Origin of the sequence: Clostridium sp. BJN0001, from assembly GCF_022869825.1 — a bacterium.
Lineage (GTDB): Bacteria > Bacillota > Clostridia > Clostridiales > Clostridiaceae > Clostridium.
On record NZ_CP094971.1, the window covers coordinates 244,062 to 301,732 of the forward strand.

Genomic DNA, 57,671 nt, shown 5'->3' on the forward strand with positions numbered 1-57,671 from the left:
GAGAGGATATCGATGTGCCTGTTAACGAAACACTTATTGTTGAGTTATACAGTAAATAATATATTTATGTTTGTATTTTTTATTTTTGATAGAGTATACAGATATAGAATCAGTTGCCCTCAAAATAAGGTTGCCATTTATAATATAGGGAGGGTTTGTCAATGTTAGAAATCGAAAAACCAAAAATTGAATGTGTTGAAGCTAATGAAGACGGAACTTATGGAAAGTATGCTGTAGAACCACTTGAAAGAGGATATGGTATCACTCTTGGAAACGCATTAAGAAGAATTTTATTATCTTCTCTTCCAGGAGTTGCACCAACTTCTGTTAAGATTGATGGTGTACTTCATGAGTTCTCAACTGTTCAAGGAGTTAAGGAAGATGTTACTGAGTTAATTCTTAACATTAAATCTTTAGCTTTAAAAATGAATGGTGAAGGTCCACAGATTATTTATATAGATGCTAAAGGACCTGGTGAAGTAACTGGAGCTGATATAAAAACTGATGGTGATGTTGAAGTTGTAAATAAGGATTTACATATTGCAACTTTAGACGACAATGGAAAATTATATATGGAATTAACAGTTAATAAGGGAAGAGGTTATGTAACTCAGAACAAGAATAAGAGTGATGAATTACCTTTATCTTCAATTGCAGTTGATTCTATTTATACACCAGTAAAAAGAGTTAATTTTACTGTAGACAATACAAGAGTTGGCCAAATAACTGATTATGATAGATTAACATTAGAAATTTGGACTAATGGTACTATCAAAATTGACGAAGCTATTAGTTTGTCAGCCAAGATATTAATTGAACATTTCAAATTATTCATGTCATTGACAGATAACACTAATGACGTGGAAATTATGATAGAAAAAGAAGAAGATAAAAAAGAGAAAGTACTAGAGATGACTGTAGAAGAACTTGATCTTTCAGTTAGATCATATAACTGTTTAAAGAGAGCAGGAATCAATACAGTTCAAGAACTTGCATCTAAGTCAATGGACGATATGATGAAAGTAAGAAATCTAGGAAAGAAATCTTTAGAAGAAGTTGAAAGAAAACTTAAGGAATTAGGCTTATGCTTAAAACTTAGTGAGGAGTAAGGAGGTAAATCCATGGCAGGTTATCGTAAATTAGGTCTTCCAACAGATCAGAGAAAAGCGATGCTAAGAAATCTTGTTACTAGCCTTTTAAAACATGGTAGAATAGAAACTACTGATACTAGAGCAAAAGAAACAAGATCTTTAGCAGAAAAAATGATTACTCTTGCAAAAAGAGGAGATCTTCATGCTAGAAGACAGGTTTTAGCTTATGTTCAAGAAGAGTTAGTTGTTAAAAATTTATTTGAGAATGTAGCTCCTAAGTATGCTGACAAGAATGGCGGATATACTAGAATGATTAAAAAAGGTCCTAGAAGAGGGGACGGAGCTGAAACTGTAATACTTGAATTAGTATAAAATGGAAGCAACGGGGATTAAGTTATTCTTAATCCCCATTTTAATATATTATAGAAAAGTTCGTAAAGACAGGACTTTTGTATTATGTATTAAAATAAAATTAGGAGGGCTATTATAATGGACAGTAATACAATGATAGAATGCAATGATGTTGTATTTAAATACGTAAGAGTTGAAGAAGACAGAAAAGAAGAAACATATGCTGTAAATCATGTTGATTTGAAAGTTAAAAAAGGCGAATTTTTAGCTATTCTTGGTCATAATGGTTCTGGGAAATCAACTATTGCTAAACATATGAATGCACTTTTAATACCAACAGAAGGAAATGTAGTAGTTGATGGATTAAATACGAAGGATTCGGAAAATCTATGGAAGATAAGAGAAAAAGCAGGAATGGTATTTCAAAATCCTGATAATCAAATGGTTGCAACTATAGTTGAAGAAGATGTAGCATTTGGTCCTGAAAATTTAGGTGTTGAATCTAAAGAGATAAGAAAAAGAGTAGATGAAAGCCTTGAAAGAGTTGGAATGCTAAAGTTTAAAAAACATGCACCACATCTATTATCTGGTGGTCAGAAGCAGAGAGTTGCAATTGCTGGGGTACTTGCAATTAAACCAGAATGTATTATTTTTGATGAGCCAACAGCAATGCTTGATCCATCAGGAAGAAAGGATGTACTTAATACAATAAAAGAAATAAATGAGAAGTATGGTATGTCTATAGTATTAATTACACATTACATGGATGAAGCTGCACAGGCAGATAGAATAGTTGTAATGGATGATGGAGTTATAAAGATGGAGGGTAAGCCTAAGGATATATTTTGTCAGGTTGAAAAGATGAAACAGCTTGGACTTGATGTACCACAGGTTACTGAACTAGCTTATGAACTTGAAAAAGATGGAATTAATATAAGTACCAAAATATTAAATGTAGATGAGATGGTGAATGAGATATGTCAATTAATATAAAGAATTTAACACATATTTATAGTCCAGGAACACCTTTTGAGAGAAAAGCTTTAGATAATGTTTCTGTAGATATAGAAGATGGTGAGTTTGTAGCACTTATTGGTCATACTGGTTCTGGAAAATCAACACTTATTCAGCATATGAACGGACTTTTAAAACCTACAAGTGGAAGCATAATAGTTGATGGAACTGACATAACAAGTAAAAATACAAAGCTTTCAGATATAAGAAAAAAGGTAGGTCTTGTATTCCAGTATCCTGAATATCAGCTTTTTGAAGAGACAATAGCAAAAGATATAGCTTTTGGACCTTCAAATTTAGGACTTTCTGAAGAGGAAATAAATAAACGAGTAATTAAGGCTATGGAAATGGTAGGTCTTGATTATGAAACTTATAAGGATAATTCTCCATTTGAGCTTAGTGGTGGTCAAAAGAGAAGAGTTGCAATTGCAGGTGTAGTTGCCATGAATCCTAAAACTCTTATCTTAGATGAGCCTACAGCAGGTCTTGATCCTAAGGGAAGAGACGACATATTAAGTCAGATAGACGAGCTTCATAAGAAATATAATATGACAATAATAATAGTAAGTCATAGTATGGAAGATGTTGCCAATATAGCAGAACATATTATAGTTATGAATGATGGAAGAGTTGAACTTGAAGGATCACCTTCTAAAGTTTTCAAAGAGGTAGATAAGCTTGAAAGCATAGGTCTTGCAGTACCTCAAGTTACATATCTTGTCAAGAAACTTAAAGAAAAAGGTTTTGATATATCAGATGAGGTGTATACAATAGAGGATGCAAAAAAAGAGCTTTTAAAACTTTTTAAAAATAATAAAGTAAGGGGGCAGTAAGATGCTTAAGGATATTACAATTGGGCAGTATATACCTGGGGATTCTTTTGTTCATAAACTTGATCCAAGAACAAAGATTATCATATCTCTTTTATTTATAGCATGTTTATTTATTATAAATAAATTTATAGGATATCCTGTAGTAATTTTATTTTTGCTTGCAGTAATAATTAATGCAAAAATACCTTTTAAGATAATATTTAATGGGATGAAACCTATTTTCCTTTTAGTTGTACTTACAGCGGTACTTAATATATTTATGATAAAAGGAGTTAATGAAGTTCCTTTATGGAAATGGGGTTTTTTATCAATTTATCCTGAAGGCTTAAGAGTAGCTGCATTCATGGCAATAAGATTAGTGCTTCTTATCGTAGGAACATCTATTTTAACGCTTACAACATCTCCTATACAGCTTACAGATGGTATTGAGATACTCTTAAGGCCTATAGGAAAAGAAATGGCACATGAGCTTGCTATGATGATGACAATAGCTCTTAGATTTATTCCTACACTTATGGATGAAACTGATAAAATAATGAAAGCACAAAAAGCTAGAGGTGCAGATTTTGAAACAGGCGGCCTTATAAAGAAAGCGAAGAGCTTAGTACCACTTTTAGTACCTTTATTTATAAATTCGTTTAGAAGAGCTGATGAGCTTGCTATAGCGATGGAAGCAAGGGGATATAAAGGTGGAGAAGGCAGAACTAGAATGAATGTTTTAAAATTCTCTGTAAGAGACGTTATAGCATCTATAATATTTGCTTTATTATGCGCATTTTCATTTGTAGTGAGATTTGTTTTATAAGGATGAACATTAATGAATAAATTAAAAGAAGAAGAGAAAATAAAACGCCAAAGTGATGAATATAAAAATATAAAGCTTATTTTGGAGTTTGATGGAACAGATTTTTGTGGATGGCAGAGCCAGCCTGTTGGGAGAACAATACAGCAGACTGTAGAAAAAGCCATATTTAAAGCAACTGGTGAAGAGGTACTTTTAAATGGAAGCTCAAGAACAGATGCGGGAGTACATGCAAAAGGACTTGTTGCAAATTTTTATACAAAGAGTACCATTCCTGGAGAAAAATTTAGGGAAGCCGTTAATGTAAGGCTTCCAAGTGACGTATCAATAGTTAAATCTGAAAATGTTAATAAAGATTTTCATGCGAGGTATTCTTCTCTTGGAAAGACATATTCATATACTATTATAAATAGATATGAGAGACTTTCATTTGGAAGCAGATATAAGTATCATGTTAGAAATAAGCTTGATTTTAATAAAATGCAGGTAAGCTGTGGATATTTTCTAGGCAGACATGATTTTAAAGGCTTTATGTCTCCAGGAAGTTCTATAAAAACAACAGTTAGAACTATTAAGGATCTTCATATGACAAAGTATAAAGACGAAATAAAAATATATATTACAGCTGATGGCTTTTTGTATAACATGGTAAGAATAATAGTTGGAACGCTTATAAAAGTGGGCAGCGGAAGACTTCAGCCTCAGGATATAAAAAAGATAATAGAAACAGGAAATAGAAAGATGGCAGGGATGGTAGTTCCTCCAAATGGTCTTGTTTTAGAAAAAGTGTATTATTAAGCAAAAAAATCATTGACACGCCCGTAAGCGTGTATTATAATAAGTTTGTTTGTTAAAACATTTATGTATATAAGATCCAAGAGCCCAGGATCTTGACATAACATCATATTACAATAAGTAAATATGAGAAGTATTAAGTTAGGGAGGGAAACAGATGAAATCATACATTGCGAAAGCACAAGAAATTGAAAGAAAATGGTATGTTGTTGACGCTGCTGGAAAGCCTTTAGGAAGAGTTGCTAGTCAGGTTGCTTCAATATTAAGAGGTAAGAATAAACCAATATTCACACCAAACGTTGATTGCGGAGATTTTGTTATAGTAATCAATGCTGAAAAGGTAGTTTTAACAGGAAAGAAATTAGATCAGAAGCTATATAGAAAGCATAGTCTTTATGCAGGTGGATTAAAGGAAACTCCATATAGAGAATTCTTAGCTAAGAAACCTGAATTTGCATTCCAGGAAGCAGTAAGAAGAATGCTTCCAAATGGTGTATTAGGAAGACAGATGTTAAAGAAATTAAGAGTATACAAAGGCGAAGATCATACACATGATGCTCAGAAGCCAGAAGTACTTGAATTAAGATACTAATACATTTTGGGAGGAGGAATAAAAATGGCAAAAGTTCAATATTTAGGAACTGGAAGAAGAAAGAAATCAATAGCAAGAGTAATACTTGTACCTGGAAATGGTAAAGTAGTTGTAAATAAGAGAGACATAGAAACTTATTTTGGATTAGAAACTTTAAGAGTAATAGTTAATCAACCATTAGTATTAACTGCAACAAAGGATAAGTTTGATGTTTTAGTAAATGTTCACGGTGGTGGATTTACAGGTCAGGCAGGAGCAATCAGACACGGTATTGCAAGAGCATTAGTTAAATCTGATGAAGCTTTAAAATCTGATATAAAGAAAGCTGGTTTCTTAACAAGAGATCCAAGAATGAAGGAAAGAAAGAAGTACGGCTTAAAGAAAGCAAGAAAGGCTCCACAGTTCTCAAAGAGATAGTATTTGGAGTATGCGAAATCCTACAAACATTATGTTTGTGGGATTTTTTTTATTATATTATTATGTGTTACTTAAATGTTTATATAAATTTTGATTTGTGTTTAAAATAGTAAAAACTTGGATAAATAGATGTTGGCTTAAGTGGAAATATATTATACAATATATGTAAATTAATTTATATTTTATAAATGGGGAGATATATATGAAGAAAGTATCTTTTATAGATAAAGTTTTATTATTTTTGAATTTTAAGGATGTAGATGACGAGATAACACGTGAAGGTAACACAAAGAATAACTCTATAGTTACTTGGATATTTTGTTTTATTTTTATAGTGCCTTCAATAATATGGGTTGACATATGGGCAGACAATCATTTGAGATCTTTTAAGATAATAGTAGCTCTTATTATTTTATTTATTCTAATTGAATTAAATTATTATTTAGAGGTTTTAAAACATAAAAAAGATGATGATGAAAAATAATATAATAAAGCTTAAAACTAAATAAAGTTTAATTAGTAATATACTTCGGTTAGAATCTAATAATCGAAATGTCTTTATATGATTTAGTAGAGAAGATACAAAGACTAAAATTATTAATGCTATGAAATTGTGGATATTTTTGATATAATATTATGCAGATTATTTGCCTTGATATTATAATGGATAAGGTGTTAAGGAAAAGAAAGCAGTACCAATTGTTCGAATATTGTTATGGGAGGATTCTATTATATGAGAAAATTAGTCCAGAGGAATCCTGTAAAATTATAAGAAACTGTTTGGGATGTGGATGCAAAACAACATTTCATAACACAAACAGCTTTCGTGTAAATGCAAATGGAAATAAGATAGATGCATGGTTGATTTATCAATGTACAAAATGTAAACATAATCATGGGTCAAGGGATTGGAAAAGGCGGGTATTATTGTCGTGCCAGAGGAAAAACAAGAACATAAAATAAATATTGAAATAAAGGAATGGTTATTGTGAGGGAACAATTTGATATAAGAAAAAGTTACAGACATGATGAGGTTTTAAGAAAGAGCTTTAATGAGTTGGCAAATGATACATTTGGTATCAATTTTGAGGACTGGTATAAAAATGGATATTGGACAGATAAATATAATCCATATTCAATAGTGATCGATAATAAAATTGTGGCGAATGTTTCTGTAAATAAAATGGAGTTTATATCAGGCGGAAAAAGTGAAAAGTATTTGCAACTTGGTACAGTTATGACAGATAAAAAATATCGCAATAAGGGATTTATTAAAACAATCATGCATGAGATTGATAGGGATTATTATGATACTGTTGATGGAATTTATCTTTTTGCCAATGACAGTGTTTTGGAGTTTTATCCTAAGTTTGGATATAAAAAAAGTACAGAATATCAGTATTTCAAAGTAATATCTAATAAATTTAAGGAAGTCGGTATGGCGAGTGATAATAAGGCTCGACAAATTCAAATGAATAACAAAGAAGACTGGTTATTGTTAGAGAGAGCAATAGAAAACTCTGTAAACAACTGTACGTTTGAAATGAAAAATAATATTGAATTGATTATGTTTTATGTTACAAAATTTATGCGAAGCAATGTTTATTATGTTGAAGACGAAAGTGCCTATGTGATTGCAGAAGTTAATGAAGATAAACTGTTTTTACATAATATTTTTTCAGAAAAAGTAGTAGATGTGGATAGTGTTATTGAAGCATTCGGAGAAAATATTAAAAAAGTAATACTTGGGTTTACACCATTAAGTAATCAAGGATATCAAGTTGAGAAGCTATGCAAAGAAAATACAACATTATTCGTAAAAGGTAAAGGTTTTGATTCGTTTGAACAAAAGAGGTGTATATTTCCAACGTTATCTCATGCGTAGAACAGAAATAGAATAAAAATATCTGAATAAGAAACATCTTGAGATGTAATAAAACACCGTAGGTGTGAAACGTATGTGCAACAATGAATACTTGAAATCCTGTATTTTCGGGCTTTTTAAGCTCTAAAACGGTTAACAAAGAGATAGTATAAAGGTTAGATCAAATAACCTTTATACTATGTTTCTTATGTATCAATTTAACAATATTCTTTTAGTTTAACTTTTCAATTTTGAGTATAGCGTCTTTTATCATTTCTGCATTTACTTTATAAGGCCATTTTCTAACGTCTATTCCAGCTAAAGCTTTATCTATTACTGCATCAACATCATCTATAGAGGCATTAATATCACCTAATTTAGTTGGAAATTTCATTTGTTTTGAAAATTTAAATATTTTATCTCTTTCTTTAATATTATTATCAACAGTTAGTAGGATTAGAACACCATAAGCTACTATTTCACCGTGTAAATGATGATGTTCTTCAACAGATTTGCATATTGTAAAGCCATTGTAACATGCATGAGCAAGTCCTGTATTTAAATCAATACCAACGAGGTTAGAAACAAATCCAGTTGAAATAATAATTCCTAATATAACTTCAATAAGTTCACTGCTTGATTTATTATTATCACAGTCATTTAAAGCTTTAACACCATATTTAACAAGTGGTGATGCACAAAGACTGCTTATTTGAAAGCCCATAGATGCAGCATGAGAAAGCTCGTCACCTCTTGCACTTGTTGTACATTCATAATATTTTGCCATAGTATCTCCAATACCAGCCCAAAGGTATTCTCTTGGAGCTTCTGCAATTATCTGACTGTTAATAAAAATCCATCTTGCTGGCTTTTCCTGAAAAGAATATTCTCTTAATGAACCATCGGGATTATAAATTATACCAAGGCTTGTACAGCTTGCACATGTAGAGGCTATTGTTGGAAAAGTGAAGAAAGGACGATTACTTTCTTGAGCTAAGACTTTACATGTATCCATAGCTTTTCCACCGCCACATGCAAAGATCATATCTGCTTCTTGAACTTCTTTTTTCTGATTAAGCATAGAGATATTTTCTCTGCTGGCTTCACCACCATACCAAAATTCTCCTAATATTTGAATGTCACTTCCTTTTATAGCTTCTCTTATTTTATGGGCTGCAGCAGCAAGAGCATGTTTTCCACCTATTATTACTGCTTTTTTTCCATAGATTGAGCATACCTCTGGTATATCTTTATAAGCTTCTATCCCTATTGAGTAGTTAGGGAAAAAATGTCTTTCGTTATTCATATATTATTCCTCCATTGTTAATTTTTTATTATCCAAATTCTAATTACTGAATTATAGCACTAGATATAAAAAACTTCAAATTATGAATGATATTTTAATTAAAAGATAAAATAATTAAGATTATATTGATAAAAAGCTATGATTTATAAAAAATAAATATAAATTTAATATTTTACAATAAATGTAATTAGAGGTTCATATAATTAATATATATTTCTATTAATTGGAGCGAAGTTATATGACTCAGATTAAATCAAAAATTATAGAAAGAAAAAATGGTTCTATCAAAATGAAGAAACCGCAGTGGATAGTAGTGCATGACACAGGTAGCAAATGGGTTGATGCTGATGGCGAATATCAAAATTGTTTATTAAAGAAAGATGACTATGTTGAAGATTATATAGTAGACAGCACAAAGATAATAAAAGTAACTGATAATTGTTATGAAGATAATGAAAGTTTTATGGACAATTATGAAAAACCAGATAAAACTTTATATAACAGCATATCAATAAAAATGTGTATAGAAAAAGGTAAAAGACCGACAGATTCTACTTTTCAAAATACTATTTATCTAATAAGATATTTAGCTGAAAAATATAAAATTGGATATGACAGGGTTATAAGGCATTATGACTGCACATATAAATGCTGCCCCAAAAGTATGTCACATGATGGATGGACTTCATGGTGGACTTTTTTAGAAAAGATTAAAAATGGAAGGCAGCTTATAGGATGGCACAATATAAACAAGTATTATTGGTGGTATTCAATAGATAAATACGGAAATTATTATAAAGATTCATGGCAGAATATAAAGGGAAAATGGTATCTATTTAATAAAAAAGGATTTGCACAATCTGGATGGCATAAGTCTTGGGGAAATTGGTATTATTTTAATAAAAATAGGGATGAACATTTTGGAGAAATGATGACAGGATGGCTTAAATACAATGATAAGTGTTATTATCTTGAAGAAAGAGACGGATATAATATGGGAGCATGCTATTACAATTGTACTGCTGTTATTGATGACCTTGGATATACTTTTGATGAAAATGGGTACATGCTTGAATGATATAAAAATGTCCTAATTGCAGATATAAAGTGCAATGGGACGTTTTTTATTTAGTGAATATTTTTTTAATAGGTATGAGTTTTACATAAGAGTTATAATAATGTAATATAATGATATACTAAGCTCTATTTATTAAAGAGAACAAGGCAAATTCAAAAGCTTATAGTATAAAAGGAGTAGAATATGATAGCACTTATTGTAGCTTATTCAAAGAATAATGTTATAGGAAATAAAGGCAGAATCCCATGGAAAATAGAAGGTGAGCAGAAGAGATTTAAAGAACTTACTTATGGGAATGTGGTTATTATGGGAAGAAGAACTTTTGAGGAAATAGGACATCCTTTAGAGGGAAGAAAGACAATAGTTATTTCAAAAACAAAAAGGTTTGAAGATGATAATTTAATTACTGTATCTTCATTAGAGGAAGCATTTGAGAAATCAGATGGAAAAGATATTTTTATATCAGGAGGAGAAAAACTATATAAAGAGACAGTAAATATTGCAGATAAATTATATATAACTAAGATAGATAAAGAGTTTGAAGGAGATACATTTTTCCCTGAGTTTGATAAGACAGAATTTGAAGAGGAGATAGTTAAAACTGCTTATTATGAGACACCATACACATATATGACTTTTACGAGAAATGCACTTAGGCTGCGTCCTCATCATGGAATGTGTTTATGTTTTTTTGAAGGAAAAGGATATTCAAAAGAGCATATAAAAAATATGTATGACATTTGTGAAAGACTTGATAAAAATATAGATATAAAACTTACTAGAAACTGCGATATGATATGTAGAATGTGTCCTAATAATTTAGATGGAGTATGCAAAACGGATGATAAGGTTAATGAGCTTGATAAAAAAGTGCTTAAAATGACTAATCTTTCATTTGGAGAAAAAATTAAGTACAAAGATTTCCACAATTCAGTTATGAAAAATATCATTTCCTGTGGAAAACTTAAATCTATCTGTGAATTATGTGAATGGTATTATATATGCAGCAAAAAATAAAGAATTTGGAGGATATTTATACTTATGAAAATAGTAGTTGCATCAGACTCATTTAAAGGCTCATTATCTTCAGAAAAAATAATAGAGATTGTGAAAAAAAGTGCAAAGAAAGTATTTAAAGATGCTCATGTAGATGGAGTATTCACTGCTGATGGTGGAGAAGGAACAATGGATGCCGTTTTAAGTGAGATGAGTGGAGAGAAAAAATATCTTACTGTAAAAGGACCACTTTTTGAAGATGTTTTATCATGTTATGCTTTAATAAATAAGAAAACTGCATTAATTGAGATGGCAAAAGCTTCAGGTCTTACTATGGTAAAAGAAGATAAAAGAAATCCTTACTATACATCTTCTTTTGGAACAGGAATGCTTATTAAAGACGCTTTATCTTTAGGAATAAAGGACATAATAATAGGAATTGGCGGGAGTGCTACAAATGATGGTGGAATTGGTGCTATGACTGCACTTGGAATTAAGTTCTTAGATAAAGATAAAAATATTCTTAAAGGTTATGGAAAAGATTTAAAAGATATTTGTGATATTGATTTAACAAATATTGATAAAAGAATTTTAGATGCACATTTTACCGTTATGTCTGACGTAAAAAATCCTCTTCTTGGAGAAAATGGGGCAACATATACATTTGGAACGCAAAAAGGTGCAGATTCTAATATCCTTAAAAATCTTGAAGAGGGAATGAAAAATTATTCCGATGTAGTTTTAAAAAAGACAGGAAAAGATTTTAAAGATAAAGAAGGAGCAGGAGCAGCAGGTGGGCTTGGATATGCACTTATGACATTTTTAAATGCAGATTTAAAATCTGGAATTGAAACAGTGCTTGATATAGTTGATTTTGATGAAAAAATTAAAGATGCTGACTTAGTTATTACTGGAGAAGGAAGAATGGATTCGCAGTCTGCACATGGAAAAGTAGCTTCTGGTGTAGGTTTAAGATGCAGAAAATACAATGTGGTTTGTGCTGCAATTGTAGGTTCACTTCTTCCTGGATACGAGTCTATTTATGATTGTGGAATTAATACTGTTATGACTACAGTAAATGGAGTAATGGGACTTAATGAAGCAATAGATAATGCACAAGAGCTTTATTATGATGCATCATGTAGATTATTAAATGCATTAAAATGTGGAATGGAGATGAAAAATAGATGAAAAAATCGATTCTTTTATTTATAAGTGTGTACCCAATGCTCCCTATAATGTATATTGCTTTAAGGTCGCTTTTAAAAGTTCACAATAATATAATTTTAGGAGTTACTATTCCATATAATCATATAGAAAACATGAAAGTAAAAGAAAATATGAATCTTTATAAAAAAGATTTAAAAAAAGCTTTCTTTTTTCTTTCACCGATACCTATAATACCTATCTTTATAAAATATTATTCAATTGGAATCACATTAGATATTATATGGATTATTTTAGCGGTAGCTATAATGATGCTTATCTATATAAAATATAATAGAATTCTTCATAAAATGAAGAAAGAAAACGAATGGAATAATTCTTATGATGTATTACTAGGCGATGAATATGCAAATGAAATACAAGATAAAGATGTAATAAAAAAGAAACTTGATGATGATGAAAACTGGATCTATGGTATGATTTATTATAATAAAAATGATAAGCATATTATGGTAAGTTCAAGAAGCGGACATGGAAATTATGCTTTTAATATGGCATCACCTGTTGGAAAAGTAATTGCTTTAATTTTAGTAGTAATTATTTTATCACTTCCTGCTGTATGTGTTATGGCAATTAGAGAAGAGTTTACGCCTATAACAATTTCATTTTCAGATGAAAGCTTTAACGTGCATCATATAGGCACTAAATATGAAATTGATGCTTACGATATAAAATCTATAAAACTTATAGAGTCTCTTCCAGAACATTCGAAAAATTCAGGAACGAATATGGTTAATCTTGAAAAAGGTTCATTTGAGGTAAAAGGATATGGAAAGTGCACACTGTGCTTAAATCCTGTTAATAACAAATTTATTTTCATTGAAACTGTGGATAAAAAATATATTTTCAGCGGAAAAGATGATGATGAAACAGAAGCTGATTTTGAAGAGATTTTACCTGAAATCGTTGACAAAAAGTAAAAAGTATTGTATTATAAAAATATGATTTTTGGATTGTTAGAGCACGTAGCTTGCTTCACAAAACCTATTCATAGATATATTTACTATATCTGTGAGTGGGTTTTATTTTTTCTAAAGGGGGATTATTTACGTGATAATACAAAAAATATTGAATAATAATGTTGTTATAACACTTGATGAAAAGCAGAGTGAGATAATAGTTATGGGAAAAGGTCTTGCTTATAATAAAAGAAAAGGTGATGAAATTGATGAATCAAAAATAACAAAAAGATTTGTCTTAGATTCACTTCCATATCATGAACGTTTAGTTGATGCCTTTAGTAGTATTTCAGGAATTTGCGTAGAAATTTGCGATGATATTGTAAGATATGCAGAACAGAGATTATCACAGAAATTAGATGATTCAATATATATTTCTCTTTTAGATCATATAAGTACAAGCATAGAACGATATAAAGATGGGATTGTATTAAAAAACAAACTTTTGTGGGAAATAAAGAATTTCTATAAAAATGAGTATGATATTGGACTTTTTGGTTTATCTGTAATTAAGGAAAAATGTGCAGTAAGTATGCAGGAAGATGAGGCTGGTTTTATTGCTCTTCATATAGTAAGTTCAGAAATAAGCAATGATATTCAGAACATATATGAGATAACAGGCTTTATACAGAGTATTTTACATATTGTCAAATACTATTTTAAGTTTGATTTTGATACAGCTTCATTAAATTATAATAGATTTATAACTCATCTTAAATTTTTTGGACATAGAGTATTTTCTAAAAAAGTAAATGAAAAGGAACAGATAAAGAATAATATTTTAGATATCATAAAAGAAAAATATACAAATCCATATTTATGTGCATTAAAAATAAAACAATTTATAGAAGAAAAATATAATTATTATCTTGATGATGATGAAATTTTATATTTGACAATTCATATTGCAAATCTTTTAACAAAAGATATGAATAAATCTGATAATACATAAACCAAAAAGACAACTGGTTTAGTTTTATAAATTAAATATATAAAAAAGGATGATGCTTTAAAATATAAGAATATCTCATGTTTGGTAGTTACATTAAGTTGGCTAAACTTTCATTTTATAAATATGAAATGGAGGTAATTCGAAATGAATTATGAAAAAATGGCAAAGGAAATTTTAAAGGCAGTAGGCGGAGAAAAAAATATAAATTCTGTAGTTCACTGTTCTACAAGATTAAGATTCACATTGAATTCAGAATCAAAAGCTGATGACAATAAAGTAAAATCAATTAAAGGCGTATTATCGCTTGTAAAAAAAGGTGGACAGTATCAGCTTGTAATTGGAAGTGATGTAGATAAGGTATACAAAGAACTTGCAAATATAACTAATATTGATATGGCAAAAAGTTCAAAAGGGAATGAAAATAAAGAAAAACAAGGAATTGTGAATAGAGTTTTAGCAGTTATTACAGGTTCAATAGCACCTATGATTCCTATACTTGCAGGAGCAGGAATGGGAAAAGTACTTCTTTTAGTACTCAACCTTATTGGAATTTTAGATAAATCTTCACAGACATATATTATGCTTAAACTTATTTTTGATAGTGGATTCTATTTTATGCCTGTATTTGTAGCTTTTTCTGCAGCGAAAATATTTGGATGTAATAGATACCTTGCTGCATTTATATCTCTTTCAATGCTTCATCCAGATTGGACAAAATTAGTTTCTGCTGGGAATGCGGTGTATTTTTTTGGAATAAGTATACCACTTGTAAAATATTCTTCACAGCTTGTTACTGCTCTTTTGCTTGTATGGGTTATGTCTTATATAGAAAAATATGTTTATAAGTATGTTCCTGATATGATAAAGGTATTTATGGCTCCATTGTTAGTTATGCTTATTACTGCACCTTTAGGATTTATGTTAATAGGTCCTGTAGGAAATTATATAGCACAAGTTGTTGCAAATATGGTTTTATTTATACAGCAGCATTTTGGCATCGTTGCAATTCCTATTTTAGCAGCTATATATCCATGGCTTGTATCTATAGGAATGCATAAAGCATTAAGTCCTATATGTGTTATGCTTATAGAACAAAATGGTTACGATCCAGTTACACGTGTTATTGCATTATGCTCTAATATGTCACAGGCAGCAGCTTCACTTGCTGTATCTATAAGAACAAAGAATAAAGAATTTAGACAGATCGCTTTTTCATCAAGTATAACTGCGTTTTTAGGTGGAATTACTGAACCTGCAATGTATGGTGTAACTTTAAAGCTTAAAAAACCTATGTATGCATGTATGATAGGTGGAGCTTTTGGAGGCCTTTTTGCAGGAATAGTACAGTTAAAAGCTTATGTATATGTAACACCAGGTCTTTTAAGTCTTCCAATGTGGGTAAGTGAGGGAAGCAAGGATATTATTTATGCATTAATTACATTAACTATATCGGCAGTAGTAACATTTATAGCAACATTAATAATAGGTTTTGATGATCCTATTTCTGATGACGAAACAGAAGATATAAAGTTAGAAAAATCTGATAATGAAGAAAAACAAATCAAAGAAAATGAAGAAGGACATGTTTTGTATGCACCAGTTGAAGGAAAGACAATTCCATTAAGTGAAGTAAATGATTCTACTTTTTCAAGTGGAATAATGGGAAAAGGAATAGCTGTAATGCCATCATTAGGGAAGGTTTATGCACCTGGAGATGGGGTGGTTGAAGCTTGCTTTAAAACAGGACATGCAATTGCAGTTTCGGTTGAAGGAGTAGAAGTTTTAATACATGTAGGTATTGATACTGTATCTTTAGAAGGAAAGTATTTTAAAAGTTTAGTATCTCAAGGCCAGAAAGTAAAAAAAGGAGATCCTCTTTTAGAATTTGATTTAGATAAGATAAAGAAGGCGGGATATGATGTTACAACAATGATAATTGTTACAAATAGTTCTAATTACGCAGATGTTAAAATAGAAGATAAAGATAATATAAAAAAAGATAATGTGATATTTACAGTAAGATAAGGAGGCTTTAAAGTGATTTATGCAGATTTACATGTTCATACTAATCATAGTGATGGTATATGTGAAATATCAGATGTACTTAAAAGAGCAAAAAATAATGGAATAAAAGCAATAGCAATTACTGATCATGATACAGTGGATCAGTTTGATGATGTTAAGAAAATAGCAGACAAATTAGGAATTGAAGCTGTAAAAGGCGTAGAGATGAGCTGTTATGATTTTGATACTTATAAAAAGGTTCATGTTGTTGGGTTATGGCTTAACAAAGATACAAATAATATAAAAAAGCTTTGTGATAAAACTCTTTCGTGCAGAAATGAATATCATAAGCAGCTTATACAAAAGCTGAAAGAAAAAGGTTACGATATTACATATAACGATGCTAAGAAATTTTCAAAGTACAGTATAGTATTTAAGATGAATATTTTTCAAGCATTAAAAGAAAAATATCCATCTGAAATGACAAAAGAAAGATATCGTGAACTTTTTGCATCAAAGACAAGCAGAGAAACTGATTTAAAAATGGGATACATTGATGTAAAAGATGGAATAAATGCAATAAGAAAAGATGGGGGAGTTTCGATAATTGCTCATCCATGTGAATATGATAATTATAATGAAATAGAGAAATACATATCATATGGTCTTCAAGGAATTGAAATAAACCATTCAAAGATGAAAGAAATAGATTTTAAGAAAACATTAGATTTTGCAGACAGATTTAATCTTTTAAGAAGTGGTGGAAGTGATTTTCATGATCCTACAATAATTCAGTTTGGAAAATTTGGGCTTACAGAAGATCAGTACAATAATCTAAAAGAAAAAGTTATAAAATATAAAGCTCTCAACTAAAACTCTTAATATATAAAAAACTGTCATAATAGAAACTAATATTATGGCAGTTTTTCTATATAGAAAATAATTTAAGAAAATAGTATAATAAAAAGATATATTAATAATGTAAATTTATAAGAAATTGGGGCTATAAAAATGGATAAACTAGCAATACTTGGACCAAAAGGGACGTTCAGCGATTGTGCAGCGAAGGAGTTTTTAAAAGAATGTAATCTTAAGATGAAAAAGATATATTTTTCAAGTATAGATGATGCATTTCATTCAGTAGGAAACGAATGTGAGTATGGAATAATACCTATTGAGAATACTCTAGATGGATTTGTACAAAGAACACTTGATCTGCTTCTTGAAATGGATGTTACAATACTTACAGAAATAAAAATACCAATTAAGTTTTCACTTATGGCTAATGTGAATAAAATAAGTGAGCTTAAAAAGTTATACGTTCAGTTTAAATCAAGTGGACAGTGCAGAAAGTTTACTGATACTTTAAACGGCGTAAGCATTATAACAACAGAGAGCAATATGGAATCATATTATAAGCTTAAAGCAGGGATTGAAGGAGATGGGGCGATAGTTCCTGCACATATTTGTGATTCTGAAATATCATATGTGGATAAAAATGTTACAGATGCAGATGAAAACTATACACGATTTATAATTATAAAAGCTAATAAAGAGTTTAAATGGAGAGAATATGAAGACAAATCAAATATAAAAATTCCTCTTTATATTTTACCAAAGAGTGATAAGCCTGGTATGCTTTTTGAGATATTAAAAGGATTTAGCGATAATCAGATAAATCTTGTCTCAATAATGTCAAGACCTACTAAAAAGCAGATGGGTACATATAATTTTTATATAGAAATTGATACATCTTCAACAAAGTTTGAAAAAATAAAAGCTACAGTAATGGAGCTTAATAAAAAATATAAAATAAAAATTCTTGGAAACTATCAAGTAAAAAATGTTTTATAAGGTAATATATAATTCTAGAAAAATTTTATACTTAAAAGAAGGAAGGATAAAAAAAGTATGAATTATGAAGAAGTTTTAAAAAATGCATCAACATGTATGGGAGATTACTGCAAAGCATGTCCAGAGTGCAATGGAAGAGCCTGCAAAAATCATATGCCAGGTCCTGGTTCAAGAGGAGCAAAAACTACCATAGCTATGAGAAATTATGATGGATGGAAAAATATTTTTGTAAAGCTTGATACTTTAAATGAAATGAAAGATGTAGACACAACTTTAAATATATTTGGAAAGACATTTAAATATCCGATATTTGCAGGTCCTGTTGGAGCTGTAAATCTTCATTATGGAGATAAATATGATGATGTCAAGTATAATGATATATTAGTATCTGCATGTGCAGAAGAAAAAATTGCAGCATTTACAGGAGATGGTACAAACCCTGATGTAATGAAAGCTGCATCAAAAGCTATAAAAAGAAATAACGGAATTGGAATACCAACAATAAAACCATGGAATATTGATGTTATAAAAGAAAAAATGGAACTTGCAAAATGTTCAGGAGCATTTGCTTATGCTATGGATATTGATGCTGCAGGACTTCCATTTCTAAAGAATCTTACTCCAAAAGCAGGAAGTAAGTCAGTAGATGAAATGAAGGAAATAATAAAGCTTTCAAAAGTGCCTTTTATAATTAAGGGAATAATGACAGTAAAAGGAGCTTTAAAAGCAAAAGAAGCTGGAGCAGCAGGAATTATAGTTTCAAACCATGGTGGAAGAGTTTTAGATGGATGTCCTGCAACTGCAGATGTGCTAGAAGATATTGTATCAGCTGTTAAAGATGATTCTTTTAAAATATTTGTAGATGGTGGAATACGTTCAGGCAATGATGTATTTAAAGCTCTTGCAATGGGTGCAGATGCTGTTTTAATTGCAAGACCATTTGTAACTGCTGTCTATGGCGGTGCAGAAGAGGGAGTTAAAGCTTATATTAAAAAAATATCAGCAGAATTAAGAGATACAATGGAAATGTGTGGAGCTTTCAGCTTAGAGGAAATAACTTCTGATATGATTTCACAATATTAATTTTTGATAAATTATAAAATTTGAAAGATGTTGACAAGAAATTAAATAATGATATAATTAGAATAAATTTAATAGTAATCTTCGGGGCAGGGTGAAATTCCCTACCGGTGGTAAAGCCCACGAGCTATTTTTAGCATGATTCGGTGAAATTCCGAGGCCGACAGTAAAGTCTGGATGAAAGAAGATAGAATAAATAGTTTTATTTATGTATATTCTGCTCTGAAATGTTAATCATTTCAGAGCTTTTTTGTAAATAAAAATATTTTTATTTGTGTATTTTATATGCCCTGAATTTTAAATTCAGGGTATTTTTTTATGGAGGTGTAGAAAATTTGGATGATAAATATTATATGAATATGGCACTTGAACTTGCAAAAAAAGGAGTAGGACGTGTAAATCCTAATCCACTTGTTGGAACAGTTATTGTAAAAAACGGAAAAGTTATAGGTAAGGGATACCATGAGAAATATGGAGAGCTTCATGCAGAACGTAATGCAATAAAGAGTCTTACTGAAAGTGCAGAAGGTTCTACAATGTATGTAACACTTGAACCATGCTGCCACTATGGGAAAACACCTCCATGTACAGAGGCTATTTTAGAGAACAAAATAAAAAAAGTAGTAATAGGTTCTGATGATCCAAATGTTTTAGTTAGAGGAAAAGGGATAGCATATATTAAAGCGCATGGGGTAGAAGTTGTAAAAGGAGTAATGAAAGAGGAATGTGATGAAATAAATAAAATCTTTTTCCATTACATAATTAATAAAACTCCATACGTTATGATGAAATATGCAATGACTATGGATGGAAAAATTGCATGTGTAACTGGAGAATCAAAATGGATTTCAGGGGAAGAATCAAGGCTTGATGTGATGAACGACAGAAACAGATTTAAAGCGATAATGGTAGGAGTTAATACTGTTATTAAAGATAATCCAAACCTTACATGCAGACTTTCAGGTGGTGTAAATCCTATACGAATAATCTGTGATACGAATTTAAAAACTCCTCTTAACTGTAATATTTCAGATACTGCAAAAGATATAGAAACAATAATTGCTACATGCTGCATAGATGATAAAAAAATAGAGAAATATAGAAATAAAGGTTTGGAAATTCTTAAAGTTAAAAAGAAGGATGGTCATACTGATTTAAAAGATCTTATGATAAAACTTGGAGAAAAAAAGATAGACAGTTTAATCCTTGAAGGAGGAGCAGAACTTAATTATTCAGCTCTAGAAGCTAAAATTGTAAAAAAAATAAAGGTTTATATTGCACCTAAGATATTTGGTGGAAAAGATGCTAAATCGGCAGTTGCAGGTGAAGGCGTATCTTATCCATCTTGTGCATTTATGTTTTCTAATTCAAAATTTAAGAAAATTGGAGAAGATATTGTAATAGAAAGTGAGGCAAAATCTTGTTTACAGGAATAATAGAAGAAGTAGGAACTATGAAAAAAATAAATAGAAGTTCGTATTTATCGTCAGTTGTGATAAAAGCAGATGAGATTCTTAAAGACATACATATAGGTGACAGTATTGCAGTAAATGGAGTATGTCTTACAGTAATAAAATATGATAATTCCTATTTTGAAGCTGATGTTATGAATGAAACTTTTAAAAGGTCTACTATAAATAGATTAAAAAGCGGTGACAAAGTAAATCTTGAAAGAGCTATGAAAATAGATAGAAGATTTGGAGGTCATATCGTATATGGTCATGTTGATGGAACTGGGATTATTAAGAATATAAAAAAAGATGACAATGCAGTTATTTATACGATACAGGCAGATAAATCAATACTTAAATACATAATAGAAAAAGGATCTGTTGCTATAGATGGAATAAGTCTTACAGTTGTAGATGTTAATGACAAAGAGTTTAAAGTTTCAATTATTCCACACAGCAAGGAAGAGACTACTTTCAAATATAGAAATATAGGAGATAGTGTAAACATTGAAAATGACTGTATAGGAAAATATATTGAAAAATTACTATTTTCTAAGGATAAAGAAAAGGGACTTACAGAAGGATTTTTAAAAAAATTTGGATACTAGGAGGATTGATTATGTTTGAATATAACACAATTGAAGATACTATTAATGATTTAAAAGCTGGAAAACTTATAATGGTTACAGATGATCAGGATAGGGAAAATGAAGGAGATTTAATCTGCGCAGCAGAATTTGCGACTACATATAATGTTAATTTTATGGCTAAATATGCAAAAGGACTTATATGTATGCCTATGGGAGATGAGCTTGCTAAAAAGCTTAATTTAGATCAGATGGTTTCAAATAATACTGATAATCATGAAACTGCATTTACGGTTTCAATTGATTATAAAGATACAACAACAGGAATTTCAGCAGTTGAAAGAGGACTTACCGCTAGAAAATGTGTAGAAGATAACATAAAACCTGAAGATTTTAGAAGACCTGGTCACATGTTTCCTCTTAAAGCAAAGAAATTTGGAGTTTTAGAGAGAAATGGTCACACAGAGGCAACAGTTGATATGATGCGTATTGCAAATCTTAAGGAATGTGGTTTATGCTGTGAGATTATGAATGAAGACGGAAGCATGATGAGAAAAGACGATCTTATTGAATTTGCAAAGAAGTGGAATATTAAATTTACAACAATAAAAATGTTGCAGGATTATAGAAAGAAACATGAAAAATTCGTTGAGTGTACTTCTATAAGTGAGCTTCCAACTAAATATGGTTATTTTAAAGCACACTGTTATGTAAATATAATGACAGGAGAACATCATGTAGCACTTGTTAAAGGTGATATTAAAGATGGAAAAGATGTTTTATGTAGAGTACATTCTGAATGCCTTACAGGAGATGTGTTTGGCTCTTTAAGATGTGACTGTGGAGAGCAACTTAAAAGTTCAATGATAAAAATAGAAGAGGAAGGAAGAGGAATTCTTCTTTATATGAGACAGGAAGGAAGAGGCATTGGTCTTGTAAATAAACTTAAAGCATATGCACTTCAAGATAAGGGCATGGATACTGTTGAGGCTAATGAAGCACTAGGATTTAAAGCAGATCTTCGTGAATATTATATTGGAGCTCAAATATTAGAAGATATGGGTGTAAAGACAATAAAACTTCTTACAAATAACCCAGATAAAATATATCAGCTTTCAGATTTTGGAATGGAAATAGTTAAAAGAGTTCCTATAGAAATGAAACCTGAAAAGTATGATTCATTCTATTTGGAAACTAAAAAAAATAAAATGGGACACATGTTAAATTATTAATAAATAAGGAAAGAGGAGAAATAAAAATGAATATATTTGAAGGAAAATTAGTAGCTAAGGAAATAAAAATAGGAATAGTTGTTGCACGTTTTAATGAGTTTATCACATCTAAATTATTATCTGGTGCAGTTGATGGATTAAAGCGTCATAATGTTTTAGATGATTCAATTGATGTTGCATGGGTGCCTGGAGCATTTGAAATTCCTCTTATAGCATCAAAAATGGCAAAAAGTAAAAAATATGATGCAGTAATCTGTCTTGGCGCAGTAATAAGAGGAACTACAAGCCATTATGATTATGTATGCAGCGAAGTTTCAAAAGGAATAGCATCAGTATCTCTTAGCTCAGATATACCAGTTATGTTCGGAGTTTTAACAACTGATAATATAGAGCAGGCTATTGAAAGAGCTGGAAGTAAAGCTGGAAATAAGGGCTTTGAATGTGCAGAAGGTGCAATTGAGATGGTAAATCTTATAAACGAAATCAAATAATTACGACAAAATCATACATTATATAACATATAAGTATTTGTGTCATATACTCCAATGTTAAAACTACGTAAAATAATTATTAAAAAGGTTAACATTGTGTTAAAAATAATGTAAACTTAAATACGATAGAAAAATAAATATGCAAAGGAGAAAATGCATTGAATACTATTACGGTAATTGTCAAATTAATGGGTGGACTGGGGCTATTTATTTATGGTATGAAGTTAATGGGTGACGGTTTAGAGAATGCAGCAGGAGAAGGATTAAAAAATATCCTTGAAAAGGTAACCAAGAACAGAGTAATGGGCGTATTTATAGGAGCTGTAGTTACAGCAGTAATACAAAGTAGTAGTGCAACCACTGTAATGGTTGTTGGATTTGTTAATGCTGGACTTATGAGTCTTGCACAGGCAGCTGGTGTAATTATGGGGGCTAATATAGGTACTACTATTACAGCACAGCTTGTTGCATTTAAACTTGATGAAATAGCTCCATTATTTGTTTTTGCTGGAGCTATACTCGTAATGTTTGCAAAAGCGAAAAGAAGAAGAGAAATAGGAAACATAATACTTGGATTTGGTATATTATTTACAGGAATGGGACTTATGAGTACTTCTTTAGCACCTATTGCAAAATCTCCATTATTTGCAAATATACTTGTAGCAATTGGAGATAATTGGTTTATAGGAGTAATTGCAGGAAGCGCAATTACAGCAATACTTCAAAGCTCATCAGCAACTACTGGTATACTTATAGCACTTGCAACTACTGGAACTATAGATATACATCTTGCACTTCCTATAGTATTTGGATGTAATATAGGGACATGTATAACTGCAATTCTTGCAAGTATTGGAACAAATAAGACAGCACATAAAGCAGCACTTCTTCATTTAGTATTTAACATTACAGGAACATTAATATTTCTTCCGTTTTTGGGACTTTTAGCAGAATTTGTACAAAAGTTAAGTCCTGGAGAAGTAAGCAGACAGATTGCAAATGCACATACAGTTTTCAATGTCGCTAATACATTCATACTTTTACCATTTACAAAATATATTATTGTATTTGTAAATAAGATAATTCCATGTGAAGATAAGATTGAAAAACATGGACCGAAGTACATAGATGATAGACTTTTAGAAACTCCAGTAATAGCAGCTGGACAAGTTATCAAAGAAACAATAAGAATGGCAAATAAGGCTAAGAAGAATGTTGAACTTGCCATGAAAGGTTTTGTTGAATGTGATGAAAAATGTATAGGTGATGTTTACGAAAATGAAAAAATCATAAACATATTAGAAGAAAAGATAACAACTTATCTTGTAAAACTTGCAAAGTGTGAATTATCAGCTAAAGAAAAAGGAATAGTAGCATCTACATTTCATATAATAATAGATATTGAAAGAATAGGTGATCATGCTGAGAATATAGTTGATCTTGCAACTGAAAAGATAAATAAAAATTTAAAGTATAGTGAAGATGCAATAGATGAATTATATGAATTATATAATTCTACAATGAAAGCCGTAGACATAGCGATAGAAAGTTATGTAAAGAGAGATGTTAACGAAGCAAAAAGTATTGAAGAGATAGAAGAAAAAATTGACAAGTATCAGAAATTATATAGAGATAAACATATACAAAGACTTTACGATGGAAAATGTAATGCGTTTGCAGGAGCTATATATTTAGACATTATAAGTACATTCGAAAGAATAGGAGACCACGCCACTAATATAGCTGAAAGCGTAATTGAAAATTATGTAAAGTAATAAAATAGCGAATAAAATATAAATACATGATGCATAATATTAATATGTTTGATTAAAAGACAGGAGGAAATCATTTATGAGAACAAAAAGAATATTAAAGGTGTTATGTATTTTTTTTATACTTCTTTTTATATACCCATTTAATGGCAAATATGTTTTAGCTGAGAATACAGAAAGTAAAAAGATAATACTTGTTGATCCAGGACATGGTGGAATAGATAGCGGTGCGAAATCTAAAAGTGGAACACTAGAGAAAGATATAAATCTTCAGATATCTTTAAAGCTTGGTGAAAAGCTTAAAGAAGAAGGTTATGAGGTGGTTTTTACACGAGAAGATGATTCCGAAATAAGTAGAAAGAAAGCAAAAGATTTAAAAGCAAGATGTGATATGAAACAAGATAAAAAATGTGATGCTTTTATATCAATTCATCAAAATACATTTCCACAGGAAAGTTGTTTTGGAGCACAGGTTTGGTATGCAGATAATGATTCCAGTAGAAATTTTGCAGAGCTTGCACAGAATTCTTTAAAGGAAAATATAAATGATGGGAATAAGAGAGTAGCAAAGCCTGCTAAAGATCAATATAAAATTTTAAGAGATAGTTATAGTGGTCCATCAATTTTAGTCGAGTGTGGATTCTTATCAAATAATAAAGAGGAAAAAATGCTTAAGACTGATGAGCATCAAAATGATATTGTAGATGCTATTGTTAAAGCTGTAAATGAATATTTTAGTGAGAAATGATAGTTAAACTTTTATAGATAATACAGGGGGCTTTTACATATTTATAGGAATACTTTTTTCTTCTTTTAAAATACTTTTCAAGAGGAATTATATTTTTTAAAAGCCCCCTGTGAAGACATAAATGTTGTTAAAATTTTTAGGAGAGTTTATTATTATGTTTGAGTTACTGTATAGGCAGATGTACTGTTTTAAAAAAATTTAATATTCGTGATATCGTTTACCACAGCTTATAAATTTCATACAATATATCTGTCTACTATATAATATATTATCTGTTTTCGTAAAATATGAATATTTATTATAAATTTTATAATTAGTATTAGCATTTACTGAATTTGTATCAGAATCTTCAAATGGATTAACTTCAATACTATTTCTAGGAGTAATATTATTTCGTGAAACAGTATTTTTTACGAAAAGATAAACATCATATATGATAAATAAAATAAGAATTATTGATATTAATAATATTATTATATTAACAATATTGCTGATTTTTTTTACATTCATAAAATATATCCTTTAAAATAGAAAGTACTTATAATAAACTTATTATAATAAATAAAAAATATTCCTTTTAAGAAGTTACGCTTGTAAAAATTTATAAGAATTAAACTAATAATTAATAAAAAGGAGATATGGGTATGAGAGAATTAAGTGTAGAGAAAATAACAGAAGCAGTTAAAAATTTGGCAATTGAATCCAATTATTATTTAAGTGATGATGTAAAAAATGCACTTAATAAATTTAAGGATGAAGAAACATGGGATATAGGAAAAGATGTTTTAGGAAAAATAATAGAAAATTCTAAAATAGCATCAGATGAGAAGATGCCTATCTGTCAGGACACAGGAATGTCCTGTGTTTTTTTAGAAATAGGACAAGATGTGCATTTAGTTGAAGGAAGTATTAAAGATGCTATAAATGAAGGAGTACGAGAAGGATATAAAGAAGGATATTTAAGAAAATCAGTTGTAAAAGATCCGATAAGAAGAGAAAATACAAATGATAATACTCCAGCAGTAATTTATTATGATATTGTGTGTGGAGATAAAGTTAAGATAACTTTTGTACCTAAGGGCTTTGGCTCAGAGAATATGAGTAAAATAAAAATGCTTAAACCGTCTGATGGAATAGAAGGAGTTAAAAATTTTATAATAAATACAATAAAAGAAGCAGGTCCTAATCCATGTCCACCAATGGTTGTTGGAGTAGGTATAGGCGGAACTTTTGATAAAGCAGCTTTTTTAGCTAAGAAGGCACTTATAAGACCAGTTAATCAAAAAAATGAAGATGAATTTTATAAAAATTTAGAAATTGAACTTTTAGATACGATAAATAAACTTGGGATAGGACCTCAAGGGTTTGGAGGAAGAACTACAGCGATAGGTCTTAATATAGAGACTTTTCCTACGCATATAGCAGGACTCCCTGTTGCTGTAAATATAAGCTGCCATGCAACAAGACATAAAATGGTTATTCTTTAAAGGGGGAAGAGAGATGGAGATAAAATTAAAAACACCACTTACAGCCGAAAAGCTAAAAGATTTAAAAGCTGGAGATAGTGTATTATTAAGTGGGATAATTTACACAGCAAGAGATGCAGCACATAAAAGATTAATTGATCTTCTTAATGAAGGGAAAGAACTTCCTTTTAAAATAAAAGATGAAACTATATATTATGTAGGACCAAGTCCTGCAAAGCCAGGAAAAGTAATAGGATCAGCAGGGCCTACAACTAGTTATAGAATGGACGCATATGCTCCAAGACTTCTTGATTTGGGATTAAAAGCAATGATAGGCAAAGGAAAGAGAAATAAAGAAGTAATAGATGCGATAGTTAGAAATAAAGCAGTATATTTTGGAGCGATAGGTGGCGCTGCAGCATTAATTGGGAAAAGTATTGTAAAATCTGACATAATTGCTTATGAAGATTTAGGCGCTGAAGCAATAAGAAGACTTGAAGTAAAAGATATGCCTGTTGTTGTGATAATAGACTCTAAAGGCAATAATTTATATGAGATAGGAAAGAAGAAATATCTTGAATCTTTATAATTGATAATTAAGAACTTATAGCCCCCCTAATTAGATTGGACAATATTAATTAAAATAATTAATATATAAATATGATAATTAGGAGGTCTTTTTATATGGAGAAAATTAAATTTAGAAGAACATTTACAGAGGAAGAAAGAGTTAAATTTGTTACTGAAGTTTTAGAGTCTGGAAGCAATATACTTATTGCTAAAAAATATGATATTAATGCTGTACAATTAAGCTATTGGGTAAATAATTACCGTAGATATAGGCAAACACTAGAACCAAAAGAACCAAAAGATACAAAATTGATACCTAATTATAAGCGCGAATATAAAAAAGCTCAGGAAAAAATTGAGGAGCAAAAACTAAAAATAGCTATTCTTGAAGATCTTCTAAAAAAAAACAAATAACACTAGAATATAAAATTTTAAGTGCCCACAAATGGATTAAACTTGGATATAAAGTAACAATAGTACTTAAAATATTACGGATTTCTAGATCCACATATTATTCAAAACAGAAATATATTGTTAAAAGAAGCTACGCTAACGTAGGTAGAAAGGTCCCTGGATACAGTTTAACATTCGATAATATCAAAATATCTGATATAACTATTCAAAAGTATATAACAGAAATTAGAAGTAAGAAAACATCGCGAAAATATGGATATAAAAAAGTTACCGGTGAGTTAAGATTTAGAAAGAAGTACAATTTAAAAATTAATAAGAAGAAAGTTAGAAGACTAATGAAAAATTTAAATTTATTAGGAAACTACTATAAAAGGCAGAAAAGAAGAATGTCACGTACCTGCGAAAGCAGAAAAGTTACAGCTTCTAATCAATTATGGCAAATGGATATCAAATATGCATTTATTGCTGGTAATAAGAAAACAGCCTATATAACTTCAATAATCGATGTTTTTGATAGAGAAATAGTGGCATATTCAATTGACCTATCTGCTACAGGTTCTGTTGCTAAAAAAGTTATGTTAGAAGCTCTATATAACAGAGGCTTAAACTATGATAAAAATAAAACAGTAGTACTTCGTACCGATAACGGCAGTCAATTTATTAGTGGAGTTTTTGAGAAAGGATGCCTTGATGAAGGTGTTCTTCATGAAAGAATTCCAGTACACAGTCCAAATTATAATGCATTCATAGAATCATATCATAGATATCTTCAAGATGAATGCCTTACCGGAATGATATATTGGAATTTAGATCACATAAAAAATGATGTAGGTGATTTTGTTTATAGATATAATCATGAGAGAATACATTCATCTATTGGATATATTCCTCCTCATGATTACTATCTAATGAAATTAGCAGCATAATTACAGAATATTAAGAACTAACGAGTATTAACTTAATATTGTCCATTTAACGGGGAGCCCTCCGAGGTGGAAATTCAATCTAATTGACAATGGACAATTTAGGTGGAAATTCCTACGGAATTTCATTATATGTTTTTTGCGATTCTCGCAAAAAAATAAAGCTTTCGCCTGAAGCGAAAGCTAAATCAATTCTATGTTTCTGCGTTAAAGCAGAAACTTCCACAATTGTCAATTGTCAATTTTTACATTAATTTAGGTTTCTGTGATTTTGAGCAGAAACATCCCCATTTGTCATTTGTGCTTTGTCCTTTGATATTTGATATGTCATTTAATTATTAATTGAGTTAATCATTTTCTTAAATTCATCTAGTTTCATATAAGAGTTCATATAAATTCTATTTAAAGTGTATTTATTATATGTAGAATCAATAATGCCTCTTTTGCATGTAAAACCTAATGAATATCCAGCCTCTTTTGCTGCTTTTATTGTGTTTTCATCATAATCGCCAAATGGATAAGCAATTGATGTTATTTTCTTTCCTAAAGTTTTTTCTAATATTTCTTTTGACTCTTTAAGCTCTAAAAGCTGTTTTTCATATGAAAGTTTACTTAAATGGCAATGTGTTTTTGTATGAGATTCAATATCTATTCCAAAGCTACTCATTTCTTTTAACTTATCTTTACTTAAGTAATATGAATCTTTAAGACCATCTGTAATATAAAAAATGGTTGCTTTCATATTAAGAGATTTAAGAGATGGAAAAGCATATGTATAATTATCCATATATCCATCATCAAATGTTATCATAATAGTTTTTTTAGGAAGAGGTTTTTTATTTTCTATATAGTCATAGAAATCGGAAGCCGTTATAGCTGAAAAACCAGAATCCTTTATAAATTGAAGTTCACTTTTTAAAAGATCAGGAGGAATTGTAAGCTCATTTTTCCATGATGGATTTACAGAGTGATAATATAAAACAGGGATTTTAATATTATCCATTTTAGTCGATGATAAAGCTTTTTTTGAAAAGAACATGAAAACAGATAATATTATTACTAATAAAATAATAAAAAAAGTTTTGAGTTTTGGAAATCTAGTCATAAAAATGTCTCCTTTATTATACTTGACTCATTGTGTTAAAAAAGATATTCTAAAAAGCAGGTGATACTAATGAAAAAAATAAATATGAAAAAAATAAAAAAAGTAATTCTTATAGTCCTTCTTATTTTGTGCATTATTATTATTTTTTATGAGAAATACAAAACAGATAATAATAATCAATTAATAGAGAAAGTAAAAATTGAAAAAAATATTGAACCTGAAATAACTGATGCGAATTAATTTTATAAATTTATAAAGATGGAGGCCTGCAAAATGTATAATGTTTTAGTTGTTGATGACGAAAAAGAGATAAGAGATGCGATAGAGATATATTTAAGAGGAGAAAATTTAAAAGTATATAAGGCAGAAGATGGCCTTCAGGCACTTGATATATTGGAAGAAAAGACAATTCATCTTATTCTTCTTGATATAATGATGCCTAAATTAGATGGTATAAAAACATGTCTTAAGATAAGAGAAAAGAAAAATATGCCTATAATAATGCTTTCTGCTAAAAGCGAAGATACAGATAAGATATTAGGTCTTAATGTTGGAGCTGATGATTATATAACTAAGCCTTTTAATCATCTTGAACTTCTTGCAAGAGTAAAATCTCAGCTTAGAAGATATCAAAAACCTCTTGATATAAAAGAAGGCGATGAAATAATAAAGGTTAAAGATCTTAGTATAGATACAGCTGCTAAAAAAGTTACAGTACGTGGTGAGGAGATAAAAGTTACAGCTACAGAATATAAAATTCTGTTTCTTTTAGCATCAAACCTTGGACGAGTGTTTTCTATAAAGGAAATATATGAGAATGTGTGGGAAGAACCTTTTTATAGAAGTGAAAATACGGTAACTGTCCACATAAGAAGAATAAGAGAGAAGATAGAGATTAATACGAAAGAACCTGAGTATATAAAGGTGGTGTGGGGAATTGGGTATAAAATTGAAAAAGAAGATTAAAAATTATATATCAGGCATATATCTTATAGATATATTAATATTATTTTTAATATTTAATGAGATAGTAGCACATGTTGCAGACTCATTTGAGATAAAGAAAATCCCTGAGAATTTTACATTTTTAGATGCTTTAATAATACTTGTCATATTTTCTTTATATATTGCAAAGTTTATCTATGTTTTTAAATATTCTAAAAAGAAGAATAAAATAAGGTCAAGACTTATTAAAAATTTTATATTTATATTTAAAAATGGATTCAAATATAAGGAAACAAAAAGGACACTTATTATTTCAATTACAATTGCAATTTTTGTTCTTATATCATATCTTTATTTTCTGGCAACAGGCGGCAGGGAAAACAATATATTTGTTAAGTTATTTAAAATGTATCCATTTAAGGGTAGTATACTCATGCTTGCTGTTATTATTATAAGTATACTATATGGACTTAAAAAAACACTCGATATAGTTGTTGTAAATAGTGGACTTAAAAAATTTACAGAGGGAGATTTGAATGCAAATATAAATCTTCAAGGTTCTCCTGCTGTAAATGAGCTTATAAAAAATATAAACCTTATACAAAAAGGATATAAAGAGACTCTTCATGAGGGAGTAAAAAATGAAAAGCTTAAGACTGAACTTATATCAAATGTTTCCCATGATTTAAAAACACCTTTAACATCAATAATAAATTATGTAAACATTTTAAAAAATGAAGATATAACAGATGAAGAAAAAAAAGAATATCTTGCGATATTAGACAAAAAATCATTAAGGCTAAAATCTCTTATAGAAGACCTTTTTGAAATGTCTAAGATAAATAGCGGAAAGATGAAACTTGATCTAGTGAAGATTGATATACTGTCTCTTATTCATCAGGGGATTGGAGAATATAGTAATCTTTATCCTGAAAAAAATATAAAATTTAAAGTTAATTCTAAAGATGAGAGCATATTTATGAAATTAGATGGCAGACTAATGTCAAGAACTATAGAAAATATCATAATAAATGCACTCAAATATTCACTTAATAATACAAGAGTTTATATTGATGTAAAAGATCATGAAAAATATGTTGAAATATCATTTAAAAATGTATCTCAGTATGAGATGGATTTTGAAGGAAATGAAATGTTTGAAAGATTTGCAAGAGGAGATAAATCAAGAAACTCAAAAGTTGAAGGATCAGGTCTTGGACTTGCAATTATAAAAAGTATAATAGAACTTCATAAAGGGACAGTTCATATAAGAACCGAAGGCGATATGTTTAAAATATATATTATACTACCAAAAAACAAAGAAAAAGAAAAAGAGTCAAAATGAAAATGCTGTAAAAATTGATTTTTTAGAAGAAAAGTTTGTAATTTGTAGAAGATATGGAGTTATTATTGATAATTTATAATGTAAATAATACTTTTATATTGTTAAATTTATGATATACTAAAAAGTAGAGACAAAATATAGTTTATACATAGAATAAATGGTTAGGATTTAAGGAGGATTTTTTTTATGAAGAAAGGAATAGCAGCATCTAAAGGATATGCTATAGGAAAAGTATACTTAAAGGAAAATAAGAAAGTTAACATTACTGATGAAAAGATAAGTGATATTGAAGCTGAAAAAGCAAAGATGCAGAAAGCTCTTGCTGATTCTAAAAATCAACTTCAAGCTGTAAAAGAAAAAGCTGAAAAGGAAATGGGAGCATCAAAAGCAGCAGTTTTTGAAGCACATATTACTTTAGTAGATGATCCTGAATTTACTGGAGCTATGATGTCTGAAATAGAAAACAACAGCGTAAATGGATTAAAAGCAATAACTACCGTTACAGATAACTTCGTGCAAATTTTTGAGTCAATGGATAACGAATACATGAAGGAAAGAGCTGCAGATATAAAAGATGTTTCAAAGAGAATCTTATCTAACTTTGCAGGTTTTGGCGGAGATGGATTTAATATAACTGAGAAAAATACAGTAGTTGTAGCTCATGATTTAACACCATCTGATACTGCAGGTCTTGATAAATCTAAAGTAGTTGGATTTACTACTGATATTGGTGGAAGAACTTCACATGCTGCAATCATGTCAAGAACTCTTGAAATTCCAGCAGTTCTTGGAGTAGGAGACATAACAAAATGTGTTAAGACTGGAGACAGCATAATTGTTGATGGAATTAACGGTGATGTAATTATCAATCCTTCAGAGGATGTAATTGCTGAATACAGAGAAAAAGAAGAACAGTTTAAGAAAGAACAAGAAGAATTAAAGAAATTAATAAATGTTGAGACAAAAACAAAGTCTGGCAGAAGAATAAAAGTATGTGGAAACATAGGAAAACCTGCTGACATAAAGACTATTATAGCAAATGGAGGAGACGGAGTAGGCTTATTCAGAACAGAATTCTTATATATGGATAGAAACGAAGCTCCAACAGAAGAAGAACAGTTTGAAAGCTATAAAGCAGTTCTTGAAGGAATGAATGGAAAACAGGTAATAATAAGAACTCTTGATATCGGAGGAGATAAGACACTTCCATATCTTCCATTACCAAAGGAAATGAATCCATTCTTAGGATATAGAGCAATAAGATTATGTCTTGACAGACCTGAAATATTTAAGGTACAGTTAAGAGCACTTTTAAGAGCTTCAGTTTATGGAAATCTTGGTGTAATGTTCCCTATGATTTCTGGACTTCAAGAATTTAAACAAGCAATAAAAGTTGTAGATGAATGTAAGGCTGAACTTAAAGCAGAAGGAAAAGAATATTCAGATAAGATTGAATGGGGAATCATGGTTGAAATCCCAGCAGCTGCAGTATATGCAGATGAACTTGCTAAATATGTTGATTTCTTCTCAATTGGAACAAATGATTTAATTCAGTACACATTAGCAGCTGACAGAATGAGTGAAAAAGTTTCATATCTTTATAACCCAATGCATCCAGCAGTATTAAGACTTATAAAGATGACAATTGAAGGAGCACATAAACACGGTAAATGGGTAGGAATGTGCGGAGAAATGGCAGGAGATGAAAATGCTATTCCAACACTTGTTGAATATGGCTTAGATGAATTCTCAATGAGCGCAACTTCAATACTTAATGCTAAGAAAGTAATGATAGAGCAGAAATAATATCAAATGACAAATGTCCTTTGAACTAAGTGGCTGTCTCAAAATGATTTTTTATTATCATTTTGATGCGGCTCTTTTTATATTATTTGGAATTTAAAACTGATTGACATTTATGCATAAAAGTATATAATTAATGTATAATTATACATTAGTTTTTGGGGGTAAAATAAATGAAAAAGAAGATATTTATAGATGGAAGTGCAGGAACAACAGGGCTTAGAATTTATGAAAGATTTGAAAATCGTGATGATATTGAACTTATAAAAATATCAGAAGAATTAAGAAAAGATCCTGTGGAAAGAAAAAAGCTTATAAATGAGTCAGATATTACATTTTTATGTCTTCCTGATGCAGCAGCTAAGGAATCTGTAGATTTAGCTACAAATGATGATGTGATAATAATCGATACATCTACAGCACATAGGACTGAGAAGGGGTGGGCATATGGTTTCCCAGAACTTTCAAAAAAACATAGAGAGAATATAAAAAATGGAAAGAGAATAGCAGTGCCAGGATGTCATGCTACAGGCTTTATTTCAGCTGTTTATCCGCTTGTTGCAGGAGGAATTATTCCGCCTGACTATCCTATTTCAGCATTTTCTTTATCAGGTTATAGTGGTGCAGGTAAAAAAGGAATTGCACAGTATGAAATGGAAAATAGAGAAAAAGAATTTGATGCACCAAGAGAATACGCATTAAATCAGCAGCATAAGCATTTAAAAGAGATGAAGAAAATTACAGGACTTTCAAAACTTCCTCTTTTCTCACCAATAGTGTCAGATTATTATAGTGGAATGCTTGTATCAGTTCCTTTATATACAGAATATTTTAAGGAAAAAAAGAGTCCTTTAGAGATTCAGAAGTTTTTTGAAGAATTTTATAAAGGAGAAAAATTTATAAAAGTAATGCCATATGGTTCTGAGGATAAAACAAATGGATTTTTATCTGGAAATGCATGTTCAATGTGGGATGGACTTAGAATTTTTGTAACTGGAAATGAAGATAGAGTAGTTGTTTCAGCTCAGTTTGATAACCTTGGAAAAGGTGCATCTGGAGCAGCTATTCAATGCCTTAATATTGTACTTGGATGCGAAGAAGATAAAGGATTAAACTTATAGGGAAAAAAGATGGTATAATTAGAATAAAAACAATAGAAGAACTGGTGAGAGAATGGATAATAAAAAAGCAAAGAAAATTTATGATAAAGCAGTAAAATACTATCAATCTGGAGATCTTGACGATGCACTTAAAATATGTGAAAAAAGTATTTCAAAAGATATAAAAAATCCTGCACTTTTAAATTTAAAGGGGCTTATTCTATATCAGAGAGGCGATTTAAATAAGGCAATTACTACATGGAAAGTTAATGCTGATTACAATAAAGATATGATGGCTAACAATTATATAAATGATGCATATTATGATAAAGACAGCGGAGAACTTTATGTATATGCAGAGCGTCTAATCAAAAATTTAAGAGTGGATGATGCTATAAAGATACTTAAAAAATGCAGTAAAAGTGATTTTAACTGTATAAATGTAAATTCAGCACTTGCTATGGCATATCAGAGAAAAGGTGAATTTGAAAAAGCTTCTGAATTTATAGAGAAAGCACTTAAAGTGGATAAGAATAATCCACGTGCATTAAAGATAAAAAAGGACCTTAAAACTGGAGGTCTTTCAACAGATTCTGTGTATGAAGAAAAAAGTCATAAAGCAAGAAATATATTTATAATTATGCTAGTTCTTCTTATAATAGGTGGGCTTAGTTATTTTGTTTTCCTAAAATATTCTGTAAAGATAGATAAAAAAGAAAATACAGAAAAAATTACTGTAGATGAAGATGTAACTCCTAAGGTAGAGACTAATATAGATACACAGGAACAGGAAAATGAAGATAGCTATGGATTTGACAAAGAAAAAATAACATCATTTATTAATGATAAAGATTTTAATTCTTTATATGATTCTATAAAAACTGTAAATGAGTCAGATTTAAAGAGTGAAGATGATAAAGTTTATAAAGATGCAGTTAATATGTTAAAGACAGAGGGAGTTAAGAATTTCTATGATGATGGACGTCAGTATTACAATGATAAAAAGTATGATGATGCAGTAGACAGCCTTAAAAAAGCATACGATTATAAAGATGGAAATTATTTAGCACAGCATATAATTTTTTATTATGCAAGTTCCCTTTTAGAGCAGGGGAAAAATGATGAAGCATTGGGACTTTATAATGATTATTATAAAGCTTACCCAAAGGGACCATATATTGAAGGTGTTTTATATCAGCTTACGCTATTAAATTCAGGCGTTGATGATAAAAATAGTAAAGCTTATGCAAAAACTCTGATAGAAAAGTATCCAGAGTCCACATATATAAATGATACAATAAAGCAGATAGCAAATAGTTAGACATATTCCAAATAATTAAAGGGAATAATAAATGTTGCAATAAAAATTTGAGAAGGATGATTATATGGTTACATTTATTAAGAATTGTGATGTATTTGCACCTGAATATATTGGGAAAAAAAATATACTCGTTTCAGGCAGAAGCATAGAAGGAATTTTTGAAGAAAATGAAGATGTTAATATTCCAGGAATGAATGTTATTTATGCTGATGGAAATTATATGTTTCCAGGTCTTATTGATTCCCATGTGCATATAACAGGAGGCGGTGGAGAAAGTAGTTTTAGTTCACGAACTACTGAGATTGATGTTAGTGAGATTGTAAAATATGGAGTTACTACTGTTGTTGGATGTAGAGGAACAGATGATGTTGGAAGAAGTATGGAAAGCCTTATATCAAAGGCTAAAGAGCTTAAAGAAAAAGGTATTTCTGCATATTGCTATACAGGTTCATACAGTATTCCAGCTAAAACTATGACTAGGTCTATAAAAAGAGATATTATGATGATAGATGAGATAATAGGTACAGGGGAAATAGCTGTTTCAGATAATAGAAGCTCTAATCCAACATATGAAGAACTTCTAAAGATAATTTCAGAAACGAGAGTTGCTGGACTGTTATCTGGAAAAGCAGGGGTAGTAAATATTCATGTTGGAGATGGAAAAGATAAATTAAAGCTTATTAAACTTATTATAAACAGCACCGAAATACCAGCTTATAACATACTTCCTACGCATATTAATAGAAATGGAGCACTTTTTTCTGAAGCTAAAAATTATATTAAACACGGAGGAGTAGTTGATATTACTACAAGCTGTGATAAAAATAATATGGCAGAAGGAGAACTTAGAGCAGCAAAAGCATTAAAAGAGCTTTTAGATTCTGGCGCAGATATACAAAATATAACATTCTCATCTGATGGAAATGGAAGTATGCCAGAGTTTGATTGTGAAGGACACTTAATAAAAATGGGCAGATGTAGTTTAGATTCTCTATACACAGAAGTGATTTCGGCAATAAATGATTATGGGATAAGTATAGAGAAAGCTTTATCCGTTGTTACAAAGAATCCTGCACAGATTTTAAAATTAAGGAAAAAAGGCAGAATAAGACTTGAGAATGATGCTGATTTTCTTATAGTTGATAAAAATAATTTTGAAATTAAGTACGTATTTGCTAACGGAAAATGTATGCTAAATAAAAAAGAAAAATAATATAGATTTATAAAAGGACTGTGTTATATATTTAACAACAATCCTTTTTTATTTATTATAAATCATAGTAATTTTTATAAAATTCTTTAAGTGCAGGTGCAATAATAAAAATAATCCATGAAAATTCCCAAATGTTAAATACAAAACTTATAAAAAAGTAAACTGCTACAGTTATTAACCAGTAGACTTTCATTAAAGATTTTACAAGTTTTTTATTTTTGCTTTCTATTTGATGAAACTCATTTGAATTATGTGCTTTTAATTTTTCATTTATTAGATCACTTATGTTACTAAACTCAGATATTATAATTCCTACTATTTCTTCATCACTTTTTCCTTCACTTTGTAATTTTTTATAATCAGATTCCATTCTATTTAAAATTTCACTTTTTAATTGTTTTATTTCTTCTGTTTGAGGAACTCCGGAAAAAGTATTATTAACATATGTTGTTAAAGTATTCATAATGCTATCACCCCTTATAAAAAGCATTATAATACTTGTTATTAATTAAGACAATAAATGAATTTTAATAAAATAAAAATGAAAAAGGACAAAGTACAAATAAGGTTGTTTCTGTTTGAGCGCAGAAACTAAATTTATAAGCTTTTGCGTTTAGGCGAAAGCTTTAAGTCTTTTGCGAGAATCGCAAAAGACTCACCTCATTTGTCCTTTGTCAGCTGTCAAATGACTTTTGCATTATGCTTTTATTTTAAAAAATGTGTGATGCCCTATAATTGTTTTATTTACTTTTGCAGTTCCTTTCATCCACGAACATGTTGAGATTTGTGGATTATAGAAAAATAGAGCTCGATTTGTAGGATCTACTCCTTTAATGGCATCATATACTGCACTATAACAATCTTTATTCGGCGTTGCCGTTATATTATTATGTCTTACACATGAAAAAGCATTTTTTTGAAATATTACATTTTTAATTGTATTTGGAAATCCTGGTGTTATAACACGATTTAGGACTACCGATGCAACTGCTACTTTTCCTGTATATGGCTCACCTATGCTTTCTGCAGCTACTAGCTTTGCCATTAGATTTATGTCATCTTTTGTAATATATATTTTTTGAGAGTTCGAACTGAAAACTTCAACGGTAGAGTTTTCAGTTGAACATGAGTTAGCCTGATAATCTATATTCTGTGAAGTTAAATAAGTCTTTGCATTGTCAGCGGCTTTAACGTTTATTACAGTAGCAGAAGCAGAACTGATATTAAATATGAAAAGATAAAATACCAGTGCTGTAAAAAATATACTGCATATTTTTTTCATAAAAAACCTCCTTTTTTATAGTGCAACAAATATATTATTACCCAAGGAGATATTTTTATACATTTTATCCTTGTCTATACTCATCTAAGGATTTGATAAAAGAATCATAATAATTTAAAAAATCATCATACTTATCAAAAGCATCATCATAATCGGATGAAGAATCGTTTTTTACTGCATAAGAAAGTTTATTTAAATATATCTTATATGAATTTATCATATCTTCCATGTGCTCATAACAGCTAAAAGCATCTTCAGGAACTGAAATTGAAGAAACTTCATTTTCTAAAGATTTTAATGAAGATTGTTTATTTTTTATATCACATACAAGAGGTGATATATCTCTTTTCTTTGATCTTATATCTGAAACAGCGTCTCTTAAATCTTCTTTTAACGATGAAAAGTCTGATATTATGTTGTCTAGTGAAAAAAGAAAATCTGATTTTGCTGATTTCATGATTTCAGTATCATTAATATTTCTATATGATGTATCGACATAATCATTTAAGGAATCAAAAAAAGTAGCTGAATTTCCTAAATAATTAATGTTAATATCATTTTTATTTAAATTATCAGCAGAATCTAAAATTTCTTTTCTGCTTTTTAAAAGTGATTGATATGTGCTTGTGAAATTATCTTTATTTGTATCAGATAGTGCAGACATAGAATTTAAATATAAGTTTAAATTTAAATTTATATGATCTAAAAGAGTTTCTTTAAGATTTTTATATTTTTCATTCGACATTTCAAGTGATATAAGTTCGCTTTTAAGATCTACAATCTGGTTAAAGCTTGAGTTAAGCTTTATTGAAGCCTCTTTTGGATTAAAATCTGAAACATATAGTGAAGAATTTATTTTATTTAGTTTATCTGAAATAATATTTAATTTTTTTAAATCGTTACATTTATAAAAAAATGTAAATAATATAGATGAAATGATTAAAATTAATAATATAGGCAAAATATATTTATAATATTTTTTTATAAATTCCATATTTTTTCTCCTTACAAAATAGCTTACTTATATATAATATTTATAAAATAGCAAATTTATTATAAAATAATAAATTTGTAATAAAATAATGACACTCTTAGTACCAATACAAGCTATTAATGTTGTATAATTTTATATAGAGAAATGAGGTGAGTAAATTGAGTGATTTTTTTGCAATGCTAGTAAAAACTTTTTCTAATATATCAGTATGGGCAGTGCTTGATATATTAGTTGTTTCTATGATATTTTATAAAGGTTATACATTAATAAAAGAAACAAGAGCAGAACAGCTTTTAAAAGGTATACTTCTTATAGTTGCACTTATACCTATAAGTTATTTTTTAAAGCTCGATATGCTTAATTTTATTTTAAATAAAACACTTACAATAGGAGTTTTATCTGTTGTTATAATCTTTCAACCTGAAATAAGAAGAGCGCTTGAACATATAGGAAGAAGTGCATTTGATGACAATCATCAGATAAATAAAGAAAGAGTTAATACTATGATAAATGAAGTAGTAACTGCAGTAGAAAATTTGGCACAGTCAAAAACAGGTGCGTTAATAGTAATTGAACAGACAACAGGCTTAAATGAACTCATAGCCTCAGGAACAATGATTGATGCAGTTACAACATCAAATCTTCTTGAAAATATATTCGTAGTAAATACACCACTTCATGATGGTGCAACAATAATAAGAAATAATAGAATACTTGCATCAGGATGTGTACTTCCTCTTACAAATAATGTGAACATAAATAAAAAGCTTGGAACAAGACATAGAGCAGCGATTGGTCTTTCTGAAGTCTCAGATGCTCTTATAATAATTGTATCTGAAGAAACAGGAGTTATATCACTTGCTATAAATGGTAATTTAACAAGAAATTATAACAAAGACAAATTAAGAAGTGTACTTACAGCGATAATTGAGAATAAGGCAAAGAATAATGTGGTAACAGCTGGAGAGAAGGTGAAGTCATGGATAAAGATGAAAAAATTTCTAAATCGATAATAGTAAAACTTATTTGTTTGCTTATATCGACATGTTTATGGTTTTATGTAAGTAATGTTGAAAACCCTACAAGAACTTCAAAGATAAAAAATGTTCCTGTACAGCTTATAAATCTTTCATCTCTTCAAGATGCAGGACTTGCAATTTCGGAGAACCAGGACTTTACGGTTGATTTAAGCCTTGAAGGCTCATCAAAAAATGTAATTAATGCCAAAGTTGAAGATTTTAAAGTAGAGGCTGATATGTCAGCATATGCCTTAAAAGAAGGAGAAAATTTAATACCTATCAAGATAGTTGACTATCCTGAAAATGTAAGTATAAAAAATAATGGTGTACTCGCAGTAAAGGTAAAGCTTGAGAAGATGATTCAAAAGGATATAGATTTGGTTTCAAAAGTTGATATATCATATAAAGACAACATATATGAGAAAGATAAAAAGATATCACCATCAAAAGTAACAATATCAGGGCCTCAAAGTGCAGTTGACAGAGTTACGCAAGCTGTTATTGAAGGTGAAGAAAAAAATGTAGACAGGAATATGGAAGCATCATATGATATTCAATTTATAGATCAAAAAGGAAATAAAGTATCTAATATAGATTCAAATTATAATAAAGCACAGCTAGAAATTGAGGTAAGCAGTGGTAAAAGTGTGCCTGTGACTGTAAAAACACAGTCCAATATAAAAGAGGGATATATATTAGAATCTGCACTCCCTTCTTCTGAATCTGTAGTAATTATAGGAAATACGGACAATCTAAATAATATATCAGAGATAGAAACTGAACCGATAGATTTATCAGAAATTACAGGAGATACTGAAATTTCTGCAAAGTTAAAACTTCCAAACAATATTACACTTTTCAATGGAGAAGATAAAATTAAAGTAGAAATAAAAGTTGTGGCTGCTAAAAACCCAACAAGTGTAATGAGTGTAAAAGTAAATTGTAATAATTTAAAAGACGAGTTTGCTATTAAAAATGAAAATATAGTAACGAGTGTTACATTCTCAGGAAACACTGAAGATTTAAAATCATTAACTGCAAAAGATATAGAAGCTTCTGTTGATCTTTCACAGATATCAGAAGAGGGAACGTACAATTTTAAGCCTTCAGTTACTACGAAGAAAAATATTGAAGTATCTGCGGTGTCAGAAGTAAGTATTACGATAAATAAGAAATAAAGATAAGCGAAAGACGGTGATAGAATTTGCCTATTAGAATTAATAATCTTCATCTAAATCTTGATGAAGATAAAGATGACTTAAAGAAGAAAGCACGTAAAAAGCTTGGAATTTCTGAAAATGCTATAAAGAATATTGAAATTATCAAAGAGAGCTTAGATGCGAGAAAGAAAAATGATATTAAGTTTAATTATTCTATAGATGTTTATACTGAAGATGATGAAAAAGTTTTAAAATCTGCACATAGTAAAGATATAAGATTTGAAGAAATAGAAAAAAGAGAAGATATAATTCATGGAAATGAAAAACTTATAGAGCGTCCTGTCATAATAGGATTTGGCCCTGCGGGAATATTTGCAGCTTTAACTTTAGCTAAAAATGGTTATAAACCTATTGTGTATGAACGTGGCGAAAATGTGGATAAAAGAACAAAGACTGTTAATAACTTTTGGAAAACAGGAAAGTTAAATACAGAATCAAATGTTCAGTTTGGAGAAGGTGGAGCAGGAGCTTTTTCAGATGGAAAATTAACAACAAGAATAAAAGATCACAGATGTTCATTTATTTTAGATGAATTTATTAAATCTGGTGCACCAGAAGAGATAAAATATCAGGCAAAGGCGCATGTAGGAACTGATCTTTTAAAAGGTGTCGTTAAAAATATAAGAAAGCAGATAATTGATTTAGGCGGAGAAGTAAATTTTGAATCAAAGCTTGAGAAAATAGAAATATCTGAAGGAAAGCTAAAAGCTATCGTAGTAAATGGAATAAGAAGAGAATGTAATGCTCTTATTCTTGCAATAGGTCATTCATCAAGAGATACGTATGAAATGATCTATGATGAGGGAGTAAATATGGAGGCAAAAGCTTTTGCAATAGGGGTTAGAGCTGAACATCCACAGGAAATTATAAATATAAGCCAGTATGGAAAATATTTTGATCATCCAAAGCTTCATGCAGCTGATTATAGACTTTCATATCAGTCAGCAAAGTTAAAGCGTGGAATATATTCATTCTGTATGTGCCCTGGAGGAATAGTTGTAGCAGCAGCATCTGAAAAGGAAAGGCTTGTTTCAAATGGTATGAGTTATCATGCAAGAGATGGCGTAAATGCTAATTCAGCTCTTGTAGTTACAGTAAATCCAGATGATTTTAAAGGTTCTTCTCCACTTAGAGGAATGTATTTTCAAAGACATTACGAAAGCCTAGCGTATAAATTAGGAGGTGGAGGATATAAAGCTCCTGTGCAGCTTGTTGGAGATTTCTTAAAAGATAGAAAGAGTACAAAGCTTGGAAGCGTAAAGCCTTCATATACAGCAGGATATGTTTTTGAGGAGCTTAAAAATTGTCTTCCATCATACGTTATTGATGGATTAAAAGAAGGAATAATAAATTTTGATTCAAAGATTAAAGGCTATGGTATGGATGATGCTGTTCTTACTGGAATAGAAACAAGAACATCAGCACCTGTAAGGATAGATAGAAACAAAAATTTAGAGTCAATAAACGTGTCAGGCCTTTATCCATGCGGAGAAGGTGCAGGGTTTGCAGGGGGAATAATTTCAGCAGCAGTTGACGGAATTAAGTCAGCAGAAAGCCTAATTACGAAATATAGTGAAAATATCAATTAATTTTCTGAAAATTTAGCTTTTTGACTATATTTTTGTTAAAATATATATGGAGAGCTTTATAAGCGATTGACACAAAATTAACAATATAAGATAATTATTATATAAATATATGAAAGGTTAGAGGTGCATAATAAAATGAGTAAAAATTTTGCAGATTTATTTTCAAGATTAAAAGAAATACCTACTAAAAAAGTAGCAGTAGCAGTAGCACAAGACGAACCCGTATTAGAGGCTATAAAAGAAGCTTATGAAAAGGGAATAGCTAACGCTATATTAGTAGGAGATAAAGAAAAGATTCATGCAGTTGCAGATAAAATTGACATGGATTTAAAGAATTTTGAAATAATGGATGTAAAGGATCCTAGAAAAGCAACACTTGAAGCTGTTAAGCTTGTATCAAGCGGAAATGCTGATATGCTTATGAAAGGTCTTGTAGATACAAAGACATTCTTAAGAAACGTATTAAATAAAGAAGTTGGTTTAAGAACTGGAAAGACAATGTCTCATGTTGCAGTATTTGAAATTGAAGGATGGGATAGATTATTCTTCTTAACTGATGTTGCATTTAATACATATCCAGAATTAAAGGATAAGATTGCAATAATAAATAATGCAGTAACAGTTGCACATGCATGTGGACTTGAAAATCCAAAGGTTGGAGTTGTATGCCCAGTTGAAGTTGTAAATCCAAACATGCCATCAACAGTTGATGCAGCATTACTTGCAAAGATGAGCGACAGAGGACAATTCAGAGGATGCGTTGTTGACGGACCATTTGCACTTGATAATGCTATTTCTTTAGAATCTGCTAGACATAAGGGAGTTAAGGGAGATGTCGCAGGACAAGCCGATATATTAATGCTTCCAAACATCGAAACAGGAAATGTTATGTATAAGACATTAACTTATTTTGCACCTGCTAAAAACGGATGTCTTTTAGTTGGAACTTCAGCTCCAGCAATTTTAACTTCAAGATCTGATACTTTTGAAACAAAGGTAAATTCTATAGCACTTGCAGCATTAGTTGCTCATAATAACAGCTGTAAATAATATAAGGAGAGATGAAGATGGCTTATAAATTATTAATTATAAATCCAGGTTCAACATCAACTAAAATTGGTGTTTATGAAGATGAAAAAGAAGTTTTTGAAGAGACTTTAAGACATACAAATGAAGAACTAAAACAGTTTAAAGAAATTTATGATCAGTTTCAGTTTAGAAAAGATGTTATTGTAAAGGTACTTAAAGAAAACAATTTTGATATGAAGTCATTAAATGCCATAGTTGGAAGAGGCGGACTTTTAAAGCCAGTTGAAGGCGGAACTTATGCTGTAAATGATGCTATGGTTGAAGACTTAAAGGTAGGAGTACAAGGACCTCATGCTTCAAACTTAGGTGGAATTTTAGCAAGATCAATTGCTGATGAATTAAATATACCATCATATATCGTTGATCCAGTTGTAACTGATGAATTAGCTGACGTTGCAAGATATTCAGGAACTCCTGATATTCCAAGAAAGAGTAAATTCCATGCTTTAAATCAGAAAGCAGTTGCTAAGAGATATGGAAGAGAGTCAAAAAAAGGATACGAAAACTTAAACCTTGTTGTTGTACACATGGGTGGTGGAGTATCAGTTGGAGCTCATAATCATGGAAAAGTTGTTGATGTAAACAATGCACTTGATGGAGACGGCCCATTCTCACCAGAGAGAGCAGGAGCAGTTCCAGCAGGAGATTTAATAAAGATGTGCTTTAGCGGAAAGTATTCTGAAGAAGAAGTATACAGCAAAGTAGTTGGAAAAGGCGGATTTGTTGGATACTTAAATACTAACGATGTAAAGGGAACAATTGATAAGATGGAAGCTGGAGATAAAGAATGTGAAAAAATCTACAAAGCTTTCTTATATCAATTAACTAAATCAGTAGGAGAAATGGCAGCAGCACTTAACGGAAAAGTTGACCAGATTATCTTAACTGGAGGAATTGCATATTCTCCAACACTTGTACCAGATTTAAAGGCAAATGTTGAATGGATTGCACCAGTTACTGTTTACCCTGGTGAAGATGAATTATTAGCATTAGCACAGGGTGCTATCGCAGTATTAAGCGGTAAGGAAAAAGCTAAGGTATACTAAAGGACAAATGACAAAGAACAAATGACAAATTAAATGACAAAGGACAAATGTGGAGGTTTCTGCTTAGGCACAGAAACCCCAAAACTTATGAGCTTTCGCTTCAGGCGAAAGCTTTTTGTCTTTTGTGACCTGTCATTTGAAAAAAAGTGTCTATATAAAAATGATGATTAAAAATCATTTTTATATAGACACTTTTTTGCATTTTAGATTTATTTTTATATAAATATTGCCAACGTAACAATGTTATGTTATACTAAACGCATAAAATAAAAAAGTGGGAGTGAGTATATGGAAGAGGACAACTTAATTTCTAAAAAAGAATTGCTTAAAATAACGAATATATCATATGGTCAATTATATAGATGGAAGAGGAAAGACCTTATACCTGAGGATTGGTTCATAAAAAAATCTAGCTTTACTGGACAAGAAACATTTTTTCCAAGAAAAGAAATATTAGATAGAATAGAAAAAATAAAGAATCTTAAGGAAGATGTGTCTTTAGATGAGTTAGCAAAAATCTTTTCACCTAATCTTTCATCAGTATTTTTGGAAGAAAACGAAATACTTAAACAAAACATTGTTTCACAAGCTGCAATAAATTTATATAAAGATGTTCATAAAGAAAGTAATGGATTTTATTTCAATGAGCTACTATTTATTAGTATTGTGGATAAATTTATTAAATCGGGTAAGGCAAGTTTAGAAGAGGGTAGATTGGTTTTAGATACATTAGAAAAGAACTATAAAAATTTTGATGGCAGATGTTGTGATGTAGTGCTTATGAGAAAATTTGGAGTAGGAATATGTTTCTTAATGTTAATACCAAATGAAATATATATTGAAAGCGAAGCTATACTTGTATTAAAGGTGAATGCTGCAGAATGTGTAGAAAAATTAAAGTCAAAAATAAATTATAATGAAGGGAAGTTTTAAAATGGAGGAAAAATTAATTGATATGAAAATTTCTGGTTCTGGTAAAATCGGTGGTGGAAAATATAATGAGATAAAGATAAGTGGATCAGCTAAAATTGAAGGAGATATAGAGTGCTCTAGCTACAGATGTTCAGGTTCTTCTTCTGCAAGTTCAAATATAAAGGCTGAAACAATTAAGATTAGCGGCAGCACTAAAATTATGAAATCACTAAATACTAATGAATTATCAATAAGCGGTTCTTCTCATATATTAGGTGATGTTAATGCCAAAAAAGTAAAAATAAGCGGATCGTATAATGTTGGAGGAAATCTTCATACAGAAGATATAAAAACATCAGGAATGCTATCTGTAGGTGGTGACTGTGAAGCAGAAAACTTTAATGCTCAAGGTGGATTTAACATAGGCGGATTATTAAATGCAGGAAATATTGATGTAGAGATTTATGGAAACTGCAAAGCAAAAGATATAGGTGGAGAAAATATAAAAGTAAAACTTGGTAGAAGTCACTTATTTGCTAGGATGTTAAATATTTTTATGACAAATAGAAAGCTTGAAGCAGATACAATTGAAGGTGATGATGTTTTTCTTGAAAATACTACAGCAAGGATAGTAAGAGGAAATAACGTTATAATAGGAGATAACTGCAATATCGATACTGTAGAATATAGAAATGAAATAAATATAAACAGTAATTATAAGACTGTTTGCAAAAAAATAGATTAAATGAGAATGTAAAGAAATTTGTTTACACAAATCTCTCTACATTCTTTTATTTTTTATAGTTTATAAATTTATTTTCTTCTAATATAGCAAAGAATTTTGCAAGCCTTGTATAAAATGAATTTTCACTATTATCGTCAAAATCATCTCTTACTTTATCAGCTATTGAGCTTATATCGCTTGTTCCATCTATAGCTTTCCAGACTATGCTGCCATATGTATCAAGTTCTATTTTACTTATCTTTGGTCTACTAAAAATAGTCTGTGCGATTTTATTAAAGAAACCTTTATTTATTACGTCTATTGTTACAATTCCATCTTTAGATACGTTCCATTTAAATTCTTGATTTATAACTGGTACATAATCTAAATAATTTACGTCTTTTTTCATGGTTCTAAATCCTCCTATAATAGTATTGTTAGCTTATTAATTAAAAAAATACTATTTAAAAAGCAATATGGCTGCTACATATTTAATGTGTAGCAGCCAATAAAGTTATTTATTATCTAAATTATTTTGCCTGACTTTTATCTTTATGCCATATTGTAAATTTAAATAGTGTAAGTATTAATAAACCAAAGGCTATTAAAGAACCTAGACTACCAAAATGTACAGCACCTGATAAATCAACTATTTGAGCAATTGATTTACCTCCAATTTTAACTATTGCAAATACGGCAAGTAATATTCCTACAAGACCTTCACCTGCGATAAGTCCTGAAGTATATAAGATACCTCTGTCAATTGAATCTTTTCTCTTTTCTTCACTGATCTTTTTCTTCTTTTCGAAGTAAAATCTTATAAGTCCACCAATTATTATTGCTGTGCTTAAATGAACTGGTAAGTATAGACCAATGGCAAATGGTAATACTGGGATTCCAAGTATTTCAACTACGATAGCAATTCCAGTTCCTACGAATACTAAAGTCCAAGGAAGATTTCCATCCATAACACCTTGAACAACCATTTTCATAAGTGTTGCCTGAGGTGCTGTAAGTTCTGCTGAACCAAATCCCCATGCAGCGTTTAATAAATATAATACTCCACCTATTGTGATTGAAGAAGCAACAACACCGATAACTTCACCTATCTGCTGTTTGTAAGGAGTTGCTCCAACTATATATCCTGTTTTTAAATCCTGAGATGTATCTCCAGCTATAGCTGCAATTATACAGATAACTGAACCTACTGCGATAGAAGATAACATTCCTTCGTGTCCTACAACACCAGTCGCCTTGAAAATAACAGTTGTAATAAGAAGTGTAGCAATTGTCATTCCTGAAACTGGGTTGTTACTGCTTCCTACAAGTCCAACTATTCTAGATGAAACTGTTGCAAAGAAGAATCCGAATATAGCTATAAGTAATGCTCCTCCAAAAGAAACTGGGATTGTAGGAACAAGCCATATTATTAATATTATAGCTACTATAGAACCGATTATAACTCCAAGAGGTAAATCTTTATCTGTTCTATAGTCAGAAACAGTTTTAGTGTCTTTATTTGATAAATCTTTAATAGATGCTGAAAAAGTTGAAACTATTAGTGGAAGAGATTTTAATAAACTTATTATTCCACCAGCTGCAACAGCTCCTGCTCCTATGTATTTTAAGTAGCTTGACCATAATGCAAATGAATCCATTGAAGATACGGGATCTGTGCCGGGATACATGACCATGCTTCCACCAAAAAGAGAGATTAATGGTAAAATTACGAGCCATCCTAAAATACCACCTGCGAACATATAAGAAGATATTTTAATACCACATATATATCCAACACTAAGTAATGCAGGAAGTACATCTAAACCAAATCCAGCACCTTTATAGCCTGGAATTTCATGATGAACTTCATTTGAAAATAGTTTTAATCCTTCTGCTGCGAATTTATATACGGCAGCAATTCCAAGACCTGCAAAAACTCCAGAAGCTTTAGAGCCTCCTTCTTCACCTGCAAGTAAAACTTGTGCACATGCAGTACCCTCTGGATATGGAAGAATTCCATGTTCTTTAACGATAAGAGCTTTTCTTAAAGGAATCATGAATAAGACTCCTAAAATACCACCACATAAACAAATGATTGAAATTTCAAATAATGATGGATTAGCATCTCCCCATTCTTTACTCCAAATAAAGATTGCTGGGATTGTGAAAATTGCACCAGCTGCAACTGATTCACCAGCTGAACCTATAGTTTGTACAATATTATTTTCTAATATTGAATCTTTTTTTAAAATTACTCTTATAATACCCATTGACATAACTGCTGCTGGTATTGAAGCTGATATTGTCATACCAACCTTTAATCCTAAATATGCGTTTGCTGCACCAAAGATAACAGCTAAAAGCACTCCTAAGAATATAGATGTTATTGTTATTTCCGGTAATACTGTATCATGGGAAATAAACGGCTTATGTTTTTTGCTTGCTTTTGACATTGTTTTCCTCCTTTAATTAATTAAAAAAATAGCTTCAGCATTAATATACTATCAATTTTATTCTAAATTAAGTATTAAATATATTAATGCGTAAGCGTATTACGGCAATAATATTTATATAAAAAAATTGTTTACTTTAAATCTAATTTTATTGGCTTTTCTTCACCAGTTTCCATGTTCTTTACTTTTATAGCATTTGAAGAAACTTCGTCTTCACCAATAACTATTACGTTTTTAGCGCCTATCTTATCTGCAAATGTGAATTTCTTCTTTATTTTGTCATTGTCTAAGTATATATCAACTTTTTTGCCTTCAGATAATAATGTCTTATATACTTTAAGGCAATAATTTAAAGTATCACCTATAGGGATTATAAGATAGTCTATTGAAGGTTCTATTTTATAAGAATCTATAAATCCAATTTCCTTAAGTACATAAAATAATCTTGTAAGTCCTATAGATACACCCATTCCAGGAAGAACGTTATTTGTATAGTTTTCAGCTAAGTTATCGTATCTTCCACCTGAACAGACAGAACCAAAATGTTCATTTCCTTTAAGGAATGTTTCAAATACTGTTCCTGTGTAGTAATCAAGACCTCTTATTATTTTAAGATTTATTTCATAAGACTCTTTTTCAAGTCCTAATAAATCAAGAATATCTGTTACAGTTTTAAGTTCTTCAATTCCTTTATTAAGAGTTTCATTATCAAGATTAAATTCTTTTAAGCTTTCTAATATTTCAGAAGCAGTTCCATTTAATTTTAATATCTCATTTAAGAAAGAAGCTTTTTCATCGCCTACTAATTCTTTTAATGAACTCTTAAATTCATCTTCGCCTATTTTGTCATACTTATCAATTAAAATCATTACTTCATTGATGTTTTCAATTTCTTTAGCTTCTAATATTCCAGATAATATCTTTCTGTTGCTTATTTGGAATTTAAAAGTCTTAAGACCAATTTTCTTAAGAGCCTGATAAGCTAAATTTATTACGAATGCATCATTGTTTATGCTTAACTTATTGTTTCCTATTATATCAACATCACATTGATAAAATTCTCTATAACGTCCTCTTTGGTTTCTTTCTCCACGATAAACTTTTCCTACTTGATATCTCTTAAAAGGAAATGCTAAATCGTTATAATGCTGTGCTACGAATCTTGAAAGCGGAACAGTTAGATCAAATCTTAAAGAAAGATCATTACTTCCTTTATTAAATCTATAAACCTGCTTTTCAGTTTCTCCAGCACTTTTAGCAAGTAAAACTTCAGATTTTTCTATTATAGGAGTGTCAATAGGAAGACATCCATTATTTTGATAAACTTCAGTTATTTTGTTTGTAATATCATTAAAAATTTTCTGTTCATTTGGCAAAAGCTCCATAAAACCTGGAAGTATACTTGGAGTTATTTTTGCTTTTTTCATTTTCATTCTTCCTTTCGTAAATAAAATAAAAGCCACACAGTTTAACTCCACTGAATGACTTCTGATAAATTATAAAAACATTTAAGTTGCATCAGCAGTATGAATACAAGACATTCTATAACCTATATCTGTTCTTACAGAGCAAGTTAATTAAGAATGATAATGTATAATGCTAGATATTTTACTATCCGATGTTTTCATAAAAATATTCTCCTAATTTAATATAGTCTATAAAATATTATACACTATAAAAGAATAATGTTCAATATTAATTTTTTTGAGTTTCCGTATTTTACATTAAAAATGCAAAAATACGAGTATGAGTTAGCGTTTTAAATAAATATTGTGAATTTAATGTGATTTCTCTAAAAAAGTGGTCACTAAAAAGACGTATTAAAAATACGATTTTTTAGTGGCTATTGATTTTTATAAATTTACATCGTGAGATTAAAATACAATTGATAGCTTGAAGTAATTTTTCTTATATTTTGCCATTCTTTTATTCCGTTCCTTGCATAGGCAAGGGTTTTCGATATTCCCCTTGCCATCTGATAGTAATAAAATAAGCATTTTTTCTTAAAAGCTTTAGCATTTGAAATAATATTATTAGATAGTCTTTTAGTTCCAATATTATCTGTTAAAATTCCCACCATGCCTATTGTGTATGTTAATAATTGATTTAAATTATTTATAGATTTTAAACTTCTAACTCTAAAGTTTTCAAAGCCATATTCTTGCTTCTTAAATCTGAAATATTCTTCGATTCTCCACCTAGACATATATAATCTTAATATCTTTACTACATCCTCTTTAGACTTAATTATTTTATTAGTAGCGAGCATCATTGGAGTTTGCGATAGGCCATATATTAAAACTAGATACATATTCTTTTTTGCAGCTGTTATTTGGCAATTAATATGACTTATATAGCAATCTTTTTCTTCTCCTTGAAATAATACTTTTGTTTTTATTTTGCCTTTTCTTGAATCTCTTAATGTAGTAGATTTGTACCACTTACCCTTAAAAAATATCTTTCTTCTTTCAGTTAATCGAATTACAAAATCTTGATTTTGATTATACATAAATTTGAAAAGATCATTCATATCATATCCACGATCAAAAATAAAAGTACCTTTAGTATTAATGGTATTAATTACTGAAGTCAGCCCTTCAAATGTGACTGTATTAGTAGACTTATATTCTTTTTCTTTTGCTGAATGTATCTTTGAAAACAAACTAACTGGCTGCTTTTTATTTTGAGTTAAAGCTACCATTTCTGTAACTTTATAACCTTTTTCGCAAGTGTTTTTTCGGCTAGAGCCATCACGAACAAATCCTAAAGAATCGAATTTATTGCCATAAGGCTTGATTACATCACTATCATCAACAAGAATAACAGGATCATTCATATCAATACTTTTTAGTAGTTGTTTTTTATAGTTAACAGTAACGCTATCAGAAATATTTTTCATTAAATTATTACTTAACCGTTCTACAGTATTTACCTTGTTTATAGATTCCATAAGAGAATCTGAAATGTCAGAAAGTAAAATACTTTTTGATTTACAAATTCCATAAATAGTATCTTGAATAAATTTTCTTTCAACCTGTCCAACTTCATCTGTAATTTTTTCTGTAAAATTAATAATTTTTCTTTTAATTTCATATGTATTTGTGGTAAAATTTTTCATAGGGAAATACTCCTTTGTTTTTTGTTTAGTGCTATTTTTTTGTGGTGAAAAAATTATAACAGAAAACTCACTGTATTTCCTTATTTTTATGTAAAAATTAAGAATTTGTGGATTAAAAATCCGTAAAATTATCAATTGTGGATAATTTTACGGAAACTCAAATAATTTTATATGTAATAAGTTCTTTTAATGATAAAATTTGTATTATATAATGTACATAAAATATAGTTTGATAAAAAAGGAGACAAAAATTTATGAGAAGTTCACTTAATATAAAAAATAAGCTTAACATGATTTACAAGATGGAAAATGATTCTATATTTCAAATACTTGAATACGATGATTTAAATGGGGCAGATGATGTTCAAAGCGCTTTTGCACTTAATGTAATAAAAAGAGGAGACATAAAGTTAAAGCAGATAAGGATTGAACTTGATGATAGTGCTGTTCGTATTGAGCCAGGTGCATTAAGTTATATGAAAGGTGATATAAATATAAGTACAAAATCAGGTGGGGTATTTGGTTTTGGTAAGAAATTATTATCTAGCAAAATAACAAATGAAACATTATTTAAACCAGAATATTCAGGAACAGGAGAAATATTTTTAGAACCATCTTTTTCAAACTTTGCTCTAATTGAGCTTGAAGATGATGACATAATAATAGATGATGGTTTATTTTATGCTTGTGAGACAAGTGTTGATGTAAGCGTGCAAGCACAGAAAAATCTATCTTCCATGATGCTTGGAAATGAAGGGGTGTGGCAGACATCACTAGGTGGTAGCGGCATAGTAGCACTTGAAATACCTGTTCCTGAAAGTGAAATTTTTAAGTGCGTACTAATAGATGATACTTTAAAAGTTGATGGAAACTTTGCAATTTTAAGGACAGGAAATATTGAATTTTCAGTTGAAAAGTCAGCAAAGACAATTGCAGGTTCTATAGTAAATAAAGAAGGACTTGTTAATGTGTACAGAGGAACAGGAGAAGTATGGCTTGCACCAACTAAGAGTGTTTATAGTAAATTAAAGATGCAAGGTCTTAGTGAAATGAGAAAATCACAACATGATAGTAATACAGAAGAGTAGACAAATGACAAAGTACAAATGACAAAGGACATATTAAATGACAAAGTACAAATGACAAATGACAAAGATGGTTGTTTCTGCTTGGACGCAGAAACTTGGAATTTGATAGAATTGATAATGTGCTAATGTATAATTGATAATTATGGATGTTTCTGCTCAAAATCGCAGAAACCCAAATTAATGTAAAAATTGACAATTGACAATTGACAATTGTGGAAGTTTCTGCTTGAGCGCAGAAAACAAAATTTATGAGCTTTCGCTTCAGGCGAAAGCTTTATTTTTTTGCGAGAATCTCAAAAAACCATACAATGAAATTCCGTAGGAATTTCCACCTGAATTGTCCATTATCCATTATTAATTCTCAATTGCACAGGATTTCCACCACATTTGTCATTTGTCCTTTGAAAGTTTGTCCATTGTACTGTCATTTGTACTGTCCTTTAGCACATAATTTGCAACTAGTTTTGCATTATAATTGCAAAACAAGAATAGAAACATTGACTTATGGGCATTATAAACATATAATGGTAGTATGATTTTGCAATTATAATGCAGAATGGAGGTTTATAAAATGTTACTAGAGTTTAAGACAAAAAATTATAAGTCTTTTGTGGAGGAAACGAAGTTTTCTATGCTTGCAGCACCAAAGCAAAAAGGACTTGATTATAGTTTGTGTGAAAAGAAAATAAAAGGAAAAACATTAAAGGGGCTATGCTCCTCAGTGATTTATGGACCTAATGCAGCAGGTAAAACAAATATTATCGGAGCAATGGATGTATTTCGTGCAATTGTTTTAAGAGGAAATATAAGAAATTCAGAGGAAAAAGCATCTCCAAATACAGCATCAGCTGAGTTGGAATTAATTCCAAATAATAAATGTAAAACTGCTCAGCCAGTTGAATTTTCAGTTGATTTTTTTGAAAATGGATTAAGAATTGAATATAGTGTTAGTGTTGATTTAGGAACGTTCCTTGATAGTGAATATAAGAGAAAAATTTTATCCGAAAAATTGATAGTGGATGGAGACGAAGTTTTTTGTAGAACTAAAGATTTATCTTTTGGTAATTTAAAAGTAATAAAAGATTATCTTTCTGATCCAATGAAGCAAAACATGGAGGGTGCTATTGATATAGCAAAAAATAGTTTAAATCAAGAGGAACTATTTTTGATAAATGGATTTAAACTTATTTTTTCACAGAAATTTGTTAAGCTTATAACAGATTGGTTTACAAATAAGTTTATGGTTATTTATCGTGCAGATTCCATGCAGCTTATTAAACGATTTGCTGATCCACAAAAAAAAGCAGTATATGTTGAAAAAACAACAGATGAAGCTGCTAAGCTTTTTGGAATAAATTCTAATGCAGTAGGTTATGTTGTTAGTGATGATGATTCAGAGGCAAAGTTATGTTCTATATTTAAAGATGTTAAAAATAAAAAAAGTACTGCTATAGCAGCAGAGATTTTTGAGTCTTATGGGACAATTCGATTTATCAATATGTTTCCACTTGTAATTCGTGCAATCCAAACTGGAGGAACATTGGTAGTTGATGAATTTGATGCATCAATTCATCCAATGGCTCTTATGAGTATTATTAATATTTTTCATAATGATGATATAAATATTAATCATGCTCAATTAATTTTTAACACTCATAATCCAATTTTTCTTAACTCAAATCTTTTTAGAAGAGATGAAATCAAATTTGTGGAAAGAGATGATGATAATCATGATAGTACACTGTATGCACTATCAGATTTTGGGACAACAGGAGAAAAAGGTGTTCGTAAAAATGAAGATTATATGAAAAATTATTTTGTAAGTCAATATGGAGCTATAAAGGACATTGATTTTGTACCTATATTTGAAGAAATCCTTGCAACTAAAAATGAGGTGGTGTGATGTATGGCAAAAAGAATTATGCAAAATAATGAAAAGAATGGCTATACACTGAAACAATATAAAGGATATAAGTATTATAAAGAGAATCCTTCACTTGCAATCTGGGAGGTAATTGAAAAAATATTGAAAGATTGTTCGTTAATTTAATATACAATACAAATAATTGATAATGCGTTAATTGATAATTGATAATGTGCAAATTGATAATTGTGGTTGTTTCTGCTCAAAATCGCAGAAACCCCAAATTAAATGACAAAGTACAAATGACAAAGGACAAATCAGGAAGTTTCTGCTAAGTCGCAGAAACCAAAATATATGAGCTTTCGCTTCAGGCGAAAGCTTTATTTTTTGCGTAAAACGCAAAAAACCACCTAAATTGTCCATTGTCCATTGTCAATTAGATTTGATTTCCACCTAAATTATCAATTAGAATTTATTCCTATATCATTTGTCATTTGTCCTTTAACCATTTGTCATTTGCACTGTCCTTTGTCATTTAACAATTTGTCATTTAGCATGTTATTAGCGTATTAAAGTTGTAAAGTATTAGATATGAAGTTATAATATCAATATAGACTTTAATTTATAAAAAGTGATGAGGTGCAGAGTAATGAGTGGGCTTGAATCAAAATTGAAGAGTAAAGATTTAGATTTATTTTTTAAAGGTATACTTGAGCTTAATTGTGTCGAGGATTGTTATAAATTTTTTGAAGATGTAGCTACAATTAATGAAATACAGGCTTTAGCACAGAGATTTCATGTTGCAAAATTGCTAGATGAAAAAAAGACTTATACCGAAATAGTAAAACTTACTGGAGCAAGTACAGCAACAATAAGCAGAATTAACAGATGTTTAAATTATGGCAGCGATGGATATAGTCTTGTCCTTAATAGGCTGAAATTACAAGAGAAAAAGAGTAAATAATTTATATCGTTGTAAAATATAATAAAAAATATTATACTAGTTACGATGAATATAGAATATTTTAAGCGAGGTAAATATATATATGGGTAGAATGTTTGGAACAGACGGAGTAAGAGGTGTCGCTAATAAAGAATTAACAGCACAGATTGCCTATGATTTAGGAAAGGCAGGAGCTTTTGTATTAACTGAAGGTGCTCATAAGCCAAAGATACTTGTTGCTAAAGATACAAGAATTTCAGGAGACATGCTTGAATCTGCACTTACAGCAGGAATTTTATCTGTTGGAGCAGAAGCAATAGTTCTTGGAGTAGTACCAACTCCTGCAGTTGCATATTTAACAAGAAAGTATGGAGCTGATGCCGGAGTTATGATTTCAGCATCACATAATCCTGTTGAATATAATGGAATTAAATTTTTTAATGATAAAGGATACAAATTATCTGATGAGCTTGAAGACAAAATTCAAGAGATAATTGAAAGCGGATTTAAAAATGTTCCAAGTCCAGAAGGAACAGAAATAGGAAGAAAGAAATTTGAAGTTGGAGCTCTTGATGATTATATAGAGTTTGCAAAAAAGACAGCTCCATATTCATTAAAAGGATTAAAAG

General features: G+C 29.9%; 59 protein-coding genes, 1 pseudogene and 1 riboswitch (2 of these 61 cut by a window edge). Of the genes and pseudogenes, 50 read left to right on the forward strand and 10 right to left on the reverse strand.

Going from position 1 to position 57,671, the window contains the following annotated elements; all coding sequences use genetic code 11:
* The 11 genes from rpsD to MTX53_RS01290 form a co-directional block, all read left to right on the forward strand.
* Window positions 1–59: the 3' portion of a 30S ribosomal protein S4 gene (gene rpsD / locus MTX53_RS01240; protein WP_244834378.1), read on the forward strand. 562 nt of this gene lie to the left of the window's left edge; only the last 59 of its 621 coding nucleotides appear in the window; its start codon lies beyond the left edge, outside the window; its stop codon occupies window positions 57–59.
* Window positions 60–161: 102 nt separating this feature from the next.
* Window positions 162–1,109 (forward strand): DNA-directed RNA polymerase subunit alpha, encoded by a 948-nt coding sequence (locus MTX53_RS01245; protein WP_244834379.1) that lies wholly within the window; start codon window positions 162–164, stop codon window positions 1,107–1,109.
* A gap of 12 nt (window positions 1,110–1,121) precedes the next feature.
* Window positions 1,122–1,463: a 50S ribosomal protein L17 gene (gene rplQ / locus MTX53_RS01250; RefSeq protein WP_244834380.1), complete on the forward strand. Its 342-nt coding sequence runs from the start codon at window positions 1,122–1,124 to the stop codon at window positions 1,461–1,463.
* A 117-nt stretch (window positions 1,464–1,580) separates the two neighbouring features.
* Window positions 1,581–2,435 (forward strand): energy-coupling factor transporter ATPase, encoded by an 855-nt coding sequence (locus MTX53_RS01255; RefSeq protein WP_244834381.1) that lies wholly within the window; start codon window positions 1,581–1,583, stop codon window positions 2,433–2,435.
* Window positions 2,420–3,289, forward strand: coding sequence for an energy-coupling factor transporter ATPase (locus MTX53_RS01260; RefSeq protein WP_244834382.1), 870 nt, complete (start codon window positions 2,420–2,422; stop codon window positions 3,287–3,289). The genes MTX53_RS01255 and MTX53_RS01260 overlap by 16 nt, the downstream gene beginning before the upstream one ends.
* 1 nt (window position 3,290) lies before the next feature.
* Window positions 3,291–4,094: an energy-coupling factor transporter transmembrane component T gene (locus MTX53_RS01265; RefSeq protein ID WP_244834383.1), complete on the forward strand. Its 804-nt coding sequence runs from the start codon at window positions 3,291–3,293 to the stop codon at window positions 4,092–4,094.
* Window positions 4,095–4,106: 12 nt separating this feature from the next.
* Window positions 4,107–4,889: a tRNA pseudouridine(38-40) synthase TruA gene (truA, locus tag MTX53_RS01270; RefSeq protein ID WP_244834384.1), complete on the forward strand. Its 783-nt coding sequence runs from the start codon at window positions 4,107–4,109 to the stop codon at window positions 4,887–4,889.
* A gap of 154 nt (window positions 4,890–5,043) precedes the next feature.
* Window positions 5,044–5,478, forward strand: coding sequence for a 50S ribosomal protein L13 (gene rplM, locus MTX53_RS01275; protein ID WP_244834385.1), 435 nt, complete (start codon window positions 5,044–5,046; stop codon window positions 5,476–5,478).
* A 24-nt stretch (window positions 5,479–5,502) separates the two neighbouring features.
* Window positions 5,503–5,895: a 30S ribosomal protein S9 gene (rpsI, locus tag MTX53_RS01280; RefSeq protein WP_244834386.1), complete on the forward strand. Its 393-nt coding sequence runs from the start codon at window positions 5,503–5,505 to the stop codon at window positions 5,893–5,895.
* 202 nt (window positions 5,896–6,097) lie between these two features.
* A complete protein-coding gene (locus MTX53_RS01285) occupies window positions 6,098–6,379 on the forward strand; it encodes a hypothetical protein (RefSeq protein ID WP_244834387.1) in 282 nt (93 codons plus the stop codon).
* 504 nt (window positions 6,380–6,883) lie between these two features.
* Complete coding sequence (locus MTX53_RS01290) at window positions 6,884–7,780, forward strand: GNAT family N-acetyltransferase (protein ID WP_244834388.1); 897 nt, start codon at window positions 6,884–6,886, stop codon at window positions 7,778–7,780.
* 211 nt (window positions 7,781–7,991) lie between these two features.
* On the opposite strand, the gene MTX53_RS01295 is transcribed toward MTX53_RS01290, so the two are convergent.
* Window positions 7,992–9,065 carry an iron-containing alcohol dehydrogenase family protein gene (locus MTX53_RS01295; RefSeq protein WP_244834389.1) on the reverse strand — a complete coding sequence of 358 codons (1,074 nt, stop codon included), beginning with the start codon at window positions 9,063–9,065 and terminating at the stop codon, window positions 7,992–7,994.
* A gap of 238 nt (window positions 9,066–9,303) precedes the next feature.
* On the opposite strand from MTX53_RS01295, the gene MTX53_RS01300 reads away from it, so the two are divergent.
* The 16 genes and pseudogenes from MTX53_RS01300 to MTX53_RS01375 all read left to right on the forward strand — a co-directional run bounded on the left by MTX53_RS01300 (window position 9,304) and on the right by MTX53_RS01375 (window position 25,496).
* Window positions 9,304–10,143 (forward strand): N-acetylmuramoyl-L-alanine amidase, encoded by an 840-nt coding sequence (locus tag MTX53_RS01300; RefSeq protein ID WP_244834390.1) that lies wholly within the window; start codon window positions 9,304–9,306, stop codon window positions 10,141–10,143.
* A gap of 183 nt (window positions 10,144–10,326) precedes the next feature.
* Window positions 10,327–10,746 (forward strand): annotated as a pseudogene (locus MTX53_RS01305) (dihydrofolate reductase); the annotation flags it as partial.
* A 126-nt stretch (window positions 10,747–10,872) separates the two neighbouring features.
* Window positions 10,873–11,160 (forward strand): DUF1284 domain-containing protein, encoded by a 288-nt coding sequence (locus tag MTX53_RS01310; protein ID WP_244835437.1) that lies wholly within the window; start codon window positions 10,873–10,875, stop codon window positions 11,158–11,160.
* A 24-nt stretch (window positions 11,161–11,184) separates the two neighbouring features.
* Entirely contained in the window at window positions 11,185–12,330 is a 1,146-nt protein-coding gene (locus tag MTX53_RS01315; protein WP_244834391.1) for a glycerate kinase, read from the forward strand.
* Window positions 12,327–13,286, forward strand: a complete 960-nt coding sequence (locus MTX53_RS01320) for a PH domain-containing protein (protein WP_244834392.1) — start codon at window positions 12,327–12,329, stop codon at window positions 13,284–13,286. The genes MTX53_RS01315 and MTX53_RS01320 overlap by 4 nt, the downstream gene beginning before the upstream one ends.
* A 130-nt stretch (window positions 13,287–13,416) precedes the next feature.
* Window positions 13,417–14,277: a PRD domain-containing protein gene (locus MTX53_RS01325; RefSeq protein ID WP_244834393.1), complete on the forward strand. Its 861-nt coding sequence runs from the start codon at window positions 13,417–13,419 to the stop codon at window positions 14,275–14,277.
* 144 nt (window positions 14,278–14,421) lie between these two features.
* Window positions 14,422–16,302, forward strand: a complete 1,881-nt coding sequence (locus MTX53_RS01330) for a beta-glucoside-specific PTS transporter subunit IIABC (RefSeq protein ID WP_244834394.1) — start codon at window positions 14,422–14,424, stop codon at window positions 16,300–16,302.
* A 12-nt stretch (window positions 16,303–16,314) separates the two neighbouring features.
* Window positions 16,315–17,154, forward strand: a complete 840-nt coding sequence (locus MTX53_RS01335) for a PHP domain-containing protein (protein ID WP_244834395.1) — start codon at window positions 16,315–16,317, stop codon at window positions 17,152–17,154.
* Between the two features lie 138 nt (window positions 17,155–17,292).
* Complete coding sequence (locus MTX53_RS01340; RefSeq protein WP_244834396.1) at window positions 17,293–18,135, forward strand: prephenate dehydratase domain-containing protein; 843 nt, start codon at window positions 17,293–17,295, stop codon at window positions 18,133–18,135.
* A 57-nt stretch (window positions 18,136–18,192) separates the two neighbouring features.
* The gene (locus MTX53_RS01345) at window positions 18,193–19,218 is read left to right on the forward strand and encodes an alpha-hydroxy-acid oxidizing protein (RefSeq protein ID WP_244834397.1); all 1,026 of its coding nucleotides are present in this window, start codon (window positions 18,193–18,195) and stop codon (window positions 19,216–19,218) included.
* A gap of 73 nt (window positions 19,219–19,291) precedes the next feature.
* A riboswitch (FMN riboswitch) is annotated at window positions 19,292–19,408 on the forward strand.
* A gap of 142 nt (window positions 19,409–19,550) precedes the next feature.
* The gene (gene ribD, locus MTX53_RS01350) at window positions 19,551–20,651 is read left to right on the forward strand and encodes a bifunctional diaminohydroxyphosphoribosylaminopyrimidine deaminase/5-amino-6-(5-phosphoribosylamino)uracil reductase RibD (protein ID WP_244834398.1); all 1,101 of its coding nucleotides are present in this window, start codon (window positions 19,551–19,553) and stop codon (window positions 20,649–20,651) included.
* A complete protein-coding gene (gene ribE / locus MTX53_RS01355) occupies window positions 20,636–21,274 on the forward strand; it encodes a riboflavin synthase (RefSeq protein ID WP_244834399.1) in 639 nt (212 codons plus the stop codon). Before ribD ends, ribE (MTX53_RS01355) begins: the two co-directional genes overlap by 16 nt.
* A gap of 11 nt (window positions 21,275–21,285) precedes the next feature.
* Window positions 21,286–22,485 carry a bifunctional 3,4-dihydroxy-2-butanone-4-phosphate synthase/GTP cyclohydrolase II gene (locus tag MTX53_RS01360; protein WP_244834400.1) on the forward strand — a complete coding sequence of 400 codons (1,200 nt, stop codon included), beginning with the start codon at window positions 21,286–21,288 and terminating at the stop codon, window positions 22,483–22,485.
* 26 nt (window positions 22,486–22,511) lie between these two features.
* Window positions 22,512–22,976, forward strand: a complete 465-nt coding sequence (gene ribE, locus MTX53_RS01365) for a 6,7-dimethyl-8-ribityllumazine synthase (RefSeq protein WP_244834401.1) — start codon at window positions 22,512–22,514, stop codon at window positions 22,974–22,976.
* Between the two features lie 158 nt (window positions 22,977–23,134).
* The gene (locus tag MTX53_RS01370; protein ID WP_244834402.1) at window positions 23,135–24,751 is read left to right on the forward strand and encodes a Na/Pi cotransporter family protein; all 1,617 of its coding nucleotides are present in this window, start codon (window positions 23,135–23,137) and stop codon (window positions 24,749–24,751) included.
* A gap of 76 nt (window positions 24,752–24,827) precedes the next feature.
* Entirely contained in the window at window positions 24,828–25,496 is a 669-nt protein-coding gene (locus tag MTX53_RS01375; protein WP_244834403.1) for an N-acetylmuramoyl-L-alanine amidase, read from the forward strand.
* A 198-nt stretch (window positions 25,497–25,694) separates the two neighbouring features.
* Here MTX53_RS01375 and MTX53_RS01380 read toward each other — a convergent pair whose 3' ends face one another.
* Window positions 25,695–26,006 (reverse strand): hypothetical protein, encoded by a 312-nt coding sequence (locus MTX53_RS01380; RefSeq protein ID WP_244834404.1) that lies wholly within the window; start codon window positions 26,004–26,006, stop codon window positions 25,695–25,697.
* Window positions 26,007–26,140: 134 nt separating this feature from the next.
* Between MTX53_RS01380 and MTX53_RS01385 the strand changes: the two genes are divergently transcribed.
* From MTX53_RS01385 to MTX53_RS01400, 4 genes are all read left to right on the forward strand, one after another.
* Window positions 26,141–26,983 carry a fumarate hydratase gene (locus MTX53_RS01385; protein WP_244834405.1) on the forward strand — a complete coding sequence of 281 codons (843 nt, stop codon included), beginning with the start codon at window positions 26,141–26,143 and terminating at the stop codon, window positions 26,981–26,983.
* A 13-nt stretch (window positions 26,984–26,996) separates the two neighbouring features.
* Window positions 26,997–27,551 (forward strand): Fe-S-containing hydro-lyase, encoded by a 555-nt coding sequence (locus MTX53_RS01390; protein WP_244834406.1) that lies wholly within the window; start codon window positions 26,997–26,999, stop codon window positions 27,549–27,551.
* Window positions 27,552–27,646: 95 nt separating this feature from the next.
* A complete protein-coding gene (locus MTX53_RS01395; RefSeq protein WP_244833332.1) occupies window positions 27,647–27,946 on the forward strand; it encodes a transposase in 300 nt (99 codons plus the stop codon).
* Between the two features lie 80 nt (window positions 27,947–28,026).
* Complete coding sequence (locus tag MTX53_RS01400; RefSeq protein ID WP_244835438.1) at window positions 28,027–28,872, forward strand: IS3 family transposase; 846 nt, start codon at window positions 28,027–28,029, stop codon at window positions 28,870–28,872.
* 328 nt (window positions 28,873–29,200) lie between these two features.
* Here MTX53_RS01400 and MTX53_RS01405 read toward each other — a convergent pair whose 3' ends face one another.
* The gene (locus MTX53_RS01405) at window positions 29,201–29,974 is read right to left on the reverse strand and encodes a polysaccharide deacetylase family protein (protein ID WP_244834407.1); all 774 of its coding nucleotides are present in this window, start codon (window positions 29,972–29,974) and stop codon (window positions 29,201–29,203) included.
* Between the two features lie 69 nt (window positions 29,975–30,043).
* On the opposite strand from MTX53_RS01405, the gene MTX53_RS01410 reads away from it, so the two are divergent.
* The 7 genes from MTX53_RS01410 to iadA all read left to right on the forward strand — a co-directional run bounded on the left by MTX53_RS01410 (window position 30,044) and on the right by iadA (window position 37,701).
* Entirely contained in the window at window positions 30,044–30,214 is a 171-nt protein-coding gene (locus tag MTX53_RS01410) for a hypothetical protein (protein ID WP_244834408.1), read from the forward strand.
* Between the two features lie 33 nt (window positions 30,215–30,247).
* Window positions 30,248–30,940, forward strand: a complete 693-nt coding sequence (locus MTX53_RS01415) for a response regulator transcription factor (RefSeq protein ID WP_244834409.1) — start codon at window positions 30,248–30,250, stop codon at window positions 30,938–30,940.
* Window positions 30,924–32,264 (forward strand): HAMP domain-containing sensor histidine kinase, encoded by a 1,341-nt coding sequence (locus MTX53_RS01420; protein WP_348521790.1) that lies wholly within the window; start codon window positions 30,924–30,926, stop codon window positions 32,262–32,264. The genes MTX53_RS01415 and MTX53_RS01420 overlap by 17 nt, the downstream gene beginning before the upstream one ends.
* A 186-nt stretch (window positions 32,265–32,450) precedes the next feature.
* Window positions 32,451–34,070, forward strand: coding sequence for a phosphoenolpyruvate--protein phosphotransferase (ptsP, locus tag MTX53_RS01425; protein ID WP_244834411.1), 1,620 nt, complete (start codon window positions 32,451–32,453; stop codon window positions 34,068–34,070).
* A gap of 170 nt (window positions 34,071–34,240) precedes the next feature.
* The gene (gene argC, locus MTX53_RS01430; protein ID WP_244834412.1) at window positions 34,241–35,188 is read left to right on the forward strand and encodes an N-acetyl-gamma-glutamyl-phosphate reductase; all 948 of its coding nucleotides are present in this window, start codon (window positions 34,241–34,243) and stop codon (window positions 35,186–35,188) included.
* Between the two features lie 52 nt (window positions 35,189–35,240).
* Window positions 35,241–36,488: a tetratricopeptide repeat protein gene (locus MTX53_RS01435; RefSeq protein WP_244834413.1), complete on the forward strand. Its 1,248-nt coding sequence runs from the start codon at window positions 35,241–35,243 to the stop codon at window positions 36,486–36,488.
* 64 nt (window positions 36,489–36,552) lie between these two features.
* Window positions 36,553–37,701 carry a beta-aspartyl-peptidase gene (gene iadA / locus MTX53_RS01440; RefSeq protein WP_244834414.1) on the forward strand — a complete coding sequence of 383 codons (1,149 nt, stop codon included), beginning with the start codon at window positions 36,553–36,555 and terminating at the stop codon, window positions 37,699–37,701.
* A 55-nt stretch (window positions 37,702–37,756) separates the two neighbouring features.
* Here the strand turns inward: iadA and MTX53_RS01445 are convergent, their stop codons facing one another.
* The 3 genes from MTX53_RS01445 to MTX53_RS01455 all read right to left on the reverse strand — a co-directional run bounded on the left by MTX53_RS01445 (window position 37,757) and on the right by MTX53_RS01455 (window position 39,977).
* Window positions 37,757–38,164, reverse strand: a complete 408-nt coding sequence (locus tag MTX53_RS01445; RefSeq protein WP_244834415.1) for a hypothetical protein — start codon at window positions 38,162–38,164, stop codon at window positions 37,757–37,759.
* Window positions 38,165–38,398: 234 nt separating this feature from the next.
* Window positions 38,399–38,983: a cell wall hydrolase gene (locus MTX53_RS01450; protein WP_244834416.1), complete on the reverse strand. Its 585-nt coding sequence runs from the start codon at window positions 38,981–38,983 to the stop codon at window positions 38,399–38,401.
* A gap of 64 nt (window positions 38,984–39,047) precedes the next feature.
* Window positions 39,048–39,977 carry a hypothetical protein gene (locus MTX53_RS01455; RefSeq protein ID WP_244834417.1) on the reverse strand — a complete coding sequence of 310 codons (930 nt, stop codon included), beginning with the start codon at window positions 39,975–39,977 and terminating at the stop codon, window positions 39,048–39,050.
* A gap of 158 nt (window positions 39,978–40,135) precedes the next feature.
* Here MTX53_RS01455 and cdaA point away from each other — a divergent pair, with 158 nt between their 5' ends.
* From cdaA to MTX53_RS01490, 7 genes are all read left to right on the forward strand, one after another.
* Window positions 40,136–40,990 carry a diadenylate cyclase CdaA gene (gene cdaA, locus MTX53_RS01460; protein WP_244834418.1) on the forward strand — a complete coding sequence of 285 codons (855 nt, stop codon included), beginning with the start codon at window positions 40,136–40,138 and terminating at the stop codon, window positions 40,988–40,990.
* On the forward strand, window positions 40,957–42,174 hold the full coding sequence (locus MTX53_RS01465) for a CdaR family protein (RefSeq protein WP_244834419.1): 1,218 nt from the start codon (window positions 40,957–40,959) through the stop codon (window positions 42,172–42,174). The genes cdaA and MTX53_RS01465 overlap by 34 nt, the downstream gene beginning before the upstream one ends.
* A gap of 26 nt (window positions 42,175–42,200) precedes the next feature.
* Window positions 42,201–43,805, forward strand: coding sequence for an FAD-dependent protein (locus tag MTX53_RS01470; RefSeq protein ID WP_244834420.1), 1,605 nt, complete (start codon window positions 42,201–42,203; stop codon window positions 43,803–43,805).
* Between the two features lie 135 nt (window positions 43,806–43,940).
* Window positions 43,941–44,855, forward strand: coding sequence for a phosphate butyryltransferase (gene ptb, locus MTX53_RS01475; protein WP_244834421.1), 915 nt, complete (start codon window positions 43,941–43,943; stop codon window positions 44,853–44,855).
* Between the two features lie 17 nt (window positions 44,856–44,872).
* Window positions 44,873–45,940 carry a butyrate kinase gene (buk, locus tag MTX53_RS01480; protein WP_244834422.1) on the forward strand — a complete coding sequence of 356 codons (1,068 nt, stop codon included), beginning with the start codon at window positions 44,873–44,875 and terminating at the stop codon, window positions 45,938–45,940.
* 288 nt (window positions 45,941–46,228) lie between these two features.
* Window positions 46,229–46,873, forward strand: a complete 645-nt coding sequence (locus MTX53_RS01485; protein WP_244834423.1) for a YhbD family protein — start codon at window positions 46,229–46,231, stop codon at window positions 46,871–46,873.
* A gap of 1 nt (window position 46,874) precedes the next feature.
* Complete coding sequence (locus tag MTX53_RS01490; RefSeq protein ID WP_244834424.1) at window positions 46,875–47,597, forward strand: cell shape determination protein CcmA; 723 nt, start codon at window positions 46,875–46,877, stop codon at window positions 47,595–47,597.
* Window positions 47,598–47,643: 46 nt separating this feature from the next.
* On the opposite strand, the gene MTX53_RS01495 is transcribed toward MTX53_RS01490, so the two are convergent.
* The 4 genes from MTX53_RS01495 to MTX53_RS01510 form a co-directional block, all read right to left on the reverse strand.
* Window positions 47,644–47,985, reverse strand: a complete 342-nt coding sequence (locus MTX53_RS01495; RefSeq protein ID WP_244834425.1) for a PqqD family protein — start codon at window positions 47,983–47,985, stop codon at window positions 47,644–47,646.
* Between the two features lie 121 nt (window positions 47,986–48,106).
* Window positions 48,107–50,029 (reverse strand): oligopeptide transporter, OPT family, encoded by a 1,923-nt coding sequence (locus MTX53_RS01500; protein WP_244834426.1) that lies wholly within the window; start codon window positions 50,027–50,029, stop codon window positions 48,107–48,109.
* A 131-nt stretch (window positions 50,030–50,160) separates the two neighbouring features.
* Complete coding sequence (gene hisS / locus MTX53_RS01505) at window positions 50,161–51,456, reverse strand: histidine--tRNA ligase (protein ID WP_244834427.1); 1,296 nt, start codon at window positions 51,454–51,456, stop codon at window positions 50,161–50,163.
* Between the two features lie 434 nt (window positions 51,457–51,890).
* Window positions 51,891–53,147, reverse strand: a complete 1,257-nt coding sequence (locus tag MTX53_RS01510) for a transposase (protein WP_244834428.1) — start codon at window positions 53,145–53,147, stop codon at window positions 51,891–51,893.
* Between the two features lie 254 nt (window positions 53,148–53,401).
* On the opposite strand from MTX53_RS01510, the gene MTX53_RS01515 reads away from it, so the two are divergent.
* The 5 genes from MTX53_RS01515 to glmM all read left to right on the forward strand — a co-directional run.
* A complete protein-coding gene (locus MTX53_RS01515) occupies window positions 53,402–54,235 on the forward strand; it encodes an AIM24 family protein (RefSeq protein ID WP_244834429.1) in 834 nt (277 codons plus the stop codon).
* Window positions 54,236–54,806: 571 nt separating this feature from the next.
* Window positions 54,807–56,138 carry an ATP-binding protein gene (locus MTX53_RS01520; RefSeq protein WP_244834430.1) on the forward strand — a complete coding sequence of 444 codons (1,332 nt, stop codon included), beginning with the start codon at window positions 54,807–54,809 and terminating at the stop codon, window positions 56,136–56,138.
* Window positions 56,139–56,141: 3 nt separating this feature from the next.
* Window positions 56,142–56,285 carry a hypothetical protein gene (locus tag MTX53_RS01525; RefSeq protein ID WP_244834431.1) on the forward strand — a complete coding sequence of 48 codons (144 nt, stop codon included), beginning with the start codon at window positions 56,142–56,144 and terminating at the stop codon, window positions 56,283–56,285.
* A gap of 463 nt (window positions 56,286–56,748) precedes the next feature.
* On the forward strand, window positions 56,749–57,063 hold the full coding sequence (locus MTX53_RS01530) for a YerC/YecD family TrpR-related protein (RefSeq protein ID WP_244834432.1): 315 nt from the start codon (window positions 56,749–56,751) through the stop codon (window positions 57,061–57,063).
* A gap of 82 nt (window positions 57,064–57,145) precedes the next feature.
* A protein-coding gene (glmM, locus tag MTX53_RS01535; protein WP_244834433.1) for a phosphoglucosamine mutase crosses the window boundary here: on the forward strand, window positions 57,146–57,671 show its beginning. The gene runs 824 nt beyond the window's last position; 526 of the gene's 1,350 nt are visible here — the first part of the coding sequence; its start codon is at window positions 57,146–57,148; its stop codon lies beyond the right edge, outside the window.

Excerpts from the sequence above, each read along its gene's own strand:
- MTX53_RS01245 (WP_244834379.1), top strand. The coding sequence starts at position 162 with ATGTTAGAAATCGAAAAACCAAAAATTGAATGTGTTGAAGCTAATGAA.
- rplQ (WP_244834380.1), top strand. The coding sequence starts at position 1,122 with ATGGCAGGTTATCGTAAATTAGGTCTTCCAACAGATCAGAGAAAAGCG.
- MTX53_RS01255 (WP_244834381.1), top strand. The coding sequence starts at position 1,581 with ATGGACAGTAATACAATGATAGAATGCAATGATGTTGTATTTAAATAC.
- MTX53_RS01260 (WP_244834382.1), top strand. The coding sequence starts at position 2,420 with ATGTCAATTAATATAAAGAATTTAACACATATTTATAGTCCAGGAACA.
- MTX53_RS01265 (WP_244834383.1), top strand. The coding sequence starts at position 3,291 with ATGCTTAAGGATATTACAATTGGGCAGTATATACCTGGGGATTCTTTT.
- truA (WP_244834384.1), top strand. The coding sequence starts at position 4,107 with ATGAATAAATTAAAAGAAGAAGAGAAAATAAAACGCCAAAGTGATGAA.
- rplM (WP_244834385.1), top strand. The coding sequence starts at position 5,044 with ATGAAATCATACATTGCGAAAGCACAAGAAATTGAAAGAAAATGGTAT.
- rpsI (WP_244834386.1), top strand. The coding sequence starts at position 5,503 with ATGGCAAAAGTTCAATATTTAGGAACTGGAAGAAGAAAGAAATCAATA.
- MTX53_RS01285 (WP_244834387.1), top strand. The coding sequence starts at position 6,098 with ATGAAGAAAGTATCTTTTATAGATAAAGTTTTATTATTTTTGAATTTT.
- MTX53_RS01295 (WP_244834389.1), bottom strand. The coding sequence starts at position 9,065 with ATGAATAACGAAAGACATTTTTTCCCTAACTACTCAATAGGGATAGAA.
- MTX53_RS01300 (WP_244834390.1), top strand. The coding sequence starts at position 9,304 with ATGACTCAGATTAAATCAAAAATTATAGAAAGAAAAAATGGTTCTATC.
- MTX53_RS01310 (WP_244835437.1), top strand. The coding sequence starts at position 10,873 with ATGTATGACATTTGTGAAAGACTTGATAAAAATATAGATATAAAACTT.
- MTX53_RS01315 (WP_244834391.1), top strand. The coding sequence starts at position 11,185 with ATGAAAATAGTAGTTGCATCAGACTCATTTAAAGGCTCATTATCTTCA.
- MTX53_RS01320 (WP_244834392.1), top strand. The coding sequence starts at position 12,327 with ATGAAAAAATCGATTCTTTTATTTATAAGTGTGTACCCAATGCTCCCT.
- MTX53_RS01330 (WP_244834394.1), top strand. The coding sequence starts at position 14,422 with ATGAATTATGAAAAAATGGCAAAGGAAATTTTAAAGGCAGTAGGCGGA.
- MTX53_RS01340 (WP_244834396.1), top strand. The coding sequence starts at position 17,293 with ATGGATAAACTAGCAATACTTGGACCAAAAGGGACGTTCAGCGATTGT.
- MTX53_RS01345 (WP_244834397.1), top strand. The coding sequence starts at position 18,193 with ATGAATTATGAAGAAGTTTTAAAAAATGCATCAACATGTATGGGAGAT.
- MTX53_RS01360 (WP_244834400.1), top strand. The coding sequence starts at position 21,286 with ATGTTTGAATATAACACAATTGAAGATACTATTAATGATTTAAAAGCT.
- ribE (WP_244834401.1), top strand. The coding sequence starts at position 22,512 with ATGAATATATTTGAAGGAAAATTAGTAGCTAAGGAAATAAAAATAGGA.
- MTX53_RS01375 (WP_244834403.1), top strand. The coding sequence starts at position 24,828 with ATGAGAACAAAAAGAATATTAAAGGTGTTATGTATTTTTTTTATACTT.
- MTX53_RS01380 (WP_244834404.1), bottom strand. The coding sequence starts at position 26,006 with ATGAATGTAAAAAAAATCAGCAATATTGTTAATATAATAATATTATTA.
- MTX53_RS01385 (WP_244834405.1), top strand. The coding sequence starts at position 26,141 with ATGAGAGAATTAAGTGTAGAGAAAATAACAGAAGCAGTTAAAAATTTG.
- MTX53_RS01390 (WP_244834406.1), top strand. The coding sequence starts at position 26,997 with ATGGAGATAAAATTAAAAACACCACTTACAGCCGAAAAGCTAAAAGAT.
- MTX53_RS01395 (WP_244833332.1), top strand. The coding sequence starts at position 27,647 with ATGGAGAAAATTAAATTTAGAAGAACATTTACAGAGGAAGAAAGAGTT.
- MTX53_RS01405 (WP_244834407.1), bottom strand. The coding sequence starts at position 29,974 with ATGACTAGATTTCCAAAACTCAAAACTTTTTTTATTATTTTATTAGTA.
- MTX53_RS01410 (WP_244834408.1), top strand. The coding sequence starts at position 30,044 with ATGAAAAAAATAAATATGAAAAAAATAAAAAAAGTAATTCTTATAGTC.
- MTX53_RS01415 (WP_244834409.1), top strand. The coding sequence starts at position 30,248 with ATGTATAATGTTTTAGTTGTTGATGACGAAAAAGAGATAAGAGATGCG.
- ptsP (WP_244834411.1), top strand. The coding sequence starts at position 32,451 with ATGAAGAAAGGAATAGCAGCATCTAAAGGATATGCTATAGGAAAAGTA.
- argC (WP_244834412.1), top strand. The coding sequence starts at position 34,241 with ATGAAAAAGAAGATATTTATAGATGGAAGTGCAGGAACAACAGGGCTT.
- MTX53_RS01435 (WP_244834413.1), top strand. The coding sequence starts at position 35,241 with ATGGATAATAAAAAAGCAAAGAAAATTTATGATAAAGCAGTAAAATAC.
- iadA (WP_244834414.1), top strand. The coding sequence starts at position 36,553 with ATGGTTACATTTATTAAGAATTGTGATGTATTTGCACCTGAATATATT.
- MTX53_RS01445 (WP_244834415.1), bottom strand. The coding sequence starts at position 38,164 with ATGAATACTTTAACAACATATGTTAATAATACTTTTTCCGGAGTTCCT.
- MTX53_RS01450 (WP_244834416.1), bottom strand. The coding sequence starts at position 38,983 with ATGAAAAAAATATGCAGTATATTTTTTACAGCACTGGTATTTTATCTT.
- MTX53_RS01455 (WP_244834417.1), bottom strand. The coding sequence starts at position 39,977 with ATGGAATTTATAAAAAAATATTATAAATATATTTTGCCTATATTATTA.
- MTX53_RS01465 (WP_244834419.1), top strand. The coding sequence starts at position 40,957 with ATGGATAAAGATGAAAAAATTTCTAAATCGATAATAGTAAAACTTATT.
- ptb (WP_244834421.1), top strand. The coding sequence starts at position 43,941 with ATGAGTAAAAATTTTGCAGATTTATTTTCAAGATTAAAAGAAATACCT.
- buk (WP_244834422.1), top strand. The coding sequence starts at position 44,873 with ATGGCTTATAAATTATTAATTATAAATCCAGGTTCAACATCAACTAAA.
- MTX53_RS01485 (WP_244834423.1), top strand. The coding sequence starts at position 46,229 with ATGGAAGAGGACAACTTAATTTCTAAAAAAGAATTGCTTAAAATAACG.
- MTX53_RS01490 (WP_244834424.1), top strand. The coding sequence starts at position 46,875 with ATGGAGGAAAAATTAATTGATATGAAAATTTCTGGTTCTGGTAAAATC.
- MTX53_RS01495 (WP_244834425.1), bottom strand. The coding sequence starts at position 47,985 with ATGAAAAAAGACGTAAATTATTTAGATTATGTACCAGTTATAAATCAA.
- MTX53_RS01500 (WP_244834426.1), bottom strand. The coding sequence starts at position 50,029 with ATGTCAAAAGCAAGCAAAAAACATAAGCCGTTTATTTCCCATGATACA.
- hisS (WP_244834427.1), bottom strand. The coding sequence starts at position 51,456 with ATGAAAAAAGCAAAAATAACTCCAAGTATACTTCCAGGTTTTATGGAG.
- MTX53_RS01510 (WP_244834428.1), bottom strand. The coding sequence starts at position 53,147 with ATGAAAAATTTTACCACAAATACATATGAAATTAAAAGAAAAATTATT.
- MTX53_RS01515 (WP_244834429.1), top strand. The coding sequence starts at position 53,402 with ATGAGAAGTTCACTTAATATAAAAAATAAGCTTAACATGATTTACAAG.
- MTX53_RS01520 (WP_244834430.1), top strand. The coding sequence starts at position 54,807 with ATGTTACTAGAGTTTAAGACAAAAAATTATAAGTCTTTTGTGGAGGAA.
- MTX53_RS01525 (WP_244834431.1), top strand. The coding sequence starts at position 56,142 with ATGGCAAAAAGAATTATGCAAAATAATGAAAAGAATGGCTATACACTG.
- MTX53_RS01530 (WP_244834432.1), top strand. The coding sequence starts at position 56,749 with ATGAGTGGGCTTGAATCAAAATTGAAGAGTAAAGATTTAGATTTATTT.